Source organism: Rhizobium sp. CF122, from assembly GCF_000282035.1.
In the GTDB taxonomy this organism is placed as follows: domain Bacteria; phylum Pseudomonadota; class Alphaproteobacteria; order Rhizobiales; family Rhizobiaceae; genus Rhizobium.
In genome coordinates this window covers 114,599-168,623 of record NZ_AKKA01000071.1, presented here as the reverse complement: position 1 = coordinate 168,623, position 54,025 = coordinate 114,599, and the positions used below count along the sequence as shown (strand labels likewise).

61 protein-coding genes and 1 pseudogene (2 of these 62 cut by a window edge) are annotated in these 54,025 nt (G+C 59.6%); 30 read left to right on the top strand and 32 right to left on the bottom strand.

The window, feature by feature from the left end:
* The 6 genes from ccoG to ccoN all read right to left on the bottom strand — a co-directional run.
* Window positions 1-287 carry the beginning of a cytochrome c oxidase accessory protein CcoG gene (gene ccoG, locus PMI09_RS14650; protein ID WP_007795258.1) on the bottom strand. 1,282 nt of this gene lie to the left of the window's left edge, so 287 of the gene's 1,569 nt are visible here — the first part of the coding sequence; it begins with the start codon at window positions 285-287; its stop codon lies beyond the left edge, outside the window.
* Window positions 288-843: 556 nt separating this feature from the next.
* On the bottom strand, window positions 844-1,029 hold the full coding sequence (locus PMI09_RS14645; protein ID WP_007795256.1) for a hypothetical protein: 186 nt from the start codon (window positions 1,027-1,029) through the stop codon (window positions 844-846).
* 10 nt (window positions 1,030-1,039) lie between these two features.
* Entirely contained in the window at window positions 1,040-1,903 is an 864-nt protein-coding gene (gene ccoP / locus PMI09_RS14640; RefSeq protein WP_007795254.1) for a cytochrome-c oxidase, cbb3-type subunit III, read from the bottom strand.
* 1 nt (window position 1,904) lies between these two features.
* Complete coding sequence (locus PMI09_RS14635; RefSeq protein WP_007795252.1) at window positions 1,905-2,057, bottom strand: CcoQ/FixQ family Cbb3-type cytochrome c oxidase assembly chaperone; 153 nt, start codon at window positions 2,055-2,057, stop codon at window positions 1,905-1,907.
* Window positions 2,058-2,066: 9 nt separating this feature from the next.
* A complete protein-coding gene (ccoO, locus tag PMI09_RS14630) occupies window positions 2,067-2,801 on the bottom strand; it encodes a cytochrome-c oxidase, cbb3-type subunit II (protein WP_007795249.1) in 735 nt (244 codons plus the stop codon).
* An 8-nt stretch (window positions 2,802-2,809) separates the two neighbouring features.
* The gene (gene ccoN, locus PMI09_RS14625) at window positions 2,810-4,432 is read right to left on the bottom strand and encodes a cytochrome-c oxidase, cbb3-type subunit I (protein WP_007795246.1); all 1,623 of its coding nucleotides are present in this window, start codon (window positions 4,430-4,432) and stop codon (window positions 2,810-2,812) included.
* A 237-nt stretch (window positions 4,433-4,669) separates the two neighbouring features.
* On the opposite strand from ccoN, the gene PMI09_RS14620 reads away from it, so the two are divergent.
* The 6 genes from PMI09_RS14620 (at window position 4,670) to PMI09_RS14600 (ending at window position 10,392) form a co-directional block, all read left to right on the top strand.
* Entirely contained in the window at window positions 4,670-5,401 is a 732-nt protein-coding gene (locus PMI09_RS14620; RefSeq protein ID WP_007795243.1) for a Crp/Fnr family transcriptional regulator, read from the top strand.
* Window positions 5,402-5,424: 23 nt separating this feature from the next.
* On the top strand, window positions 5,425-7,350 hold the full coding sequence (locus PMI09_RS14615; RefSeq protein WP_007795240.1) for a hybrid sensor histidine kinase/response regulator: 1,926 nt from the start codon (window positions 5,425-5,427) through the stop codon (window positions 7,348-7,350).
* A 92-nt stretch (window positions 7,351-7,442) separates the two neighbouring features.
* Complete coding sequence (locus PMI09_RS31370) at window positions 7,443-7,586, top strand: hypothetical protein (RefSeq protein WP_157213376.1); 144 nt, start codon at window positions 7,443-7,445, stop codon at window positions 7,584-7,586.
* 167 nt (window positions 7,587-7,753) lie between these two features.
* Window positions 7,754-8,197, top strand: coding sequence for a pseudoazurin (locus PMI09_RS14610; protein ID WP_007795238.1), 444 nt, complete (start codon window positions 7,754-7,756; stop codon window positions 8,195-8,197).
* A 57-nt stretch (window positions 8,198-8,254) separates the two neighbouring features.
* Window positions 8,255-8,782: a YcnI family protein gene (locus tag PMI09_RS14605; RefSeq protein WP_007795236.1), complete on the top strand. Its 528-nt coding sequence runs from the start codon at window positions 8,255-8,257 to the stop codon at window positions 8,780-8,782.
* A gap of 17 nt (window positions 8,783-8,799) precedes the next feature.
* Window positions 8,800-10,392 (top strand): copper resistance CopC/CopD family protein, encoded by a 1,593-nt coding sequence (locus PMI09_RS14600; protein ID WP_007795233.1) that lies wholly within the window; start codon window positions 8,800-8,802, stop codon window positions 10,390-10,392.
* A 161-nt stretch (window positions 10,393-10,553) separates the two neighbouring features.
* On the opposite strand, the gene PMI09_RS14595 is transcribed toward PMI09_RS14600, so the two are convergent.
* Window positions 10,554-11,045, bottom strand: coding sequence for a hypothetical protein (locus PMI09_RS14595; RefSeq protein ID WP_007795229.1), 492 nt, complete (start codon window positions 11,043-11,045; stop codon window positions 10,554-10,556).
* Between the two features lies 1 nt (window position 11,046).
* Entirely contained in the window at window positions 11,047-11,202 is a 156-nt protein-coding gene (locus tag PMI09_RS31745) for a hypothetical protein (protein WP_007795227.1), read from the bottom strand.
* A gap of 97 nt (window positions 11,203-11,299) precedes the next feature.
* Here PMI09_RS31745 and PMI09_RS14590 point away from each other — a divergent pair, with 97 nt between their 5' ends.
* The 6 genes from PMI09_RS14590 to PMI09_RS14565 all read left to right on the top strand — a co-directional run bounded on the left by PMI09_RS14590 (window position 11,300) and on the right by PMI09_RS14565 (window position 16,786).
* Window positions 11,300-11,848 carry a cytochrome c oxidase subunit 3 gene (locus tag PMI09_RS14590; RefSeq protein ID WP_007795224.1) on the top strand — a complete coding sequence of 183 codons (549 nt, stop codon included), beginning with the start codon at window positions 11,300-11,302 and terminating at the stop codon, window positions 11,846-11,848.
* Complete coding sequence (locus PMI09_RS14585; RefSeq protein WP_007795219.1) at window positions 11,845-12,141, top strand: cytochrome C oxidase subunit IV family protein; 297 nt, start codon at window positions 11,845-11,847, stop codon at window positions 12,139-12,141. Before PMI09_RS14590 ends, PMI09_RS14585 begins: the two co-directional genes overlap by 4 nt.
* 101 nt (window positions 12,142-12,242) lie before the next feature.
* Window positions 12,243-12,695 (top strand): c-type cytochrome, encoded by a 453-nt coding sequence (locus PMI09_RS14580; RefSeq protein WP_007795217.1) that lies wholly within the window; start codon window positions 12,243-12,245, stop codon window positions 12,693-12,695.
* 19 nt (window positions 12,696-12,714) lie between these two features.
* Window positions 12,715-14,055, top strand: coding sequence for a cbb3-type cytochrome c oxidase subunit I (locus PMI09_RS14575; RefSeq protein ID WP_007795215.1), 1,341 nt, complete (start codon window positions 12,715-12,717; stop codon window positions 14,053-14,055).
* A 24-nt stretch (window positions 14,056-14,079) separates the two neighbouring features.
* A complete protein-coding gene (locus PMI09_RS14570) occupies window positions 14,080-14,892 on the top strand; it encodes a CbbQ/NirQ/NorQ/GpvN family protein (RefSeq protein WP_007795213.1) in 813 nt (270 codons plus the stop codon).
* Window positions 14,893-14,899: 7 nt separating this feature from the next.
* A complete protein-coding gene (locus tag PMI09_RS14565) occupies window positions 14,900-16,786 on the top strand; it encodes a nitric oxide reductase activation protein NorD (RefSeq protein ID WP_007795210.1) in 1,887 nt (628 codons plus the stop codon).
* Window positions 16,787-17,016: 230 nt separating this feature from the next.
* Here PMI09_RS14565 and hemN read toward each other — a convergent pair whose 3' ends face one another.
* Complete coding sequence (hemN, locus tag PMI09_RS14560) at window positions 17,017-18,366, bottom strand: oxygen-independent coproporphyrinogen III oxidase (protein WP_007795207.1); 1,350 nt, start codon at window positions 18,364-18,366, stop codon at window positions 17,017-17,019.
* A gap of 214 nt (window positions 18,367-18,580) precedes the next feature.
* Here hemN and PMI09_RS14555 point away from each other — a divergent pair, with 214 nt between their 5' ends.
* From PMI09_RS14555 to PMI09_RS14530, 6 genes are all read left to right on the top strand, one after another.
* Entirely contained in the window at window positions 18,581-18,865 is a 285-nt protein-coding gene (locus PMI09_RS14555) for a DUF2249 domain-containing protein (RefSeq protein ID WP_007795204.1), read from the top strand.
* A 615-nt stretch (window positions 18,866-19,480) separates the two neighbouring features.
* A complete protein-coding gene (locus PMI09_RS32220; RefSeq protein ID WP_244423768.1) occupies window positions 19,481-20,254 on the top strand; it encodes a hypothetical protein in 774 nt (257 codons plus the stop codon).
* Complete coding sequence (locus tag PMI09_RS14545) at window positions 20,238-20,765, top strand: DUF2249 domain-containing protein (RefSeq protein ID WP_007795197.1); 528 nt, start codon at window positions 20,238-20,240, stop codon at window positions 20,763-20,765. Before PMI09_RS32220 ends, PMI09_RS14545 begins: the two co-directional genes overlap by 17 nt.
* Window positions 20,752-21,048 (top strand): metal-sulfur cluster assembly factor, encoded by a 297-nt coding sequence (locus tag PMI09_RS14540; RefSeq protein ID WP_007795194.1) that lies wholly within the window; start codon window positions 20,752-20,754, stop codon window positions 21,046-21,048. The genes PMI09_RS14545 and PMI09_RS14540 overlap by 14 nt, the downstream gene beginning before the upstream one ends.
* 18 nt (window positions 21,049-21,066) lie before the next feature.
* Window positions 21,067-21,345 (top strand): DUF6522 family protein, encoded by a 279-nt coding sequence (locus PMI09_RS14535; protein WP_007795191.1) that lies wholly within the window; start codon window positions 21,067-21,069, stop codon window positions 21,343-21,345.
* Window positions 21,346-21,873: 528 nt separating this feature from the next.
* On the top strand, window positions 21,874-22,347 hold the full coding sequence (locus PMI09_RS14530; RefSeq protein WP_007795189.1) for a hypothetical protein: 474 nt from the start codon (window positions 21,874-21,876) through the stop codon (window positions 22,345-22,347).
* A 570-nt stretch (window positions 22,348-22,917) separates the two neighbouring features.
* On the opposite strand, the gene PMI09_RS14525 is transcribed toward PMI09_RS14530, so the two are convergent.
* Window positions 22,918-24,759, bottom strand: coding sequence for a flagellin N-terminal helical domain-containing protein (locus PMI09_RS14525; protein ID WP_244423767.1), 1,842 nt, complete (start codon window positions 24,757-24,759; stop codon window positions 22,918-22,920).
* A 404-nt stretch (window positions 24,760-25,163) separates the two neighbouring features.
* Window positions 25,164-26,372, bottom strand: a complete 1,209-nt coding sequence (locus PMI09_RS14520) for an NnrS family protein (protein ID WP_007795183.1) — start codon at window positions 26,370-26,372, stop codon at window positions 25,164-25,166.
* 201 nt (window positions 26,373-26,573) lie between these two features.
* Between PMI09_RS14520 and nirK the strand changes: the two genes are divergently transcribed.
* The 5 genes from nirK (at window position 26,574) to PMI09_RS30395 (ending at window position 30,709) form a co-directional block, all read left to right on the top strand.
* Window positions 26,574-27,728 carry a copper-containing nitrite reductase gene (gene nirK / locus PMI09_RS14515; RefSeq protein ID WP_007795180.1) on the top strand — a complete coding sequence of 385 codons (1,155 nt, stop codon included), beginning with the start codon at window positions 26,574-26,576 and terminating at the stop codon, window positions 27,726-27,728.
* Between the two features lie 79 nt (window positions 27,729-27,807).
* Window positions 27,808-28,770 carry an SUMF1/EgtB/PvdO family nonheme iron enzyme gene (locus tag PMI09_RS14510; RefSeq protein WP_037083126.1) on the top strand — a complete coding sequence of 321 codons (963 nt, stop codon included), beginning with the start codon at window positions 27,808-27,810 and terminating at the stop codon, window positions 28,768-28,770.
* The gene (locus PMI09_RS14505; RefSeq protein ID WP_007795173.1) at window positions 28,760-29,455 is read left to right on the top strand and encodes a Crp/Fnr family transcriptional regulator; all 696 of its coding nucleotides are present in this window, start codon (window positions 28,760-28,762) and stop codon (window positions 29,453-29,455) included. The genes PMI09_RS14510 and PMI09_RS14505 overlap by 11 nt, the downstream gene beginning before the upstream one ends.
* A gap of 9 nt (window positions 29,456-29,464) precedes the next feature.
* Window positions 29,465-29,881, top strand: coding sequence for an RrF2 family transcriptional regulator (locus tag PMI09_RS29750; RefSeq protein ID WP_007795170.1), 417 nt, complete (start codon window positions 29,465-29,467; stop codon window positions 29,879-29,881).
* A gap of 471 nt (window positions 29,882-30,352) precedes the next feature.
* Window positions 30,353-30,709, top strand: a complete 357-nt coding sequence (locus PMI09_RS30395) for a YbaN family protein (RefSeq protein WP_007795168.1) — start codon at window positions 30,353-30,355, stop codon at window positions 30,707-30,709.
* 191 nt (window positions 30,710-30,900) lie between these two features.
* Here the strand turns inward: PMI09_RS30395 and PMI09_RS14490 are convergent, their stop codons facing one another.
* From PMI09_RS14490 to PMI09_RS14475, 4 genes are read right to left on the bottom strand one after another with little or no spacing between them, the layout of a single operon-like run.
* On the bottom strand, window positions 30,901-32,286 hold the full coding sequence (locus PMI09_RS14490) for a 4Fe-4S binding protein (protein WP_007795164.1): 1,386 nt from the start codon (window positions 32,284-32,286) through the stop codon (window positions 30,901-30,903).
* On the bottom strand, window positions 32,283-33,134 hold the full coding sequence (locus PMI09_RS14485) for an FTR1 family iron permease (protein WP_007795161.1): 852 nt from the start codon (window positions 33,132-33,134) through the stop codon (window positions 32,283-32,285). The genes PMI09_RS14490 and PMI09_RS14485 overlap by 4 nt, the downstream gene beginning before the upstream one ends.
* The gene (locus PMI09_RS14480; RefSeq protein ID WP_007795158.1) at window positions 33,131-33,475 is read right to left on the bottom strand and encodes a cupredoxin domain-containing protein; all 345 of its coding nucleotides are present in this window, start codon (window positions 33,473-33,475) and stop codon (window positions 33,131-33,133) included. The genes PMI09_RS14485 and PMI09_RS14480 overlap by 4 nt, the downstream gene beginning before the upstream one ends.
* Window positions 33,475-34,017 carry an iron transporter gene (locus tag PMI09_RS14475; protein ID WP_007795156.1) on the bottom strand — a complete coding sequence of 181 codons (543 nt, stop codon included), beginning with the start codon at window positions 34,015-34,017 and terminating at the stop codon, window positions 33,475-33,477. The genes PMI09_RS14480 and PMI09_RS14475 overlap by 1 nt, the downstream gene beginning before the upstream one ends.
* A gap of 307 nt (window positions 34,018-34,324) precedes the next feature.
* Here PMI09_RS14475 and PMI09_RS14470 point away from each other — a divergent pair, with 307 nt between their 5' ends.
* Window positions 34,325-35,005 (top strand): NnrU family protein, encoded by a 681-nt coding sequence (locus PMI09_RS14470; RefSeq protein ID WP_007795153.1) that lies wholly within the window; start codon window positions 34,325-34,327, stop codon window positions 35,003-35,005.
* Here the strand turns inward: PMI09_RS14470 and PMI09_RS14465 are convergent.
* Together PMI09_RS14465 and PMI09_RS14460 are read right to left on the bottom strand one after the other, a co-directional pair.
* Window positions 34,943-35,599: a UbiX family flavin prenyltransferase gene (locus PMI09_RS14465; RefSeq protein ID WP_007795149.1), complete on the bottom strand. Its 657-nt coding sequence runs from the start codon at window positions 35,597-35,599 to the stop codon at window positions 34,943-34,945. The genes PMI09_RS14470 and PMI09_RS14465 overlap by 63 nt on opposite strands.
* Window positions 35,583-37,088 (bottom strand): UbiD family decarboxylase, encoded by a 1,506-nt coding sequence (locus tag PMI09_RS14460; RefSeq protein ID WP_007795147.1) that lies wholly within the window; start codon window positions 37,086-37,088, stop codon window positions 35,583-35,585. Before PMI09_RS14460 ends, PMI09_RS14465 begins: the two co-directional genes overlap by 17 nt.
* Window positions 37,089-37,190: 102 nt before the next feature.
* Between PMI09_RS14460 and ubiT the strand changes: the two genes are divergently transcribed.
* The 4 genes from ubiT to PMI09_RS14440 are packed head-to-tail and all read left to right on the top strand — an operon-like array spanning window position 37,191 to window position 40,015.
* Complete coding sequence (ubiT, locus tag PMI09_RS14455) at window positions 37,191-37,697, top strand: ubiquinone anaerobic biosynthesis accessory factor UbiT (RefSeq protein ID WP_007795143.1); 507 nt, start codon at window positions 37,191-37,193, stop codon at window positions 37,695-37,697.
* Window positions 37,688-38,665 carry a ubiquinone anaerobic biosynthesis protein UbiU gene (gene ubiU / locus PMI09_RS14450; RefSeq protein WP_007795140.1) on the top strand — a complete coding sequence of 326 codons (978 nt, stop codon included), beginning with the start codon at window positions 37,688-37,690 and terminating at the stop codon, window positions 38,663-38,665. The genes ubiT and ubiU overlap by 10 nt, the downstream gene beginning before the upstream one ends.
* A 4-nt stretch (window positions 38,666-38,669) precedes the next feature.
* Window positions 38,670-39,599: a ubiquinone anaerobic biosynthesis protein UbiV gene (ubiV, locus tag PMI09_RS14445; protein WP_007795137.1), complete on the top strand. Its 930-nt coding sequence runs from the start codon at window positions 38,670-38,672 to the stop codon at window positions 39,597-39,599.
* A complete protein-coding gene (locus PMI09_RS14440) occupies window positions 39,596-40,015 on the top strand; it encodes a hypothetical protein (RefSeq protein WP_007795134.1) in 420 nt (139 codons plus the stop codon). The genes ubiV and PMI09_RS14440 overlap by 4 nt, the downstream gene beginning before the upstream one ends.
* A gap of 694 nt (window positions 40,016-40,709) precedes the next feature.
* On the opposite strand, the gene PMI09_RS14425 is transcribed toward PMI09_RS14440, so the two are convergent.
* The gene (locus PMI09_RS14425) at window positions 40,710-40,928 is read right to left on the bottom strand and encodes a hypothetical protein (protein ID WP_007795128.1); all 219 of its coding nucleotides are present in this window, start codon (window positions 40,926-40,928) and stop codon (window positions 40,710-40,712) included.
* Window positions 40,929-41,054: 126 nt separating this feature from the next.
* On the opposite strand from PMI09_RS14425, the gene PMI09_RS14420 reads away from it, so the two are divergent.
* On the top strand, window positions 41,055-41,612 hold the full coding sequence (locus PMI09_RS14420; protein ID WP_007795125.1) for a hypothetical protein: 558 nt from the start codon (window positions 41,055-41,057) through the stop codon (window positions 41,610-41,612).
* Between the two features lie 78 nt (window positions 41,613-41,690).
* Here the strand turns inward: PMI09_RS14420 and PMI09_RS14415 are convergent.
* From PMI09_RS14415 to PMI09_RS14370, 10 genes and pseudogenes are all read right to left on the bottom strand, one after another.
* Window positions 41,691-42,225, bottom strand: a pseudogene (locus tag PMI09_RS14415) (gluconokinase).
* Entirely contained in the window at window positions 42,194-42,949 is a 756-nt protein-coding gene (locus tag PMI09_RS14410; protein ID WP_007795120.1) for an SDR family oxidoreductase, read from the bottom strand. Before PMI09_RS14410 ends, PMI09_RS14415 begins: the two are co-directional and overlap by 32 nt.
* Before the next feature lie 10 nt (window positions 42,950-42,959).
* On the bottom strand, window positions 42,960-43,991 hold the full coding sequence (locus PMI09_RS14405; protein WP_007795118.1) for an L-idonate 5-dehydrogenase: 1,032 nt from the start codon (window positions 43,989-43,991) through the stop codon (window positions 42,960-42,962).
* 8 nt (window positions 43,992-43,999) lie between these two features.
* On the bottom strand, window positions 44,000-44,947 hold the full coding sequence (locus PMI09_RS14400) for a 2-hydroxyacid dehydrogenase (RefSeq protein WP_007795115.1): 948 nt from the start codon (window positions 44,945-44,947) through the stop codon (window positions 44,000-44,002).
* A gap of 34 nt (window positions 44,948-44,981) precedes the next feature.
* Window positions 44,982-45,656: a 4-carboxy-4-hydroxy-2-oxoadipate aldolase/oxaloacetate decarboxylase gene (locus tag PMI09_RS14395; RefSeq protein WP_007795112.1), complete on the bottom strand. Its 675-nt coding sequence runs from the start codon at window positions 45,654-45,656 to the stop codon at window positions 44,982-44,984.
* A 99-nt stretch (window positions 45,657-45,755) separates the two neighbouring features.
* Window positions 45,756-46,592, bottom strand: a complete 837-nt coding sequence (locus tag PMI09_RS14390; protein WP_007795109.1) for an ABC transporter substrate-binding protein — start codon at window positions 46,590-46,592, stop codon at window positions 45,756-45,758.
* A 24-nt stretch (window positions 46,593-46,616) separates the two neighbouring features.
* Entirely contained in the window at window positions 46,617-47,384 is a 768-nt protein-coding gene (locus PMI09_RS14385; RefSeq protein ID WP_007795107.1) for an amino acid ABC transporter ATP-binding protein, read from the bottom strand.
* Window positions 47,381-48,142, bottom strand: coding sequence for an amino acid ABC transporter permease (locus PMI09_RS14380; protein WP_007795104.1), 762 nt, complete (start codon window positions 48,140-48,142; stop codon window positions 47,381-47,383). The genes PMI09_RS14385 and PMI09_RS14380 overlap by 4 nt, the downstream gene beginning before the upstream one ends.
* Entirely contained in the window at window positions 48,139-48,846 is a 708-nt protein-coding gene (locus PMI09_RS14375; RefSeq protein WP_007795102.1) for an amino acid ABC transporter permease, read from the bottom strand. The genes PMI09_RS14380 and PMI09_RS14375 overlap by 4 nt, the downstream gene beginning before the upstream one ends.
* The gene (locus PMI09_RS14370) at window positions 48,843-49,601 is read right to left on the bottom strand and encodes an SDR family oxidoreductase (RefSeq protein ID WP_007795100.1); all 759 of its coding nucleotides are present in this window, start codon (window positions 49,599-49,601) and stop codon (window positions 48,843-48,845) included. Before PMI09_RS14370 ends, PMI09_RS14375 begins: the two co-directional genes overlap by 4 nt.
* 149 nt (window positions 49,602-49,750) lie before the next feature.
* Between PMI09_RS14370 and nac the strand changes: the two genes are divergently transcribed.
* On the top strand, window positions 49,751-50,662 hold the full coding sequence (gene nac / locus PMI09_RS14365) for a nitrogen assimilation transcriptional regulator NAC (RefSeq protein ID WP_007795095.1): 912 nt from the start codon (window positions 49,751-49,753) through the stop codon (window positions 50,660-50,662).
* Here nac and PMI09_RS14360 read toward each other — a convergent pair.
* The 4 genes in view from PMI09_RS14360 to pxpB are tightly spaced (at most 44 nt apart) and all read right to left on the bottom strand, a layout consistent with a single transcriptional unit that may run on beyond the window.
* Entirely contained in the window at window positions 50,659-51,861 is a 1,203-nt protein-coding gene (locus tag PMI09_RS14360; RefSeq protein ID WP_037083116.1) for a pyridoxal phosphate-dependent aminotransferase, read from the bottom strand. The two genes, nac and PMI09_RS14360, sit on opposite strands and share 4 nt — an antisense overlap.
* 44 nt (window positions 51,862-51,905) lie before the next feature.
* Window positions 51,906-52,673 carry a LamB/YcsF family protein gene (locus PMI09_RS14355; RefSeq protein WP_007795090.1) on the bottom strand — a complete coding sequence of 256 codons (768 nt, stop codon included), beginning with the start codon at window positions 52,671-52,673 and terminating at the stop codon, window positions 51,906-51,908.
* Between the two features lie 10 nt (window positions 52,674-52,683).
* Window positions 52,684-53,676, bottom strand: a complete 993-nt coding sequence (locus tag PMI09_RS14350; RefSeq protein WP_007795087.1) for a biotin-dependent carboxyltransferase family protein — start codon at window positions 53,674-53,676, stop codon at window positions 52,684-52,686.
* Window positions 53,673-54,025, bottom strand: partial view of a 5-oxoprolinase subunit PxpB gene (pxpB, locus tag PMI09_RS14345; RefSeq protein WP_007795084.1) — the 3' end only. The gene runs 358 nt beyond the window's last position; only the last 353 of its 711 coding nucleotides appear in the window; its start codon lies beyond the right edge, outside the window; its stop codon occupies window positions 53,673-53,675. Before pxpB ends, PMI09_RS14350 begins: the two co-directional genes overlap by 4 nt.

The window sequence follows — 54,025 nt, the reverse complement described above, 5'->3', positions numbered from 1 at the left end:
CAGATCTCGATGAAAAAGAAGAAGAAACGGCGTGATGACAGGTCGACGAGAATGGCCTGATCGGGGGCATAGGGGCCACGATCCCAGCGAATCCACGGCGCAAGATAGTAGATGCCAAGCGTGACCAGCATCACGATCCATTTGAACCGACGAAATCGACCTTCAGCCCTTTTGGGAAACACCTTTTTTCTGGCGGCGTAGAGAGGCTCGCGGTTTCGGCGGGCGTTGACGGGCTCGGCGTTCAACCGTTCGACGTTCTCGGGATCTGGCGCTGTATATAGGTTCATGGGGCTTGTCCGAATTTTACCTGCCCGTTCTTGCAGCTTCGCGACCACCCTTCCTTGACGCAGATCAAGAACGGGCGATCCGCGATAAAAAGCCGCGCTCTGGACAGGAGGCGCGGCCTCGGAGGAGTTGGACAAGCAGCGCGTAACGGCGTTTGGCCTTCTGTCCTTTGAGCCACATCAACGACGCAGCGCGACCACAAAAAAAGAGGGCCACGCCTTGGAGAGAGGTGGCGTGGCCCGGAAGATCCGCGGGGAAGAATATCCGCGATAACTTCCGTCTAGACGGCAGGAGTCTTAGAGGTTGGTGTGGCCGGCGTCTTTGAGATAGGGCAAACTGCCAGGAGGTGGCCTCAACGCAGGAAGCGTTCGCAGCCAGTACGCCGGACCGGGGTCGCGCCGTGCGCGGTATTCTTCCGTAGCTTGCCCGCCTTTCGCGAAGGCGAGGACCGACGACCGGAACGATCTCCAAAAAAATGGCCGCATCCGAAGAGATGCGGCCCCAAGTCTATACTGGGCGAGGATGCGCGCTCACATCCTCGACTAGACAAGCGCCACTTTAGCGGCTTGTGGCCTTGTGATCTTTGAGGCAGGTCAAATTCACAATCGAACTGCCGATCTTTTCGGGGTCGTCCTGTTCGCTGACCGGCGGCGCCGTCTTCGCGCGTGCCGATACGCGCGAACGGATGACGGCGCGCGGCGTGCCGTAGAGGCCGAGGAGTGGGTTGTGGTCGTGGTTTGTCATTCTGATCTCCTTACGTCCCGCCGCCCAGCGAGTGGACGAACACCGTGAGTTCTTTCACCGTGGTGTCGCCCAACCTTGCAGACCAGGCGGGCATCATGCCGTGCTTTGGCGAATTGACCTGACGAACAATTGCATCTTCACCACGTCCCTTGAGCCAGATCGCGTCGGCGAGATCGGGAGCGCCCATATCCACCTTGCCTTTGGCGTCCTCCCCGTGACATGCGGCGCAGTTGTCCACAAACACCTGTTTTCCAGCTTCCGCGAGCTCCGGCTTGGATGGAGTGTTGGTCAGCCCCCACACGTAAGCTGCGACTTGTTCTGTCTGCGCTGCGTCTAGGGTCTCCTTGAATGCCGGCATCTCGGAAACGTGAGTTTCGGCGTCTGCATCGAAGCGAATTCCGTGAGCAATCGTCTTTTGAATCGAGTCGAGGTCGCCGCCCCACAGCCAGTCGTCGTCGTTCAAATTGGGGAAGCCGGGCCCCCCACTTGCTCCAGAACCATGGCAGGGTGCGCAGTTGACCTTAAAGGCCGATGCCCCGCCCGCGATAGCGAACTCGCGTAGCGCTGGGTCCGCATCGATTTCCTGCACGGTCTTGGTGGCGATCATGTCATGGAATTTCATCTGGCCTGCCCTGGCCAGGTCGAGGTCCTGCTGAAGCTCGGCGCGGCTCGAGAAGCCGAGAAGCCCCTTCGTCGTGGAAGTGATCATCGGGATGGCAGGATAGGCGACGGCATACCCGACGGCCCACAGAATCGTTGCGTAGAACGTCCACACCCACCATCTTGGCATCGGGTTGTTCAACTCGCGGATGCCATCCCATTCGTGTCCGGTGGTTTCGACGCCGCTGACTTCATCGATGTGCTTTTCCGACATCTCAATCATCCTTCAAGGGAATATCGGCGGCCTCTTTAGCCGTCTGCTTGCTGCCGGGACGAAGCGTGAAGAGGACCGCGCCTACGAAAAACGCGGCCATTGCCAGCAGGCCCCAACTGTCGGCGAAGTGCCGCATTGCTGTGTAAGTTTCCATCGGATCACCTCAACGGTAGCCGGTCGCGTCGTCGTAGGTCGAGAAGTCGACCAGCGTTCCGAGCATCTGCAGATAGGAAACGAGGGCGTCCATTTCCGTGAGCTTGGCGGGGTCGCCATCGAAGTCGCCGACCTTCGCCTTCGGGTAGCGAGCCAGGAGTTCGGTCGTGTCCGCGTTCGGATCCGCCTGTGCCTTCATATCGGCCTCGGCGTTCGCAAGCATGTCGGCGGTGTAGGGAACGCCAACGTCTTCGTTGGCCTTCAGATCCATTCCAACGTCCTTGACGGTGATCTCCTGCTCTTTGAGGAAGGCGTATTTCGGCATGATCGACTCGGGAACAACCGCCCTGGGATCGGAAAGATGCTGGACATGCCATTCGTTCGAGTAGCGCCCGCCGACGCGAGCGAGGTCCGGACCAGTGCGCTTCGAACCCCATTGGAAGGGGTGGTCGTACATCGACTCGGCCGCAAGCGAATAATGGCCGTAGCGCTCCACTTCGTCGCGGAACGGCCTGATCATCTGGCTGTGGCAGAGGTAGCAGCCTTCGCGGATGTAAATGTTGCGCCCCGCCAACTCCAACGGCGTGTAAGGACGCATTCCTTCAACCTTCTCGATCGTGTTCTGCAGATAGAACAGGGGCGCGATCTCGACGATGCCGCCGATGCTGACCACGAGAAGCGAGCCGACGAGGAGCAGCGTGGCGTTCTTTTCGAGGATCTGGTGTTTGTCTAATATCGATGCCATGTTTCACCTCACTCGGCAGGCTGTGCCTGGGGCACGTAAGCGGTCGGGATAGCGGCTTCGTTCCGAATGCGTCCGCGGATCGTCATGAAGACGTTCCACGCCATCACGATGCCGCCTGCCAGGTACAGCGTCCCGCCAACGGCTCGCAGCACGTAGTAGGGGATCATCGCGGAGACGGTTTCGGCGAAGGAGTAGACGAGGAAGCCCTGCGAATTGTACTCGCGCCACATCAGGCCCTGCTGAATGCCGGCGACCCAAAGGACGGCTGCGTAGATGACGATGCCGAGGGTGGCGAGCCAGAAGTGCCAGTTTACCATGCGCAGGCTATAGAGCCGGTCGCATCCCCAGAGCTTGGGCGTCAGGTAGTAGATCGCTCCGAAGGTGATCATACCCACCCATCCGAGGGCCCCCGAATGCACGTGACCGATCGTCCATTCAGTATAGTGGCTGAGCGAGTTGACGGTCTTCACCGACATCATCGGGCCTTCGAAGGTCGACATCCCATAGAAGGCGATGGCGACGATCATCATGCGGATGATCGGGTCGGTTCGGATCTTGTCCCAGGCTCCCGAGAGCGTCATCAGGCCGTTGATCATGCCGCCCCAAGAAGGCATCCACAGCATGACGGAAAACACCATGCCGAGTGTTTGTGCCCAGTCCGGCAGCGCAGTATAGTGAAGATGGTGCGGACCGGCCCAGATGTACATGAAGATCAGCGCCCAGAAGTGGATGATCGACAGGCGGTAGGAGTACACGGGACGGTTGGCTTGCTTTGGAACGAAGTAATACATCATCCCGAGGAAGCCTGCTGTCAGGAAGAAGCCGACGGCGTTGTGGCCGTACCACCACTGCGTAAGCGCGTCCTGCACGCCCGAGAATGCGGAGTAGCTCTTCACCCCGAGGAACGATGCGGGAACTGCAAGATTGTTTACGACGTGGAGCATCGCGATGGTCACGATGAAGCCGAGGTAGAACCAGTTCGCGACGTAGATATGCGGTTCCTTGCGCTTCAGGATCGTTCCTAGGTACACGACAAGGTACGCGACCCAGACGACCGTTAGCCAGATATCGACATACCATTCCGGCTCGGCGTATTCGCGCGCTTGGGTGATGCCCAGCACATATCCGGTCGCCGCCATGACGATGAAGAGCTGGTAGCCCCAGAAGACGAACCAGGCCAGACTACCGCCGAACAGGCGCGCGTGACAGGTGCGTTGCACGACATAGAACGAGGTCATGATAAGAGCGTTTCCGCCGAATGCGAAGATGACCGCGGACGTGTGAACAGGGCGCAGCCGTCCGAAATTCAGATACGGTGCTATGTTCAAGTCTGGGAAAGCCAGCTGCAGCGCGATGATCACTCCGACGAGAAAGCCGACGACGCCCCAAAAGACCGTCGCGATCAAGCCATATCGAATGACCTCGTCGAAATAGGCGGAGGCTTCGACCTTTGGCACCCTGCCCGCCGGTGAGAAATCCAGGTTCCTCATCAGCAGCACGGTGCCAACGAGAAGGCAGAAGCAAAGTATGCCCATATGAACTGCGAAAAGATGGTCGTGGGCGAAGGCGGCACCCAGCAATGCCAGGAACGCCCCCACTGCGACCACCATCGTTTCTGTTGTGTACTTCATAACGTCGTCCCCAGTGCGCAGACGACCGCTTTGCGGCCGGCTCTCTCGTACGTTGGGGAAGGACTGTCACGGGCTCGAGATTGGCTCCTTGATCTAAATCAACGACGCCCGCACTTTCGGTCGAAACATGGTGCTGTTACAAACTGTTACAAATTCTCACCCTTTGGAACCATTCGATCATTCCTGTGTGACTCGACGACGGTCTAGTGCCCTCATCAACCGAGAGGGGACGCGACGATGCTGATGCCGAACAATATTGCCTTTGAACATGCGCAAGCGACACATGACCGAATGAATGGGGCGCAGGCCCTCTCTGCCCTCTTCATGACGTCCGCGACAGAAACCATTGCGGCCGGAAAGGCGATCTGCTGGGAGGGCGACACCGCCAGGCATCTTTTCCAGGTTGTCGAAGGGGTCGTGCGTCTTCACCGCATCATCGGCGAAGGTCGTCGCGTGATTACCGCGTTCCACTTCCCGGGCGATCTCATCGGGGCGTCGCTCCAAAGCGACTTTCTCTTCACGGCCGAGGCCGTCAGCGACTGCAAGATCCGGCGTGTATCGCGCAAGAGCTTCCATGATGAAATCGCTCGATCTGAGGCTCTCCGCCCCATCTATATCAACCTGCTCTGCGAGGAGACCGCCGCGGCCAACAACCAGATGGTCCTGCTATCGAAGCTTAACGCGGAAGAGCGTCTGTGCAGCTTTATCGTCAAGCTCACATCACGCAGCGACGCCAAGATGCAACACGGCCTGCTTCGCGTCCCGATGAACCGCCAGGACATAGCCGACTACCTCGGCCTTACGATCGAGACCGTTTCCAGGACGATCACCAAGCTTGCATCGCGTAACATCGTCGTGCCGGAAGGACGCCATGACCTTAGAATCGTGAATCTTAGCCGCCTGGTACAGTTGTCGGGGAATGGAGATGATTTCTCGGATAAAACCTGCCATAGCGTCAGTCTGCACTAATGCAGGGAACCAGCAGGTAAGCAATGCCGCATCGCCTCATATCGCCGCGTACTGCGTCGTCTCAGGAACTGGACGCTCTAGTGCACGTGCTCGATGGTGCGGACATCATCGTTCATCGCCTCGAGGGGGCCATCACACACTGGTCGATCGGCTGCGAGAACATGTATGGGTGGGCGCGAGAAGAGGCCGTCGGCGAAAACGTGTACGAGCTTCTGGCAACGCAGTTTCCAGAGCCTGTTGAAAATATCCATGCGCAGTTAAAATCTCGCGGCTTCTGGCAAGGCGAAATTATTCATCGCCACAAGAGTGGACACGACATTCATGTCGCAACCCGCTGTGTGCTGGTGAACCTGACCGATGGCGATCTGGCCGTCATTCAAACCAATAGCGACGTCAGTGCCCTCAGACGGGCCCAGGATGTGGTAAAGGCACGCGAGGCTCACTTGAGCTCGATCCTGGACACGGTTCCGGATGCCATGGTGGTGATCGACCATAGGGGCAACGTGCTTTCCTTTAGCAAGGCGGCCGAGACGCTCTTTGGCATGTCAGCCGAAGAGATTTGTGGCCGGAACGTCAGCAACTTGATGCCTAATCCTTACCGTGACGCTCACGATGGCTACATCGACCATTATCTGACGACGGGCGAAAAGCGGATTATCGGCTACGGCCGCGTTGTAACGGGCCAGCGAGCCGATGGATCCCAATTTCCGATGGAGCTTCACGTCGGCGAAACGACGGCAAACGGGGAGCGGATATTCACCGGCTTCCTGCGCGATCTCACCAGCCGCTTCAAGATTGAAGAGGATCTCCGTCAATCCCAAAAGATGGAGGCGGTCGGTCAGCTGACCGGCGGAATCGCCCACGACTTCAACAATCTCCTTACCGTCATCAGCGGCAACCTGGAAATGATTGAGGACAAGCTCCCGCCAGGCCAGCTTAGAGATATCTTGAGGGAAGCCCAGGACGCCGCGGCTGACGGCGCGAAATTGACCGGACAGTTGCTCGCCTTTGGGCGGCGTCAGCCTTTGAATCCGAAGCCTGCGGATCTTGGACAGCTTCTGACCGGCTTCTCGGATCTTCTAAGGAGAACCCTCGGGGAAAACATCAAGTTGTCGACCGTGATCTCCGGGTCGGGTCTGAACGTCCTCGTGGACAGTTCGCAGCTTCAGAACGCAATTTTGAACATCGCGTTGAATGCTCGAGACGCCATGCCGAAGGGCGGAAGTCTTACGACCGAAATTTCGTGCGTGCACCTCGATGCCGACTACGCCAAGATGTATCCGGAGGTACGCAGCGGCAATTTCGTCCTCATCTCGATGACCGATACCGGTACCGGCATGTCCGAGGAGGTTAAAAAGCGCGCGATAGAACCATTCTTCACGACGAAAGGAGTGGGCGCGGGAACCGGCCTCGGCCTCAGCATGGTCTATGGCTTCGTGAAACAGTCCGGTGGTCACCTCCAACTTTACAGCGAGTCTGGACGAGGAACCACGATCCGCATCTATCTGCCCGCCATGAGCAGATCCGGATCGCAGGAGGGTAGTCAGGCGTCGGAACTCGTTGAAAGTCCCCTTCCCCGAGGGAGCGAACTTGTCCTGGTTGTCGAAGACGATCCGCGCGTTCGCCGTGTCGCCGTCGCAAGATTGTCCTCCATGGGATACTTGGTTCTGGAAGCGGAAAACGGGCGCCGCGCTTTGGAAGTCCTGCAGGCCAACGACAACATTGCTTTGCTGTTCACCGACATCGTGATGCCCGGCGGAATGACCGGCGACGAACTCGCCCGCGAAGCGCGAGAACTTCGTCCTGAAATGGCTGTCCTCTTCACGTCCGGATATTCAGAGCCCGGCTTGGCCGGAAAGGACGGCGTTCCTGGTGCTCAGTGGCTGCGCAAGCCCTACACGGCGCGAGACCTGGCGTCGAAAATACGAGAACTCCTCGATGTCAGTTGATGCTGACAACCTGACATTGCGCGCAATCCGTCCTGACCGCGACGTCGTCCTTGCGGAGCAACGGTAGAAGCCTCCCCGATACCCTGCTGGACATGCCACAGGTTTGCCGAGATCACCACGCCGGCACGTCGCGCCAGGTGACGGTGGACAACTGGGAGGGCCTTGTCGTCTCCAACGAGGTCAACGTCCTTATGGAGGTCATCCTTTCACAACGCTCTTCCGACGGGCTGCAGTAATCACCGGCGGCTGGCGCAGGCCGTGATGTGGCGGCGGAGCGCGAAGGAAATCCTTCCGTCATCGACAGGTTCTCTCTTAGTTTGACGAGCGTCAAAGATCGTCTGCACGGCATATCTTACAAGCGTTCTCGAGGCCAAGACGACCTCGACGAACAGGAGAAATGCAAATGCGTTTGAAGTACGGTCTGATTGCTGCGACGGCAGCCTTGATTGCTTCGGCAGCGCCGCTCATGGCTGCTGACCACCAGGTTCAGATGCTCAACAAGGGCACCGCCGGTGCAATGGTATTCGAACCCAGCTTCGTAAAGATCGCTCCCGGCGATACGATCACTTTCCTTCCAACCGACAAGAGCCACAACGTCGAGACCTTCAAGGGTCTCATCCCGGATGGCGCGCCCGAATTCAAGTCCAAGCCCAGCGAACAGTACCAGGCCAAGTTTGACGTTCCCGGCGCCTACGTCATCAAATGCACGCCCCATGCTGGCATGGGTATGGTCGCCCTGATCCAAGTCGGCGACGCGCCTGCCAATCTCGAAGCGATCAAGGCCGCCAAGGTGCCGAACATGGTTCGCAAGCGCCTGGACACCGACCTCGCGCAGGTGACCCAGTAACCAAGCTGGTGCGGGTGGCGCTTAAGTGTGCGCCATCCCGCACGATGGAGAAATCTTATGATCAAGCAAGTCTCACTGGCTGTCGTGGCAGGGTTTTTCGCCGCAGGCGCAGCCCATGCCCACGCAACGCTGGAGCAAAGCCAGGGCATTTCCGGCAAGGGCTACAAGGCGGTCGTCCGCATCGGACACGGTTGCGCAGGCAAGCCAACGATCAAGGTGCGGGTCAAGGTTCCCGAAGGTCTTTTGTCCGCCAAGCCGATGCCCAAGCAGGGTTGGGCAATCGAGAAGGTCAAGGCGCCCTACGAAAAGAGCTACGATCTATACGGCAAGCCGGTCAAGGAAGGCGTGAGCGAGATCGTGTGGAGCGGCGGTAGCCTGGCTGACGACGAGTACGACGAATTCGTCTTCCGCGGCACGGTTGCGAAGGAACTCCCGCTTGGGACGCGGATCTATGTCCCGATTGTCCAGGAATGCACCGACGGGGCTTCGCAACGATGGATCGAGATTCCCGCTGCCGGTAAGACATCCGAGGACTACGAGAACCCCGCGCCTTATTTCGACGTGATCGAGCAACCCCGCTCATAGCATGCGAGTAGTCGCCCATGCGCTCAAAGGCTCTCAACTGGGCGACGTCGCTCCTTCAACCAGCAGCGTTTCTGCTAATGTTTGCACCGGGCATGCTCCTGCCGGCTATCGCACATGCCCACGCAGTCCTCGTCAGTTCGTCACCGGCCAGCAATGAGACCCTTGCGAACGCCGGCGGGGCTGTGCGGCTTCAGTTTAACGAGCCTGTGAGGGTCATTCGGGCCGCCTCCAGAGACGCGGGTGGGGTCAGTCAGAACCTGACTGCGGACACGTCCGGAGCGACCGTAACGCTTTATCTTCAAGATCCGATCGAGCATGGCTCCGTGATCGTCAGCTATCGCGTCGAGTCCGAAGACGGACACCCCATCGGTGGGTCGCTTGTATTTCACGTCGGCGCGCCCTCCTCCTCTACGACGGCCATGCCTCAGAGCGCTACTTCCACCCTGGCGGTCGCGATATGGACGGTGCACACCGTGTCTATCCTTTATCTGGCGATCGTCGTCGGCGGAGCGTTGTTCAACCGTTGGCTCGATCCCGGCCGCGTCGCACCGGTTCGGACGGTCGCCGCGGTCGTTCCTGGCGCCGTTCTGCTTCTGACAGGACTATATCTGCAGGGCCTCGACGAGTTGGGCGTCGGCCTAGTGTATGCCGGACTTGAGCCCCTGGCGACAGCCGCTAAGGGCAACGGCATGATTGCTGCCGTGCTTGCTTTGCTGTCGATCGTGTCGGCTTCACTCCCGATCCCGTCCAACCGTCGAGCCGCTCGCGGGGTGGCCGTGCTTGCGATGTGCATCGCTTCAGCCGCCTTTGCCTTCACGGGGCACTGCAACGTCGTCGAGCCCCGCTGGCTTGCCAGGCTATGCATAATGCTTCACGGCGCGGCCTTGATGTTCTGGATTGGAAGCCTGCTTCCGCTTTGGAGGTCCAGCAAGACCCGCTTCAACCAGCGACCGCTTCTCGATTTCTCGCGTGCCGTTCCCTTGCCATTCGGCCTCATGCTGGTGGCCGGCGCAACGCTCGCGTTCATTGAACTTCCGGAAATCTCGCAGCTTTTTTCCTCCCTCTATGGTCGGATACTGGTTTTCAAAGTGGGTCTTGTCACTGCCTTGTGCGTTCTGGCCAGCTACAACCGGTTTTACCTTACCAAGCCGGCGTTGGCGGGAAATCAGGGGGCCAGAGTCCGGCTGCGCCGGAGCATAGCTTGCGAAATGGTGTTGGCGATTGCGATCGTGGGCGCGGCGTCGCTTTGGCGCTTTGCTGGACCGGCTGCGTCGACAGTCGAGCAGCCAAGGCTCTCAGTTCATCTACATTCTGCGAAAGTCATGGCTCAGCTTGAGCTTTCTCCGCAGCCTCCTGGCAAGGCGAATGCACGGGTCGTCGTGATGGGTCCCGACTTTGGATCACTCGAGCCGCGCTCGGTATCCCTTCGCCTTATGAATCCGGACGCTGGGGTGGAACCGATCAAGTACCCTCTCGCGAAGTCGCCAGAAGGCGGCTGGAAGGCAGACGTATTGTCGGTAAGTGACCCAAGGGGATGGAAGGTGGATGTTGAAGTCTTGATAGACGACTTCACGTCCGCGCACCTTGAGGGGAGCTTGCTCACTCAGTAGCAGGCGCTACGCAGAGAATTTTTAAGGACATCCATCGGTTCGGGCGGCGGTGTTTCCGACACTGGGCAGCAAGCCAGATACAGGGGAGTTCCGACTGAGCCAGCCTGAGAGCCAACTCCGCGTCGGACGCTAAGCTTCCGGCAAGCTCTCTCGAGAGGCAATCATGCCGCCTTGGTCGCTACGATGCTGGTTACTGGGCCACTGCCACCAGTCGCCATCGCCTTTTTGATCAAACCCATAATCTCCCGCTCTGAGCGAATATGTCGGCGCATCGAGCCGAAGAACGAGCGGAGCTGATATCCAACTGCATCCCAGGAGAGCGTGCATCTTCCCCCTTGCAGCGAATGAAGCGTTTCGACGACTTCCTGGGCTGCGTCATAGTCGAGGAGCCTGCTGGCGCGCCGACGCTGGTCCGCTTCCGAGAACTCTTCGTCGTTCATGATCAGCCCAAGGCCGGTGCAGAGAAGTCGTTCCTCAAGCTGATGGCTTGTGGCCAGGAGCGGGACAAGCCCGACCGTTATGGTCTCGCAAAGTCGCTCGTCGACATGGCAAGGAAGAAAGTCCGCGATCGCTTCGAGAAGATCGCACCACGAGATGAGCTGCCCATAGCAGGCCTCGAGATCAGAGAAGATGTTCGATGTCATATCCTTCATTTCACCTCTGCAGGAACAGGCTTGCGGCGATCGCGATCGCGGCGATGACGGCCGACACGACGCCCGTTCGCTGCAGCACGCCCATGCGGTAGAGGGCAATCGCAAACAGAACGATCACCGGGGTCGCTATCGAGAGTCCTATCTGTGCGTCTGTCATTAGCTTCTCCTTTGCGGCGACCATAGACGCGATGATTGGCAGCATCTTTGCGATCGATCAAAGACTGGTCGCCGCGAGGCAAATAGCTTCTCACGCCATGGCGGCGATCACTTCGACTGAAAAAGACGACTACGCGGGTGAAGGATCGGACGACGATCTGCTGACCTGGATCTTGGCGTGGAGTGAACTTGTCGCGTTCGGCGCGCTGCTTGCGGCATTCGTCGTAGCGTCATGGCTGCAGCCCGGAGAATTTGCAGCCGGCAAAGCCCGGCTCCATCCAGTTCTGCCGGTTCTCAATACGATCGTTCTGCTCGTGAGTGGCTGGTCGGCCGCTGCTGCGGCTGTGCAGACGGGTGTGCGACAACGCCGCGGACTCTCGGCAGCGGCTGTAGGTGGCCTCTTATTCTTCGCCCTCAAGATCTACGAATACTGGCTGGAAGGTGCAACGCTCGTTTCGAGCGACGTGTTTGCGCAGCTTTACATCCTGCTTACCGGCTTTCACCTGGCCCACGTCGTCTTCGGGTCGCTGGTGCTCCTCGTCGTTGCCAAGTTTCCTTCCCGTCAGAATGTCCACCTGATCACGACCCTCTGGCACGTGATCGACATCGTCTGGCTGGTGATGTTTCCGGCGGTTTATTTGCTATGAACGTTACAAGAGGACTTTCGGCCAACCCACAGCGTGCGCTGTTCTACCTGATCATCCTAACGATCAGCATTCTGGCCGTGATGGTACTCCTTCCGAACACGTCCGCGAAGCCGGCTGCACCGATCGTGGCAGCAGCGCTTGCACTCCTAAAAGTGCGTCTCGTCGTGCTCGACTTCCTCGGCCTCCGATCGAGGGGCGCGCGTACCAGGAGGGCGCTAGTCGCTTGGGCGGCGGTCGTGCTGGCAATCGCCTTGGTGAAGGTCATCGCATTCTCGGCTGTCTTTGCGAATTGACAAAGACCCGTCCGCTCATTTCAGCCATCAAGGTCATCGCGAGCCCTTGGCTCGGTTTCCGACGTCGCGGCGTATCCGCCACTGACATGAGAGGATAATCGATGGCTGAACGCCTAACAAAAACCGCGGCCCGAAACGTGTTTTACGGCGGGTCGGCATTCTTTTTCGCTATTTTCGTGGGTCTCACCGCTCATAGCCACTATTACATCCGAACCGTCTCAACCGACGAGGCGACCCTTACGGAGAGCGTCGCAAGAGGCAAGCACATCTGGGAGAAGAACTCCTGTATCAACTGCCACACGCTGGACGGTGAAGGTGCCTACTTCGCGCCCGAGCTTTCGAACGTGTGGATTCGCTGGGGCGGAGACAAGGATCCCGCCAACGCGCGCGAAGCGCTGCACGCCTGGATGGCGGCCCAGCCTTCCGGCATCGAGGGCCGGAGGCAGATGCCACAGTTCAACCTGACCGACCAAGAAGTGAACGATCTTGCCGACTTCCTCGAATGGGTCAGCAAGATGAAGACACAGAATTGGCCGCCGAACCAGGCGGGTTGACAGGCGAGAGGATCAAGCAATGAAGTACAAGACTCAAAGTGTGGCCATGCTCTATTTTTATGGAGCACTCGGCCTTTTCATGGCGCAGCTCCTATTCGGCGTGCTGGCGGGCACGATCTACGTGCTGCCGAACACCCTTTCCGTCGAGCTACCATTCAATATCGTTCGCATGATCCACACGAACGCGCTGATCGTTTGGCTGCTCATGGGCTTCATGGGCACCACCTACTTCCTACTTCCGGAAGAGTGCGAGACGGAGCTCTACAGCCCGAAGCTCGCCATCGCCCAGTTCTGGATCTTCCTTGTGGCCGCAGCGGTCGCCGTCGTCGGCTACCTGTTCCACATTCACGAAGGTCGCGAGTTCCTTGAACAGCCGTTTGCGATCAAGGTCGGAATTGTCATCGTCGCATTGATGTTCCTGTTCAACGTCACGATGACGGCCCTCAAGGGACGCAAGACGACGATCACGAACATTCTGCTGTTCGGCCTCTGGGGCGTCGCAATCTTCTTCCTGTTCGCCTTCTACAATCCGATCAATCTGGCACTGGACAAGATGTACTGGTGGTACGTGGTCCATCTGTGGGTCGAGGGCGTCTGGGAACTGATCATGGCCTCTGTTCTGGCGTTCCTGATGATCAAACTCAACGGCATCGATCGCGAGGTCGTCGAAAAATGGCTCTATGTCATCATTGGCCTGGCGCTCTTCTCCGGCATCCTCGGTACCGGCCACCACTACTACTGGATTGGCGCACCGGGATACTGGCAGTGGATCGGTTCGCTCTTCTCGACACTCGAAGTCGCCCCGTTCTTCACGATGGTCGTCTTCACCTTCGTCATGACCTGGCGGGCCGGACGCAAGCATGAAAACAAGGCTGCGCTCCTGTGGTCGATCGGCTGCTCGGTCATGGCCTTCTTCGGAGCGGGTGTCTGGGGCTTTCTCCATACGCTGTCGTCGGTGAACTACTACACCCACGGCACGCAGGTAACCGCGGCGCATGGCCACCTCGCCTTCTTCGGCGCCTACGTGATGCTCAACCTTGCTGCGATGTCTTACGCGATACCGCAGATCAAGGGCCGCGCTCCCTACAACCAGTGGCTTTCGATCAGCAGCTTCTGGATCATGTGCGGGGCAATGTCGGTCATGACGTTTGCGCTCACCTTCGCCGGCATCATCCAGGTCCACCTGCAAAGAGTGCTCGGTGAATCCTACATGGACGTCCAGGACCAGCTCAGCATGTTCTACTGGGTCAGGCTGGGTTCCGGGATCTTCGTCTTTGTCAGCGCCCTCATGTTCATCTGGTCGGTACTCGTCCCCGGACGGGCCCGTGCAACCAACGCAGTAGCCCAGCCCGCCGAATAGGCGGGCTCCTTCTGGAGATCAGAAATGACCATAGCTCTCAAATCCCCGCTCAATCCGAACGCTGAGATCCCGCACTACACCAGCCAGGGCAATGAATGCGTGCTTTTCGAAAGCGCATGGACACGGCAACTGCCTGTGCTCCTGAAAGGACCAACAGGCTGCGGAAAGACCAGATTTGTCCACCACATGGCGGCACGTCTGGGTCTTCCGGTTTCGACGGTATCCTGCCACGACGATCTGACCGCAGCCGATCTGACTGGACGCTATTTGCTGAAGGGCGGCGAAACCGTGTGGGTGGACGGGCCGTTGACAAGGGCGGTTAGGAACGGTGGACTTTGCTATCTCGACGAAATCGTCGAGGCTCGCAAAGATGTCGCGGTGGTTCTCCACCCGTTGACGGACGATCGGCGAATCCTTCCGCTCGAAAGGACTGGCGAACTTCTTGAAGCCCAGCCGGGCTTCATGGTCGTCGTTTCCTACAACCCCGGCTACCAGAACCTCATGAAGGCGCTGAAGCCTAGCACCAGGCAGCGGTTCGTTTCCATCGAGTTCGATTTCCTTCCACGGGATCAGGAGATCGTTACCGTTTCACTCGAGAGCGGGCTAGCGGAAGGCAAGGTGGCTCCGCTCGTGGACCTTGCACGCCGTCTGCGGGTCCTGAAGGGGCAGGATCTGGAGGAAGGTGTTTCCACGCGCCTCCTTATCTACTGCGCGACGCTCATCGATGCCGGACTGCCGCCTGCCGACGCGGTGCGAGCCGCAATCATCGAGCCGCTCACCGACGAGCCGGATGTGAAGGCCGCCCTGGTGGAGATTGCCAAAGCGACGTTTGGATAGGTGAGACATGCTGGAATTTCTGGAACTCGAGGAGACGGTCGGACGAGCGTGGCACCGGTTCGTCGGTGACACCAGCTCCTGGCCGCGTCACCCGGCGCATGCCGTGCATTTGGCCGAGATCAAGTCTCAACTCGCCGTCTGCTTTCGAGCATTCGGCGGCGAGTCGACCATGCAGATCCAGAAAGCGCGGCAGAAGACGTCCCTACATCGGCTGCGCTTGCGCCAAGTTGTCGGACTTGGCGAGGAGCGGAGCGACCATCCGACATGGGACGGCTCCGCCATTCACCTCCCGGCGGTCATAGACATGTTCGAGGACGCGTCCTTGAACCGGGAGCTTTACTTCTGGCTTGCTGGCTACATCGCGGTCGCCCCGATTTCGGAACCGCGGACGATCGACCCTGCGCTTGCTGACATCGCTCGAATTGAAGCCGGTCGGACAAATTCCGCTCGCCTCGTCGAGATCTTTCCCGGCATGGGAGAGCGATACGCCCGGCTGAGCCACGCATTGCTTGCGTGCCGGACGCGCGGCAAGCTGCCAAGCGTGGAGAGGCAGATCGAGGAATTCGTCAGAACCGCGCTCATCTTTCCTCTGCAGCACCCCTTGCCCGACGCCTCGCGACCGTTGATACGGGTGGCGCCTGCGGGATATCTTCCGATGCTGCCTCTTCCGATCTGGCCGGACTACGTCGGCAGGTCGGAGTGTGACCCATCGCATCGTGACGATCTTCCGTCGGATGGAAACGACGGCAACGCAAACAGACCGTCGCACGAAGCCAGGCGAAAGAAAGATGCCGGCGATCGGAATCGGGATCCGTTCATCTTGAATCGCTTTGAAAAGATCCTTGCGATGGCAGAGATGGTCAACGTCGACCGACCCACGGACGACCGGGAGGATGAAGATGCCGCTGCCGCCGAGGAGCTTGACGAAATCGCTCTAAGCGAGACGAAGGAGCGGCCGAAGTCGAAGTTCCACTTCGATTTGGACCTTTCTCCCGAAGCCTTCGATCCATCGCGGATAAAGGCCGAACTGACCTATCCGGAATGGAATTTTCGAAAGCGAGAATACTTGCCGGATCATTGCCGGGTCGTACTTGGGATCGCATCGGAATCGGATGAAAGGCCGATCACCAGCGATCAGGCGATTATTCGGAAGGTGAAGCGTCAGTTTGAAACACTGCGGCCGAAGCGTGAAATTCGAAGAGCACAGTTGGATGGCAGCGAGCTCGACGTCGAAGCGGTCGTCCGCTCGCGCGTGGACCTGGTCGCAACCGGACAACCCGACGACCGCATCTACGAATGCGCCCGCCCCGCGGCACATGAGTTGGCAACGGCGATCTTGGTCGACGTTTCGTTGTCGACCGACTCGTGGGTAGACAACCGAAGAGTTCTCGACGTTGAAATTCAGGCGCTGGACGTATTGGCGCGTGGTCTCGACGCCTGCGGCGATAGGTTCGCCATCGACACGTTCACGTCGCGTCGTCGCGATTGGATACGGATAGACACAGTCAAGGGCTTCGGTGAGAGGTTTTCGCCGAACGTCGCAAGGCGCATCGCCAATTTGAAGCCCGGCTACTATACCCGCATGGGAGCGGCCATCCGTCACGCCTCGAAGCAGCTCGAGGATCAAGGTGCGAGAAAGAGATTGCTGCTGATCCTGACCGATGGAAAGCCGAATGACGTTGACCACTACGAAGGCCGGTTCGCCCTTGAAGACTGCCGCCGCGCCGTGATGGATGCCCGCGGCCGCGGCCAAGCACTATTTGCGGTCACCGTCGACCGTAATGCGGGCGACTACCTTCCGGCCATCTTCGGTCGAGCCGGGTTCGCTCTGGTTTCGGACATCGAAAAGCTTCCGAGCGCCCTTCCGGCGATCTACCGCAACCTGACAACCTAGCGATGCGCCAGGCCCGACCAGCGACGCAGGACTTCGTCCGGCGTTGGCCCAGCGATAGCGTGCAGGGATTTTGCCTGAGCTGACACCGGCAAGCGTTTGACGCGGCATGTAGGGCTGGATGGGAGGTTCTGGCGGCCGCATGCCCGAAAGGACTTGTTGTCTGCCACGACTTTTCGTGCAACCACGCAAGAAGGGCACAGTTCAGCGCCCACCGCAAACATTGCCGATCACTACGCAGCCTTGCTGTGGGTCCTCCCCAACGATCCGAAGTAGGCGTCGAAGGCCGCAGCGACCGCGCGGACCATGAAACGTGCGTCCTGCGATACCGTGACCCGGCCGTCGACGATGGTCGCTACTCCGTCGGTCACGAGTTCCTGAAGTCTCTCGTTTCCTTCCAGCAGGAAGCGGACGTCATAGCCAGCCTGTTCGCTGAGCTTGGGCAGATCGACTTCGAAGTCACACATGAGCCTTTCGATGACCCTCGCACGAAGTTTGTCTTCATCGGTGAGGAGATATCCTTTCGCCGTGGGAAGGGTTCCTGACGAAACCATCTCGGCATACCTGCCGATAGCCACATGGTTCTGGTAGTACCCGGACGGCAGACGTCCGATCGCAGACGCGCCGAGACCGATCAGGGTATCGCACTCGTCGGTCGTATAACCTTGGAAGTTCCTCCGAAGCGAGCCAGAGCGGCAAGCGATTGAAAGCTGATCGTCGGGCAATGCAAAATGGTCGAGGCCGATCCGGACGTAACCCGCCGCGACAAGCTCTTGCGCAATCGCCTCGGCCTGCTCGTTGCGTTGGCGGGCGTCCGGAAGCGCAGAGTCCTCGATCAAGCGCTGGTGCTTTTTAAAGGCAGGCACGTGCGCGTATCCGAAGACCGCGAAGCGTTCGGGTCTTAGCTCCGTCGCCAGCCTGACGGTCGCTACGCAGGATTCGACCGTCTGGTGCGGGAGGCCGTAGATCAGGTCGAAGTTGATGCTCGACGCGCCGTAAGCGCGCAGGCCGGCAACCGCCGCCTGCGTTTGCCCAAACGTCTGGATTCGGTTGATCGCCCGCTGGACCACCGGATCGAAACTCTGGACGCCCAAGCTGGCGCGATCCACGCCGTTCTCTCCCAATGCCTCGATCATCAACGGGGAGAGGGTCCGCGGATCGATTTCGACGGCAAGGCTGGCATCGTCCTCGAACCGAAACGCGCTTCGAAGCTTTCGCATGAGCGCGGTAAATTCTTCTGGCTTCATGATCGTGGGCGTGCCGCCACCAAAATGAACGTTCTTCACCCGGAGAGAATTTCCTGCGGCAAAGGAGACGATCTCGATCTCCTGGTTCATCACATCCAGGTATTCGAGAACAGGGGCATCCTGCCGCGTTATCGTCGTGTGACAGCCGCAGTACCAACACATGGAGCGGCAGAATGGAACATGAAGATAGAGGGAAGCCGGTCCCGATTCCGCAGCGGTAGCGAGGCCTTTCGCATACTCGGCGGGCCCAACCGCTGCTGAAAAGGCGGGCGCCGTTGGATAGCTGGTATAGCGCGGGAGCCGGGCTTCGCCGTACTTTGCGACCAAATCTGACATCGTGGCATCCTTCATAAAAGTCATGATGTCTTATGATGGCGATCGGCTCTGCGTTCCTTGTCCTAGATCAATAAGCACTGGCTCCGCGAAATCTCCGATATTTGTCCGTCGTCAAAGTCTGTCCCTTCAATGGCGCATATCGTTGGCTTCTGACATGTGGCGAGCCGCGGCCCTGTCAGTGGTCAAGCCTGCGGCGATAAGGAACCAAGCCAGAATGACTGATGTGCAAACTCCCTCTGCTGAAGCTCCGCATATAGACGTACGGACGCTTCCACACGCCCAGCGCCATATGCAGATATTTGGCACGCTCGGTTCCCTGACCCCCGGCGGCACCCTGTTCATCACCAGCGACCACGAGCCCCGTCCCCTTCACTATCAGCTTGAGACCGCGTTCCCTGGCAAATTCTCCTGGGAGTACCTGGAGCAGGGTCCCGAAGTCTGGCGCGTTGAGATCACACGCCTTGATGCGGGCTGCGACTGCTGCTGCGGCAGCCACTAGGAGTGGAGAAGCGCGATGATGCCCGTGGGCACTTCACTGTCGCGTTGGACAATGGCGTATTTCGGCGCGGGTTTATTTTTTCTGCTCTTCGCCGAAGTCCTGCTTGCGGCGGGAGCTTGGACGCCATCGTCAGACGTCGCGGAGCCCCACGCTCTCATCGTCGTGCACTCTGTCACTATAGGTTGGCTCGGTCTTCTGATGATAGGAGCGCTGCTGCAGTTTGCGCCTGTCATGACGGGTCTGAGCCTTCCGACCGATCGACTCGACGCGCCAACCCTTGCGGGTCTGGTCGCGGGATTGGGTCTTTTGCTGTTCGGGTTTCATTCAATCGACGCGGGATCGAGCGCCGCGGGACCAACGATGGTCGCGGCGTCGCTCACGCTCGGGGCTTCCATCCTGTCAATCGGGCTCGTTCTTTTCGCCGTTCTCTGGCGCGGCAGAGCGGCTCATGCCGCCTCGCCACTCGTCCTTATTGCTATCGCATGCCTGATTGCGACAGCGGCGCTTGGATCGCTTTTCGCTGTAACTATCTCCGGCGTCGTGGATGCGGGGGCTGTCATCGAGTTCGTGACGAACGCGGTGCCATTTCACGCAGGCTTTGGGCTACTCGGGTGGATGACCTTCGCCGCGATCGGGGTGAGCTACAAGTTGCTGCCAATGTTCCTGCTGTCGGACGATATGAAACGGTCGCCCTTCATCCGTCTAACCGGATCGGCCGGTATGTCGATGCTGGCGATCGCCACGTTCTGCGCCATGTTCGATCCTGCCTTGGGACGCACCATCTTTTTGATGGGCGGGCTGGTCTTCCAGTTCACGATCGCCGCATATTTGGTGGAGTTGTTCAGGACTTATCGCTCGCGGCGTCGCAAGACGCTGGAGCTCAACACGTCGGGATCCTTACCCGCGTTCGCCCTGCTGGCGGTCTCAGGTCCGATGCTGGTGCTCGCTCTTGTATTCCATGCGGGATCAGAGATCGTGACCGCTGCAGCTTACCTGTTCGTCTTTGGCTGGCTTTCCGGTCTGGGCCTGGCGCAACTTTTGAAGATTGTTCCCTTCCTGACTTGGATCGAGGCATTCGGACCCCTTTTAGGTCGCAGGCCGACGCCACGTCTGGGGGATCTGATAGTTGGAAGCCGCGCTGCCGTGTGGCTTGGAATGTTCTACTTCGCCGTCGTTACCGCGGCCGCGGCGATCGCCGGCGGATCCGACTGGGGCTTTCACGTCGCCGTCATACTCCAAACTTTGGCCACGGCAGCCCTTGCCGTCGAGCTCCTGCTTGCACGCGCGCTTGCAAACGTGGAGGCAGCCACCAAAAGAGCGCCATTTCAACAGCCGGCGCTATTCTTCGCCGCTAACCACAGAGGAAACGCCAATGGTTCAGCTTCGTGAACTCGATGTTCGACAGATACTGCGTGATGGCGGGATGCCCTTCCAGCTCATAATGGATACGTTTGCCTCCCTCGATCCGGGCGAAGGAGTGCGACTACACGCGATTTTCGAACCGGTCCCGCTCATCCGGCAACTTGAACAGCGGGGCTTTGCGCATGTGACCAGGCGTCTTGCCGACGACGACTGGGAGATCGAGTTCGTTCCGCGTGAAGTTCTACAGGACGTGCAACCCGCAGCCGCGGCGTCGGAGGCGATCTGGCCGGACCCGACCTGGAACCTCGACCTGACCGAACTTCCGCCACCTGAACCGATGGAGCGAATTCTGTCGAGGCTTGAGACCATGAGCACCGGCGAGGTTCTTTTCGCGCTTCTGAACAGGGAGCCCGTTTTCCTGTTCAACCAACTGAAGGAACGCGGGCACGAATGGATTGGAAATTTCGATGAGACGGGAAAGGTGTACCGGATCATGATCCGGGCCACACCCCTGGATGCGGCCGATGTGCGGGCCTAGCCTCACTCGTGACGCCGTCCTTGATGCGCTTCGAGAAATCGAAGATCCCGAGGTCGCAACCTCGATCGTCGACCTCGGGCTGATCTACGACATCTCGATTTCAGAGGACGGCTTCGTTATCGTGGAAATGACAACAACCACCCGCTTCTGTCCTGCTTCCGGTTTTCTCACCGAGGCGGTAAAGATCCGGCTGGAGGCGTTGGAGCAGGTAAGCAAGGCACAAGTCCGGCTTGTCTACGACCCGCCTTGGTCGCCTGACATGGCGCAGTTGTTTTCATTCTAGTCCCATGGAGCGGCAGGCATGACCATCAAGGGCCAAGTTGATCTCGACGAACTGACTGTCGATGCATCCTATCTGGCGGGCCGGTTTGGACTGTCGCTGGCAGCCTTTCGACGTTACATGGCGCAGGGTCTCGTTCGTAGCAGGGTCGAAATCGGTCAGGAAGCGGACATCGGAAAGACACGCCTGACAGTTCGCCTCGGAAATCGAGTATGGATCGCGGTCTTGGCGGCAGATGGCAGCGTTGTGAGCGAAGAAACCAGAATTGCGGCGTCGGCTCCTCCTCGCCCAGCCACGTAGACGATTTTGCGGATTCCTAAGAAACACTCAGCCAGGCCCACCCTGGTTGAGCAGACTGGTAGAGCAAGCTGCTTTGTGGGCTCTGCATCAGCAGATTCGACGGAAGCGCAACGATGCGGCTGCAAGGGGGCGGCATTTGTGATCACCCGCACAACAGCTAGTGGATCCCGTAATTTCCATTGCCAACCACCTGAATTGCATCAAAATGCGGCAGCAGCGTTCAAGGGCCGTACACATGCAAATCAATGAAAGTCCCTTATTCTCGGCTCTTGAAGAGCGTTCTCTCCATCCAAGGCAAGCCGACGGGCTCCTACGAAGATCCAACAATATCACCGGGCGGCGGCAGGCGGTCAGAACCTGGTGTTCCGCTTAAAGGCTGGTACGTCCTAGAAATCAAAGAGGCGGCAACTTGGAAGTGGTTTGATCGCCACGAATGATTGAGTAAGAAGATTAAATGAGATCGGTCTCGAACCAGCCTTGCCCGTCATCGGTGCCTGCTTTAGCTCATGAAACAAATGGAACCCGCCGATGATCTTCATGATAGTCGCGGTCGCGATCTTGTTAGTTTCTTTCTTCCTGTTTCCCCGCCCCACGTTGATTGCGCTGATTGCGGTCATTTTTGTCGGCGCTGGCGTCGGGGTTTATGTTTACTTCCAGCAATCCGACCGCAACAACTCCGCGAGCTTGGTTGTTGGCACGAGCACCGGCACCCAAGGCTGCCTCGACCCTGCCAAGCCAGTTTTCGTTCAGTTGTTCAACGGCTCCGACCAGTATGTCAACGTAGTACGCTTCCGATTGGTCGCGAAGCGCCCAGGCTTCAGCATTGAAGCTTACTCCGACTATCTCAGCAGCTACAAGATCATTGAGCCGCATGGCGTTTACGGGACATGCTGGGCGCTCAATCAGTATAGAGGCTTGGAGACCTTGCCAGACAAACCTTCGCCCAAGGATTTCGAATGGAACGTGGACATCTCATCAGTAGATTTCGCTGAGGATGAGTAGGTGTCGGTCCATTTGTGAATTCTTCAGCCCCGCCGTTGACTACGCCCTTGTTCTTCCCTCGGCGTGCTTCGATATCAGGCGACCGCTTAGTCCCGAGTTCGTTACCAGTGTTTTTCAAAAGGCATGACACTGGACGCCATCGCCAATGCCCGCTGGCGTTGCTGCACTCCTTGCCACGCTGACCGCTTGGCCACCACTACACCTGCGGCATTGCCTATGGAGGCCCATCTAAACCGGTACGCTGGAGCAGACACTGTCGCTAGGAACTGCGCCGCCTGCGGTGGATACGGGCTCGATCGCCGCAATGCGATCGGACGCTGAGCATAACTTGGCAAGGGCGCAAGCGTTGGGCGCAAAAGAAAGTGCGATCTCGCGACATTTCTCGCAGCAACAAAGCTGGCCTGAGCCACGCGTCGCAGATTTCGTCGGCGACTAACCGGACACTTAAAAACGCTATCCGGCACTTACCTTGAGCTAGGAAGCGGCCACGAGGAAAGAGAAGCGTTGGCGTACTGCCCGTGCTAACCATGGCCGCTTGTATCCTGCAACGTGCTCCATCCTGCTATCTTGCTATTGAAACAGCTGCAGCACGCTCTTCGGAGAGCCATTCCCAATCGAAAGGGATTGCAACGCGAGTTGCTGCTGAGTCTGCAACGCAGCCAGCCGCGATGACTCTTCTTCCATATCGGCGTCAACCAAGCGACCGACTCCTGTATTGAGGTTGGCCGCGAGCCCATGTGCGAAGGTGGCTTGGATATCGATGCGCTTTTGAAGGGAACCTAGAACGCTGGCCGCAGACACAACGTCGGAGAACACTAGGTCCGTATAGCTCAAGTAGACGTCCAGCATCTGCGGATTGGCGACGATATCGATCTCCATGAAGTCGAGATCAGAAATTGGCTCGATACTGACCGATATATTAGTGAAGCCGATGTATGATTTCGTTCCTGAGAGGCGATCAACATTGTTGTCTGACCGGATGGAAATGCCGTTGCCGCCCGTCTCTTCGATGATCACATCAGGCCAATCGGCTGACACGAGGCTTTTGAGCAGCGTTACCATCTCCGTTGGCGTCTCCACCTTGCCCGTGTCCTTTCCCAGAAGATTGTTCACGTAGGCCCGATTGAAGGAGTAGCTCGTCGGGGCCTGCCCGTTCACGTTGAAGCTGAAGGAGACCTCGACTCCATCGAGGTTGTCGCCATCCTTGTAAACCTCGAAGGGTACAAAAGTGATCGGCAGTTCCGACCCGCGCGTGCCGAACGCCGAGGCATTGCCTATCCCACCCGATCCGACCGTGCTGCTGAAGTTGCTGATCTCAACGTAGGAGCCATCAAGACCAGACGTCTCGTCAGTCCATATGGCGATTTTATCGGGGTCGGCGATCCATGTTTTCATCGCCGCATCCCACTTGGGTACCGTGCGAGCCGTTGCCTGTGCGCCTGACGCATCGAGTGCAATATTCAGGACTGCGATGTACTGCTGAAACGTCGATATCTTGCCATTCAGGGCTGGGTTGTAGGCGTCGACGGTCGCTCTCGTAATCTCGACGGGCGGATAGGTCGCGCCGGTGTTATGCGGCGGCGGCACCTCAGCTGGATTGTCTTTGTCGACCGTTACGTTGAAGGAAATTTTATCTGAAGCCCCGAACGTGAGCGGTCCGGAAAATGTATATTCAATGGCTGCGGAAGTACCAAGGGAGCTGTTGACTTCGCTCATCCAGATTTCGCCATCGTTGTCCATGAACGTGTCGAAGTCTCTTATTCCTCCAAGGGTCTTTAGTTTACGGGTATCGGCCTCCAAGAGTCCCCCGCCCGTGCTGTTGAAGAGTGCTATTTCGGCGAGATGGGCCGTGGTGGTCTTTACGGAAACATTACCGGAGGCATCGCGGACAAATGCGGACACTACTGTTTCGACGTCGAGATCGCTATCGTTGATATCTTCTACGTTGGAGCTGAGCCAGTTCTCACCATTGAAACTCGCAGAATGCGCGATGCCCCAAACCGTTTGCTTCAATTGATCCAGGTCGGCCTGAACCTTGGTTTTATCGACGCCAGCTTCCGTCGCTGTCACCAGCTTCGCCTTAAATTCTGCGAGGACATCCGTCACCGCCGTCATTCCCGCGTAAGCGGTGTCTACCTTCGCCGCGCCCGTTCCCAAAGCATCAGAAACCGCAGAAACCGCCTTAAGGTCTGACCCCATTGTGGTTGCGATCGCCCAGTAAGCCGCATTGTCCGAAGCACCATCGATGCGAAGTCCCGAGGACACCCGCCTCTGGGTTCCTTGCATGTCTGAGTTGATTTTACGCAGCGCTTGGAGCGCAATCGACGCTGAACCATTCGTTAAAATTGAGGTCATCGTAACCAAGAAAATAAAACTGGTGATTGGATAGCAAGACGAGATTTGCCGCGTCATGCAGCTTCTAGCTGCGAGGCTAGGCCAGGTATGGTTAACGAGTCATTTCTGGCGTGTAGGAAATCTGATGATGCCTCACAACTATAACGTGGAAACCTCCCATGCAGAGGGTCAAGTCTTCGACTTCCGATCTGGAATGACGTAAACTGAGGACGGCTCATGCTCATTATTTTCGGCCGCCTGCCTGGCAGTGGACGGCTCCATAATAGCCAGAACGGCGTCTCCTTCGGAGTCGACTGAATTTCGGTCAACCTGTCGCTCGCCTTTGTAGGCAAGCAAAAAAGGGGGCAGGAGCGTCGCCGTTGGCTTAGTCGCGCAACGCGTCCCTCATCTCACTCTCCCTTGCTAGGACACTTTTAGCATCAACTCGTGAACGCAGTTTGCGAGGGTGTGGGCAGAACGCGTCACCTGCTCACCAAGGGCTTCCTCTCACGGCACAGGAACGGAGCATGCTCATGCGCAAACATGCAGAAGGCGACCGTCCAGCCAATCGCGGACGCCATCAATATTTCGGAGCTGAACGAAGGTATCAGCTCTGCGCTCGGCCGGAGAAGCGCGACGGCGGCCAATATGACGTACGAGTAGTTGGTCAGCCGGCTGGACTTTACCTTTCGGCCGGTATGGCCGCGGGTGGCCCTCGTCATGACTGCCAGCATCATCAAGGAAATTGCCCCAATGGCGAAGACATGCAGGACCGCGACCTGAGGCATTCCCAATGTTCCGAGAGCGACAGCCGCAAAGCCGATTGGTACGAACAAGTAGGCGCCATGGAGCACGAACAGTATCGGCTCCGGCCAAACGTTCCAGCCACGCCAGCGATAGAGCCGGATCCCGTTCATGGCGGCAGCGATCGCTGCGCACAGACCGGTAATCAGCGCTTCAGGGGCTATGGCCCAGGCTGCTAGCGCGACGGCGCCCATGATGATAGAGGCGGCGTCGTAGTGGTTATAGGGAACAGGAAACTCGGTGCGACCGAACTGATTCAGCCAATTGCGCGTAAAACTCGGAAGGATTCTTCCGCCAACGATCGTCACGAGCAGCACATAGGCTCCAAGGCCGAGACGGATCGGGAGTTCGGGGCTCTGTCCTGCGACCACCTGAACATGAAAGAGCACGTTCGCGATCGACAGAACCACGAGACCCGCAATGACTTTCAAGTCCTTCCACTTCTTGCCCGCCACGACCTCGCGGGTGCATAGAACCAACATCGCCGGAAGAAAGAGGCTGTCGACAGCGACAGCAGGCATCACTCCGCTCGACGAGCTCAGGAGCATGGCAATTCTGCCCGCGCACCAGACAGCGAAGAGCATCGCGAGAGGACGTCCCGCGATTGGCAGTCTGCCCGTCCAGTTGGGGATCGCCGTCAGGAGGAAGCCGGCAAGAATTGCCGGCGCAAAACCAAAAATCATCTCATGGGCGTGCCAGTACAGAGTGCCATACTCGGTTGCGACGGGAATTCCAAAGCTAAGGAAGGCGGCCCAGAGATCGATGCTGACGATGGCCCATAATGCCGACGCCAGAAAGAAGGGGCGGAAGCCGTAAGAGAAGAGCACGAGCCCTGAGCGCGACATTCCACGCGGAACGCGCTCGTCCTTGGCCATTGTTTTCTGCATGATCAGTGTCTCCGGATTGATCACACAGCAATGCTCGGTTTCAAGACAGCAGTCGTTGAGATTACGCAAAGAAGACTTTTGGAACTTTGCGCTGCCACAAATTGCCAGTTTGCGCCAAATCAAAGAGTTCAGCGAGGTTTCTACTACTTTCCAACTCGACCGGGCGGCGTTCGCTCCGTCTTCGACTTCAGGAGAGTGGAAATGACCAACAATATGCAAATGACCCGGCGCACGATGCTGACCGGCGCTGCTGTCGCCGGAGCACTGACGCCAATCATCGTAGCCAGCAATGTCGCGAACGCAGACGATGCGCATTCGACGCAAGCGCTCAAGTCGAGCAAGAAGCCGGCTGTCGATCTGTCGAAGCTCCCTCGCGAGAAGGTTGAGCTTGTGAAGCCGCCGTTCGTCCATGCCCATGACCAGAAGGCGAAGGGCGGCCCCAAAATCAAGGAATTCACCCTCACCATCCAGGAAAAGAAAATGGTGCTGGACAAGGAAGGGACCGAAGTCAATGCAATGACGTTCGACGGTTCGGTGCCGGGCCCGTTGATGGTTGTTCACCAGGACGACTACGTCGAGCTAACGCTCGTAAATCCTGAGACCAACACCATGCAGCACAACATCGACTTCCACGCGGCCACGGGCGCGCTTGGCGGCGGCGCACTGACGGTCGTCAACCCTGGCGAGAGCACGGTTCTCCGCTTCAAGGCGACAAAGGCGGGCGTCTTTGTCTACCACTGCGCACCTCCCGGAATGGTGCCGTGGCATGTCACCTCGGGCATGAACGGCGCGATCATGGTGCTGCCGCGCGAAGGCCTCACCGATGGCCATGGGAAGCCGGTCGTCTACGACAAGGTCTACTACGTCGGGGAGCAGGACTTCTACGTTCCGCGGGACGCGAACGGCATGTTCAAGAAGTACGACAGCCCCGGCGAGGCGTATGAAGATACGGTCGCGGTCATGAAAACCCTGACCCCGACCCACATCGTCTTCAATGGCGCCGTTGGTGCGTTGACCGGCGACAAGGCAATGACCGCCAAGGTCGGCGAAACGGTCCTGATCATCCATTCGCAGGCCAATCGTGACACCCGTCCGCATCTTATCGGTGGCCACGGCGAGTACGTATGGGCGACAGGCAAGTTCCAGAACGTTCCGGACATCGACCAGGAAACCTGGTTCATACCGGGCGGCACGGCAGGCGCTGCGGTATACACCTTCGCTCAGCCGGGTATCTACGCCTACGTGAACCACAACCTCATCGAGGCTTTCGAATTGGGAGCGGCTGCCCACTTCAAGGTCACGGGCGACTGGAACGATGACCTCATGACTTCGGTCAGGGCGCCATCGGCAAGTTGACCTGGCGGCGGGGAGGTGCGCGGGCTGGGGGTAGCCTGCGCACCATCTTTTATAGAGAGGCGCTACGTGCGTAAAAGCCATGGCTCGGAACGCTGCGACTGAAGCGGTTTCAGGCATATCCATCGCGGTTCCCCTTGTACTCCTTGCGATCCTTTCAGGAGCGGTCGCAGTGGAGTCTGGATTCGTTTTCATGAGGGAGCCAGGAGCGACCGTCGCCTCGCCCGAGTTGCTGACCGTCGCGCCTCGAACCTTCGCCTATCGCGACGCCACAGAGTATTTCCGAAACGGCCTGGCGATTGACGCTCCCAAGCGCGAGATCGCCGTCAGGTCGTCGCTGGACATCATGAAGTTTCAGACCACGCTCGGTGAATATAACCGCTGCGTGGACGACGGTGTTTGCTCGCCAGCCGAAGGAGGGGATAGCCTGTCGCGAGAAGTCATCCCGGTGACGGGTGTCAGCTACGACGATGCTGTCCGCTATGCAGCGTGGCTTTCGGAGCGCACAGGTGAAAATTGGCGGCTGCCAACGGATTTCGAGCTTGCCTATGCCGCGGCCGACCGCTTTCCCGACGATGCGCTCGGCATCGACATCGACGACAAGAACCCCGCGACACGATGGCTTGCCGATTACGAGCGCGAGGCGCGCCGGGCTGCGTCGACCGATCCCCGGCCGCAAGCCAAGGGCTCGTTTGGTGTAAGCGAGACAGGGCTGGTGGACTTCGGTGGGAACGTGTGGGAATGGACGTCGACTTGCAACAGACGCGTCGATCTCGGTAGCCGAGCCAAGTCCGAGGAACCGGACCCGCGGACCTGCGGCATCATGATTGCTTCCGGCAGGCATCGCTCGCCCATGAGCAGCTTCGTCCGAAATCCAAAGGGTGGCGGATGCACGGTCGGAAGTCCTCCCGATAACCTCGGCTTCCGCTTGATCCGCAGACAATCCTTCTTTGAGAGCGTCAGAGACTTCGCGCGTAAAACCGCAGCGGACACCTTTGGCTTGTTTGTAAGCGCCCCAATGAATCGGAGCCATGATGAAGGTTGATCGCACCATTTTAAAATCGTTGCCGCTCTTCGAGCGGATGACGGATCCCGACCTCGACTCGATGCTTGAGCATGCCGTTCCACGTCGTGTCGCCCAAGGCGATGCGGTCTTCGAACAAGGCGCTCCAGCGCGATCGTTCTTTCTGCTGTTGCACGGCCGATTGAAGGTCACCCAGGTCACCCAGGACGGACAACAGATCATCGTCCGGATGGTTCATCCGGGCGATCTGTTTGGTTTCGCCATGGCACTTCGCCGATCGGACTATCCTGGGACGGCGTTGGCCGCGGCCGAGAGCCTGATCCTTGGTTGGCCGACAGACATGTGGTCGCGCTTCGTCGAGCAGAACCCACGCCTTGCTGTCACGGCGATGCAAACGATCGGACAACGGCTCGAGGAGGCGCATACCCGAATCCGCGAGATGTCGACCGAGGAAGTGGAAAAACGCGTAGCCCACGCAGTCCTCAGGCTCTCCAAGCAGGCAGGACGCCCGGTCGCCGCAGGTATTCGCATCGACTTTCCGATATCGAGACAGGACATCGCCGAGATGACCGGCACCACCCTCCACACGGTGTCACGAATTCTCAGTGCGTGGGAGAGCAAGGGGATCGTGGAAGGCGGTCGTCAGAAACTCACGATATGTGATCCTCAACGCCTTCTTAATCTCGCGGACGGCGCGCGTGACTGAAGTGTTGTCATGACGATTTTGCTCGACAACGGACTCCGCCTGCCTTTGCTTGCCGCCTCCAATCCAGGTCGGCTGATCACTATCGAGGAGGCGTCGACGACGTTCGAGGCGTCGCATGCGCATTTTGCGAAGGCGGCCAACAGGCTGGTTCGCAGTGCGTTTCTTGAGAGCTTGCGAGGTAGAAACGGCGGATTGAGGCTCGCCCGCTCGCCGGAACAGATCTGCCTTGGTGAGGTCGTCGCCGCCATGACCCACTCGACTTGCGACAACCTCTTCGAGAACGACGTTCTGCGGGGCTGGAGATGCGTCAGGGCCGGTGCAAGGGCAGCCTATATGCGTCATCTCCAGGAGCGCAGTCTGGCGGATCTGTTGGGAGATCCGGTGTTTAGCCTTGAGAGCAAGGTCACAGAGCTTCAGGCGCTGTAAGATCGTATCAGTCGGCCTTCAATGCAGTCGGCTCTGCCTTCGCGCCTTCCACGACTCGATGTCGTCAGCAGAAACTCGAATTGCCGGAAACGGATCTGTCGAAGCTAGCGGGATTTTTCGATGAAGCGATCTCGCAAATCGCGCCAAGACCTTGTTGAAGTCTTGTTTCGTCGGCGCGAGGAGGCTCGAAAGCTTGTGAAGCGCTTCGCGGGTCCACGACGACCACGCGATGAGCGCCTTGATGTTCCATGACAACGATGCCGCTCTGTCCTGATGACTTTAGGAAGGCTGTGATGAATCTGGGGAGCATGACAGTATCCTCAAAAGATTGCCCGCAGGCGTTATCTCGAACAGATCGTCCGACGCTGCAAAGATAAGGGATGGTGCTGGAAAGACTTTGATAGACATCAAAGACCGCGTACCTAGGCTGTGCTAAGGAGCTGTTCGATCGACTTCTTGGAGGATTGAGACATGCGAGGCGCCCTTATCGTAGTTGCGTGGGCTTCCGTTGTATTGGGTTGTGTCGGTGTCTTTCTGCCATTCCTGCCGACAACCCCATTCCTCCTGCTGTCAGCGAGCATTTTCGCTCGCACATCACCTCGATTCGAAACGTGGCTCCTGTCCCATCCGACATGGGGCAAGCCAATAGAGGCCTGGCGTCGCAATCGCGCCATTCCTCTCAAGGGTAAGCTCGCAGCAATCACATCCATGGGATTGAGCTTTGGAATTGTACTTTGGGTAGCGGCACCCAGTCTCTTGGTGACATCTGTCCTGGGATCGGTGGTGATGTCGTGCGCTCTCTTCGTAGTCACGCGGCCATCGGCATAACACTACGCAGCCAGTTGCCTGCAACGTGGGCCTTTGGTGCGGATCGATTTCGACGTTCTGAAAGCGATTACCTTCGAACGAGGCATCGTGTAACCATCGTTTTGGGCGCGCTTGTCGCGCTTGCTTCAATGTCCTTGGTGGTCTGGAGTGCCTTCGTGCGTCACGTCTTCAGCCGGTGATTAGCCGCCGCGCTAGAATAGGAAGACGACGAGCCATCCCCATGAGAACGCAATCGTCGGAATGGATACAAGCGTCGTCGCGAGTGCTCGGCGCTGGATACTTGCCGTGTAGAGTGCCGATATCCGATTGGCTATCATTACCGACCAGGCGCCGGCAAGGAGTACGATCATCCCCCGGCATCGGTCGATGAACGGCAGGTCGATGCCATCGCAGCGGAGCTGCGTGATCGTCAATGACAGCAGGCCGCAGAAAAGCGAGGCGGCCGCGACTGGGATCAGCGCTTGCGCGATATGGTGAACGGCACCGAGGTGTTTACGCAGGACGAAAGAGCAAGCAACGAGCGCAACCATGAACATGCAAGACGCCAGCACGGAGGACACTGCAATCAACGCGAGCAGTGACAGTCCATCTACGACTGTCATGACGTCGCTTGCCGACGGATAGTTGGTCAAGACCCACCAAGGCAGGCGAACCGACAGCGGCCAGATCCAGTGCGAGCTCACACACAGTTCGACCAGCCATTGTCTGATAGACTGAAACAGACCGCTGCTGGACCAGTGGAGCGCGGCCGGCACGAGGCCGAGCAGCACGGGCACGATCAGAAACGTCTCCCAGCGTGTAGCGGCCCTCCCCGAGCCGTACACGATATCACTGGCGGGCCTTCGCCACGCAAGCCGGATCGCGCCCCTGTGACCGCTGCACCGTCCGCACATGTGGCAGGCCGAGCCGCCCTGCATTGTTTTGATCGGTATCAAGGGAGCGCAGTTGACGGCGGCGATTGCGCCAACCTGTGTTAGAGGCCGCCTCCAGACTTCGGGTTCTACTTTGAAATGCAAGGGCGCGATCTTGCTTATGAGGCCAAAGACGCCGCTCACTGGGCATAAGAACCGGCACCAAACCCGCTTCGCCTTGCCGTAGCGCGCACCGACGACCATCGCGACCAAAGTGGATCCGCCCAGCAGCAGTGCAGCAGGCTTGGGATACTGGTAGATGCTCGTAAGCTGGCCATAGACCGTCGTGGAGATAAATGACACGACCGGCCAGCCCGACCACTTCATCCAACTCGGAATCGCTCTTCCTGATCCTCTTTCGCTAGCGAATTCCGAAAGGGCACCTTCGGGGCATAGAAGCCCACACCAGAATCGCCCGATGAGAGCGGTTCCGAGGATCACAAACGGCCACCAGATTCCCCAGAAGACGAATTGCGCGAAGCGCGTGACGTTATTCCATATGAAATCCTGGCTCGTAGGAAGCGGTAAAAACAGGGGTAGCACGAGGAGAGCAATGTACAGGGCAATCGTCGTCCACTGCAGGCGTCGGATGAGTGCCTGTTGGCGCACAAGCAAATCTCCGACGCCTGCGACCAGGGTTTTCGCCCTCGCCTTGGTTGGGGTCATGCCGTCAGCCTTGACTGCATTGGTCGGACAAACGCAACGGAGGCGGTTGCCCAATAGATTGCCATTGCGAGGACCGGCAACAGCTCCGGTCGCGAACGATAGCCGATAACGCCCGCCAGAAACGCGCCGAATCCGCTGGAGTCGTCGAGAAGCCAAGTCGAATTCCACAGGGGCGCGGACAACGGGGAGACGAGTTCAATGGAGATCGCCCTATCGATAGCGGTCATCATCAGACCGCTTCCCAGCGCGAGCAGCAGGCCTTGGCTGACGCCAAGAAATACGTTCTTCGATATGCCGAACGAACTGAGCTTGATGGACCAATAGGTGGCCGCAGCCAGTAGCAGTCCTATTCCTCCGGACAAGATGCCGCGTCCAAGGTTGGCCTGTGTCGAAAAGAGTATGCCATAAAGAAACAGGACGGTCTCGGCGCCCTCCCGCGCCACCGCGAGTGCCGCTAGCACAGCAAGGCCGAACCAATTTTGGCCGCTAGTGCGAGCCATCGTCTGGGCAGATAAGCCGCCGGTGGCGCCTTTCTCCATCCCACGCATCCAAAATACCATTTTTACGATAAGAAGGCAGGCCGAGAAAGCTATGAGCATCTGAACGATGTCCTCGACCTGGCCGTTGAACGCGCTCGCGGCATGGGTGGTTAAAGCCGCAAGCGCAATTGCGAGTGCCAGCCCACATACGACGCCCGCAGCAATTGCGCGCATGGCGAGGCGGCCTTTGTCGGGCGTGCTCCTCAAGGACCATGTCACCAAGATGCCAACAACGAGAAGCGCTTCAAAAGATTCGCGCCAGACCACGAACGCGATCTTAAAGCATTGCGCGGACACGCTGAGGGTCATCTTGCGACAATCCTCGCAGGGGGCATGTCCAAATGGAAATCATCGAAGAAAGCGTAGTTTCCGGGATCCAGTGGATGAAAGACGATGAAACTCGAAGCCCCTGGCGCGAGGACCTTTTCCTTGCGCAGCGTGGTGCTTTCAAACTCGATGGGAGTGGAGCCGTCGTTGCGGAGCTCCAACTTGAAGCGACTGTTCGCCGGCACCTCGATCACGGACGGCGATACGATACCATCGCTAAAGTGCACCTTGAATGTTGGGTACTCCTGGTCTGCCGATGCTGGAAGCATCGACGCAAGAAGCACCGAACCGGCCAAGCAGGAAAGGAAAGCCGGTTGGCTCATTAGTAGCCTCCCTTCTTCCCGACGCCGGCGAAGACAAACTCGTAGTTCAGTATAAAAGTATCGGGCCAGGGTGCGACGCCGGTCTCCTTGTCGACATGGCGACCAAATGGCATTTCTCCATGCCCGCCGGGATGGACGGTCAGTGCCAACGTATAGCGGCCGGGACCCGAAAGCTTCACATTGTCGCCATAGTGCGGTCCGTCGCTCGCTACCATGGCTTCAAGCGCGCCGGTTGCCTCTTCTCCAGTATCGCTGTTCTTGATGTTGTATTCGATGTGAAGATTAGGCACCCAGTCGCCTTCTGCGAACCCGTTCGTGTTGGTCTCGGTCGCGTGTATGTCGGCTTCCAGATGAATATCGGACCGATCGGCCGGCAGCATCATGCCGGGTGGATCCATCTCGACCGGTTGCAGATAGACTGCGGCGACCTCCATGCCTGAAAAGACCTTTGGCTCCCCGATTGGATATTCGGCGGCATGTAGGACGAGAGGCATCGCGGCATAAAGGATTGGAGCGAAGCAAAGGCTGGAGGCACGAAACATGACGACGATCCCTTAAAGATGACTAATAGCGTCACCTTTATCAGGGCAAAGAGCTTAATCTTTGCGCTGGCGCAAAGACGGGCAACGCGGCAGTGAGAGCTCGCCTCATCCACACCGTGCACCGGTTTAGCGGAGGCCTCTGAAACCCTTGTAAGTGTTGACAAACGATTGGCGACAAATGCCCTACGAAGCGCAAGTCGACCGGCTCTTGAATTCTACTGGTGAGCTCAAGTCATGTGACTGCTTGACCCTGATCAAAAAAGTATCGCGCGCATCTGTTACTAATGCCTCCGAAAAGGAGGTCGTCATGATCGCATTCGTGTCCGCATTCGCGGTTTTCCTAATCCTCCACTCGGTTCCAGCGGTTCCAGCGATCCGCGCGGGCATCATAGCACGCATCGGCAGACCGACCTATTTTATTGGCTATTCCCTTGTTTCTACGATTGTGCTGGTCTGGGTCTTCGCAGCCGCATTATCCCTTGACTACATTCCACTCTGGGAGCTTCGGCCATGGCATGCGAGCGTCGCGTTCGTCCTCGCGCCGTTGGGCATTTTTCTGGTGCTGGCCGGGCTCTTGAGTGGGAACCCGCTGTCGGTATCCGTCCGCTCCGGCGCCAATCTTGGAGCGGTCACCAGGATCACGAGGCATCCGGTTCTGTGGGGCTTTGCGCTCTGGGCGATCGGACACATAGTCGCTAACGGCGATTTGCGGTCAGTGCTGTTGTTCGGCGGATTCGGTGGATTCGCTCTAGGCTCTATTCCGATGGCCGAAAGGCGCGCAAAGCGACGTCTCGGTGAAAACTGGACGCCCTTGTCCGTACAAACGTCAATCTGGCCACTTGCAGCCTTCCTTCGAGGGGGCCGGCCAGCGGCCGACCGAGCCCTTCTGCTCGCCGCGGTTCTCGCTGCCATTACAGTAGTCTGGCTACTGTTTGGTGGCGGCCACAGTATGCTTTTCGGAGCGGACCCTCTGGCTGTCATCGGCTGACTGAACCTTCGATTCTCCCTGCCACGCAGGTGCGAGGCGGGGGATCGGTAGTGCCAGTAAATCGACCGCCCGGCGAGCCAGGTGATCGATGATGTCTTCGACAGACTGGGGCCGATTATAAAACGCGGGAACCGGGGGCATCACGATTGCGCCCATTTCCGTCACTGAAGTCATATTTCGCAGGTGTCCCAGGTGCAGCGGCGTCTCACGGGTGATGAGAACAAGGCGACGCCGCTCCTTGAGCTGGACATCGGCTGCGCGTGCCACCAGGCTGTCTGAAAGACCGGTCGAGATGGCTGCGAGACTTTTCATCGAACACGGCGCGACGATCATGCCGGCGACTGGAAAGGAACCACTGGCAATTGCTGCCCCAATGTTCCTGTTGTCGTAGTGCCGGTGGGCCTTGATCAGCATTTTGCCGTGAGCCTCGGTCCCGACCTCGTGCGCGAGAGTTCGCTTCCCGCCGTCCGACACGACGAGATGAACCTGAACGCCGCTATCTGCAAGTTGGTCCAATACGGTCACTCCGAGGGCCGCGCCTGAGGCTCCAGTGACTGCGAGAACCACGTTGAGGCGCTTATCCGATGATGTCATGCTTGATCCTTTCCCACATTGCCGACGCCTTCTGGGTCAGGTCATCGGGCATCCGAAGCTCGCGGCCCCATTCCCTTTCAGTCTCAGCCGCGATCTTGTTGGTCGCGTCGATCCCCATCTTCGTACCCAATCCGGCTTTGGGTGAAGCAAAGTCCAGATAGTCGATGGGGGTGTTTTCGATGACGACGAGGTCTCTGGCGGCGTCGAAACGAGTGGACATCGCCCACATGACGTCCTCCCAGTTACGCACGCAGATGTCGGGATCGACGACGATTATGAGCTTTGTATAATTGAACTGAGGGAGCATCCCCCAGAGGCTCATCATGATCCGACGGGCCTGCCCGGGATACCTCTTGTCGATGGAAACGACGGCTGCGCGGTACGAGCAGGCTTCCGGTGGCAGCCACAGATCCTGTATCTCGGGAAACTGGCGCTTGGCTATCGGAACGAAAAGCTCGGTCATTGCCTCGCCCAGGCGCGAGGGTTCATCGGGCGGCCGACCTGTATACGTCGAGAGGTAGACTGGTGAGCGCCTGGTCGTGATTGCGGACAATCGCACGACGGGAAAGGACTCGACCGAATTGTAGTAGCCAGTGTGATCGCCGTACGGCCCTTCCAGCGCGGTCTCTTCTGCGGACACGACGCCCTCAAGGATGATTTCGGCGTTCGCTGGTACCTGAAGCGGCACCGTCACTGCCTTGCTGACTTCCGTCCTTGTCCCCCGGAGAAGACCAGCAAAGCTGAGCTCGTTCATACCCTCTGGAAGCGGAATGACCCCCGCAAGCAAAGTGGCAGGGTCTGCTCCAATAGCGATCGCGATCGGCATGTCCAAACCCTTTCGCTGCCACTGTCGATGGTGCTTCGCCCCGCCGCGATGGGCAAGCCACCGGACAATCAGCGAGGTCGAATCTCGAACCTGCATGCGGTAAATTCCGACGTTCACGTCGCTCGGGTCGTCAGGGCTTCGCGTGATTACCAAGGGCCATGTGACGAGCGGAGCAGGCTCGCCCGGCCAACACCACTGCACTGGAAGCGTTCCAAGATCGATATCCTCCCCTTGGTAGACGACCTCCTGGGACAGCGCTGCCCGTCGATGTCGCGGCCGCATGCTGATGGCTGCCCTCAGCAAGGGAAGCTTGCTCCAGGCGTCGGAGAACGACTTCGGTGGCTCGGGACGCTGCATCTGCGCGAGCTCGTCCCCCAAACGTTGCAGTCCGCCTTCCCCAAGACCAAACCCCAGCTCGATGCGTTCCCTGGTGCCGAAGAGGTTTGCAACCACCGGCACTGGAGAACGCCGGCCATCTGCATCGATCGGTTTCTTGAAGAGAAGCGCAGGGCCGTTCTCACTAAGAACCTTCTGATGTAGCGCAGTCATTTCATGAACGAGGGAAACTGGCTCGTTCACCGCAATGAGCAGTCGGCGCTGTTCGAGCTCCCGCAGAAAAGACTGCAAGTCGCTGTGCCGTTGAATTTTGAGGTCGTTGCGCATTGACGATGCAATCAATGAGGAAACAAGCGCTGTCTTTGTCACAGATCAAATAGCGGCGGTGCAATAGATCCTAGGATGCCTCGTCCAATTGAAGAGGCTTCAATGCTTGCCTTACATTGCCTGATGGCCTCAGCGCACATTGTGCCGTTGCCGATCGCAGCGCGCGCCGCGTCCATGCTCTTCCAGCAGGTTGTTAAAACCTATCCCAATTTGTTCGATCGGCTGGGGGAACATAGCCAGTCACGTTTCGGATTCGTCCCTACCGATCTTCCGTTCGCATTCTCCATTCGGCCGAGTTCGCGCGACATTCAGACAGTTCGGCGAGGTGCCGCGGTTGCTGCTGACGCAACGATCACCGGCCCTTTGTTCCTTATGCTGGCCCTTGCGGAAGGGCGTGTCGATGGAGACGCCATCTTCTTTGCGCGCAAGCTCGCGGTGACCGGGGACATGGAGGCAATCCTGGCGCTTCGAAACGCACTCGATGATAGCGAGATCGACCTGGCGAAAATCGTCGGAAGCTTTTCGGGACCATTGACGCCTTCGGTGTCGGGAGTTCTCTCGTCGATCAGACGTCAAGCGCTGAAGGCGCACGGTGTCGCATGGAGCTGATTTGCCCTGCAGGAACTCCCTCCTCGTTCCGCGAGGCCGTCGAGGCAGGCGCCGATGCCGTTTACTGCGGCTTTCGTGACGAGACGAATGCGCGCAACTTCCCAGGATTGAACTTCGATCTTTCCGAGCTTCGTGAGGCGGTCGGGTATGCGCGAGCGCGCAGCGTGAAGACGTTCGTTGCGCTGAACACTTTCATGACCGCCGGGAAAGAGGATCTCTGGTATCGACGGGCACATGAAGCGACGGATGCGGGCGCGGATGCTTTGATCGTCGCCGATTTTGGCCTTATGGCCTATGTGGCGGAACGGCTCCCGCAGCAGCGTTTGCATATTTCCGTTCAGGCGTCAGCCTCCAGCCCGGACGCACTCTTCTACCTCGTCGAGAATTTCGGCGCGGCGCGCGTCGTTCTACCGAGAACCCTTACAATATCGGATATTGCGCGCATTTCCCGGCGCGTGGGTTGCGAGCTCGAAGTGTTCGTCTTCGGCGGCCTTTGCGTCATGGCGGAAGGCAGGTGCTCTCTGTCCTCCTACGCCACCGGGAAATCCCCAAACATGAACGGGGTCTGCTCGCCGGCGAGCCACGTCAGGTATCGTCAGGCGGGCAGCGACATGATGTCGGAGCTGGGAAATTTCACGATCAACAGGTTCTCGGCGAACGAGCCGACAGGCTACCCGACATTGTGCAAGGGACGCTTCGAAATCGCAGAAAGCAAGACCTACGCCTTCGAGGATCCGGTGTCGCTGGACGTGATGGATCAGCTGGACGAGCTCCGTGCAGCCGGGGTGAAAGCGCTGAAGGTCGAAGGGCGGCAGCGCGGCAAGGCGTACATATCGGAGGTCGTTTCTACTCTCCGGGCGACGCTGAATGCTACTCCACATGAGCGCGCCGCTCTGATGAGCCGTCTGAAAGCACTCAGTGAAGGTCAGCAAACAACCCATGGCGCTTACGAAAAACGCTGGAGATGATCGGATGACGTCCTCCGTTAAACTGACGCTCGGTCCCCTGCTCTACCTCTGGCCGACCGCCCGCTGGCGTGACTTTTATTTTCAGATCGCTGACGAGGCGCCGGTCGATGTCGTCGTGCTCGGCGAGACAGTGTGCTCGAAGCGGCTTCATTTCATGGAGCCCGAGTTCGGAGCCGTAGTCGAGCGGCTCGAAGCTGCCGGAAAAGAGGTAAGGCTCTCGACACTCGCTTTGGTGACACTCGATCGGGAAGCGAACTACCAGCGATCGCTTGCGGGCGACGATACTCGGCTGGTCGAAGCAAATGACCTGTCTGCGCTGCAGGTGCTGAAGGGCCGGTCCCATGCCATCGGACCTTTCGTCAACGTCTATAATGGTGCGGCCGCGAAGGTCCTGGCGCGAAACGGAGCCAAGGAAATCTGCCTGCCACCGGAATTGCCAGCGGCGTCGATCGCCGAGATCGCGCGATCCTGCCCCGATGTCGGCTTCGAGCTTTTCGCATTCGGCCGGATCCCACTCGCGATCTCGGCACGCTGCGCTCATGCCAGATCGAAGGGGCGCACCAAGGACAACTGTCAGTTCGTCTGCCAAGAGGACGCTGACGGGCTACCGGTGAATACCATTTCCGGCCAACCCTTCCTTGCTCTCAACGGAGTGCAGACCGTCTCGTACTCCTGCCAGGCGCTCCTCGACGCGCCCGACGAAACGCTGTCCTTGGGCATCCGGTCGCTGAGACTGTCTCCCCAGAACTGTGACATGACCGCGGTTGCGAGGGTTTACCGCGACCTACTGGATAGCAGCCTTGGATCCGACCAAGCGGCCTCGCGGCTGCGCAAGATTCATCCCGACCTCCCGCTCTCCAACGGATTCCACCACGGTCGCGCCGGAGCAGAATGGATAGCGCGGCTTAGAAACGCAGAAGGATTGGCTCGATGACTACAGGACATCAAAAGGTTGGCACCGCCGCCGCCGATGCGCGCACGCGTTCCGCCTTGCGCCAGATCAAGGCCTTCGCGAAAAGGCCAGACCTCGACTGCGGCTGCTCGTCGGTCGTCGGTGAGGTCTTGCTCAACTTGCGGCCCAAGGAGCGGGCGGCCGTCGTCGGCGAGCTCTTCTTGTCGGCGGTGCGTCAGCGCATGAAGGTCACCACGCTGATGGAGCTGCTGATGGAACTGGACCAGTTCGGTCCGGCTACAGATCAGGGCGAGATCGAAGAGGCGGCAATGATTTTCGACGACATGGCCGAGCAGGCGCGTCTCGGCTCGCAGCTATTGAGGGCGTTTTCCTATAACCGATCGGAATTGCGCGATGTTGCGACCAGGGTTCCTAGAGTATCAGCGGGGTCGCTATGATGGACGAGAGGAGCCAGAATCGGCGCATCGACATCCTGGAATTCATTGGTTCCGGCGCGTCCATGGCCGGAGAACCGCAGGCGACATTGGAGGCTTTTGTCTCTCAAGCGAACCCTTGGCCCAACTACGCCTTCAAAAGATCTGCCGTGGAGCATCAGTCATCACGGCAAGGCGGGGGCTTCGCCGATGAGTGAGTTCGTCGCAGGGTGCGTGGGCGTCGTCGCGTTCGATCCCCTCAGTCGAAAAGGGTCGTTTGTTCTCAGTGCAGAGGACCGAAGACCTTGGCCAGTGACGGTGACGAGGAGAGGGATTTTGAGCGTCGCATCGCCTCCCCGAGCCACGGCCGAACGCTTCTTGGAGTGCATCCAGATCTTCCGCGACATTGCGCTCGACAAGTGCCCCGACGGAAACTTCGCTCGACCCCTGGAACTGACTGCGGAAGACGTACGGCGTTGGCGCCGTCGGCACGCTGTCAGCGCTTTGAACTACGGGACTGGCCAGTAGCCGCACGAAGCCGCGCGTTCGTTAGCCGAGAATTACTCACCAACCATTTCTCGATGGCGGCCCTGAAGGCATTCCCGGTTCGGTATCGAACGAATATGTTCCCGCCCCAGGCTTCCCGCCACCGCAAGGCTGCCGCGGCTCCAAACTTCGTCCAGCCAGTATGGACAACCGAAATTGGGTGTCTCGCCCCTTAGAGTTCTTCTGTCCAGAGCGCCGTCGCCAGGTAGCCTATGCCCATCGTGCTGGCGAACAGATATGTGAAGATGCCTTGAGCTATCAGAGAACCCGACAACGCCATTCCGTGCTCGGCGCCGCAGATGTAAACGTTCCAGATCAAAAGCCCCGTCGCACATCCGAGTGCAAATCCTGTAGTGAAACGGGTCAGGATAAACCAGATCAAGCGAGGCATTGCAGCACCTCCGGTTCGATCGGATAAAGCGAACAAAAGAGGAAAATTCCTCGACAAATGATTTAGGTCAAATACAGCTGGCGGAAAGCGTGCAAGTGAGCATCGAAACTGTTCAGGGATTTCCGAATGGATATTTTCGCGTTTGCGGTCAGTGTTTTCGCGCTTCTTGTTTTGCCTGGCCCGACGAACGCGATCCTGGCAATGACGTCGCTCGGGCTGACATTGTCGCGCATGGGCGTGCTTGTGGCCGCGGTTCTTCTGTCCTATCTCGCCGTTATCCTGCCCATTTCCTCGTTCGCCGGCCCTTTCCTTCAACATCACCCTGCCGTATCTCAAGGCGTCAAGCTAGCGTCAGCCACGTGGGTGTTTTATCTCGCGTTGAAGCTGTGGGGCATACCAGGTAAGGCCGATCCATCCGGGCTGGGCGTCAGGCAACTTGTTACGACGACACTCCTGAATCCGAAAGCGATCATCATCGCGCTTACGATGCTTCCACCCCAGGGCATCATCGCGCTCGACGTACTCACGGCGTTCCTGGTCGCAGCAACTGGATCCTCGTGCATATGGCTGTCGATTGGTCGCGCGATCCTCGGAGACGCCGATGAAATGCCGCTCGTCGTCAGAAGGTGCGGGTCTGCGGCCCTTTTGGGGTTTTGTGTGTTGCTGACAGTCAGTGCGTTCTGATCCAATGTACTACGACTACGTTGCGCTACGGCAACAAGCGCCTTTCCCATCGCGCCCGCACCGCACGCAGCTTAATCGTTATGACGGAAGATCTTCCAGCTTGGCCGCGATAGCGGCAACAACCGTTTCGATCGCATTGTCGGTGTCGACGGTGATCGCGTTTCGTCCGCTTCGGGCGGTTCGAGAGCTGCGAACTGACTGTCGATGCGGCTCATCGGCATGAAGTGGCCGGAGCGAGCGCCCATGCGGGCGGCGATCAGCTCTTGTCTGCCGGCGAGGTGGACGAAGATGACAGTCCATGCGCTTGAGCGCGTATATGGTCACGGTAGCGACGCTTTAACGCCGAACAGCCGACGATGAGGATATCATCCGGTGCGGCGAACCTTTGGCCGACGAGGGTGAGCCAGGGCTCACGGTCCTCGTCCGCCAGCGGCTCGCCCCGGCTCATTTTGGCGAAGTTTTCGGACGGATGCAGATCGTCGCCATCAAGGTAGGTGGCGCTCAGACGAGCGGCAAGCGCGACGCCCACGGCGGATTTTCCCGAGCCCGCGGCGCCGATGACCACAATGCGCCGGAACGCCTCAGAGCGAGGCTGTGATGCCGCCGTCGACATAAAGCACATGTCCGTTCACGAAGGAGGAGGCGTCGCAGGAGAGGAAGATGCAGGCGCCGACCAGTTCCTCTACCTTGCCCCAGCGGCCGGCCGGCGTGCGCTTTTCCAGCCAGGCCGAGAAGGTCGGATCGGCGACGAGAGCGGCGTTCAGCGGCGTGTCGAAATAGCCGGGGGCGATCGCATTGCATTGCAGACCGTATTTTGCCCAGTCGGTCGCCATGCCCTTGGTCAAATTTCCGACGGCACCCTTCGTTGCCGTATAGGGCGCGATGCCGGGGCGGGCAAGCGCGGTCTGGACGCTGGCGATATTGATGATCTTGCCGGCGCCGCGTTTGATCATGTGGCGCGCGACGGCTTGGCCGACATTGAAAACCGTGGAGATGTTGGTCTTCAGCAACCGCTCGAAGGCGTCGGCTGGAAAATCTTCCAGCGGCGTGCGGTGCTGCATGCCGGCATTGTTGACGAGGATGTCGATGGCCCCGACCTCCGTCTCGAAACCATCGACGGCCCTGCGCACGGCCTCATGATCCGTGGCGTCGAAGGCGAGCGTGTGCTTCACGCCGAGGCTTTCGGCCGCCGCCTTCAGCTTCGCCTCGTCGCGGCCGTTGAGGATGATCTCGGCGCCAGCCTCCCCAAGACCTTTTGCCAGCGCATAGCCGATGCCCTGCGAGGAGCCGGTGACGAGAGCCCGCCTGCCCGTCAAGTCGAAGAGTTGAATGCTCATGTGCCCTTCCTTAAGCGAATGCGATTTGCGTCTTCATCGACTGCCCCTTGTCCGAGGCAATCTCGAAGGCCTTCAGGGCATCGGAAAGCGACAGGGTATGGGTGATCAGCGGTTTGACGTCAATCAGACCGGCCTGCATCAGCCTGACGGCGACCGAAAATTCCTCATGGAAGCGGAAGGAGCCGCGCAGGTCCAGTTCCTTCGCCGTGATTGCCATCATCGGAAGGCTCATTTCACCGCCGAGGCCGAGTTGGACGATCACGCCGCGTGGGCGCAGAGCCTGGATGCCGGCGACCAGGGCCGGCGCGGCGCCGGAGCATTCGTAAAGGACATCGAAATAGCCTTTGTTTTGACTGTAGGCGGCAAGGCCCTCCCGGTCTTCCGACAGGTTGACCGTGCGGTCCGCGCCGACCTTGCGGGCAAAATCGAGCGCTCGTCCCGACAAGTCGGCCGCGACGATCTCGCCGGCGCCCGCCCGGCGGGCAGCGAGGATCGACAACGTACCGATCGGTCCGCAGCCGGTGACGAGCACGCGCTTGCCAAGCATCTCGCCTGCGCGGCGTGTGGCGTGCAGCGTCACGGAGAGCGGCTCGGCCATCGCCGCCTCCCCGGCGCTAAGGCCGTGCGCCTTCACACACTGACTGGCCTTGGCAACGAGCCGTTCACGGAAGGCACCCTGGATATGCGGGAATGGCATGGCCGAGCCATAGAAGCGCATATTGAAGCAATGGTTCGCAAGACCCTTCAGACAATACTCGCAGGTGCCGCAGGGACGCGACGGCGAGACGGCAACGAGGTCGCCGATGGCAAGATCCGAAACGCCTTCACCCACGGCAGCGACATGGCCGGCAACCTCATGGCCAAGGATCATCGGCTCCTTCAGGCGCACCGTGCCGAAGCCGCCATGGTTGTAGTAGTGCAGGTCCGAGCCGCAGATTCCGCCGGCGGCAAGGCGGACCTCCACCTCGCCGAGACCGGGATTTTCTGGCTCCCGGTCCTCGATGCGGAGGTCTTTGGCCGCATGGATGACGATCGTTTTCATCGTGGCCCTCACAGAACCGGGGTTGGTAGCGGCCGACCCTGGAAATGGGCCGACAGGTTGTCGAAGACCAGTGCCCCCATCGCCCTGCGGGTCTCAACCGTGCCGGAGGCCATATGTGGCTGTAACAGCACGCTGTCGAGCGCGAGGAAGCGCGGGTTCAGGTTCGGCTCGCCGTCGAAGACGTCGAGCGCGGCCGAACCCAGCGTCTTCTTTTCGAGTGCATCGAGCAGCGCCTCTTCGTCGATGTTAGAGGCGCGCGAGATATTGATCAACATCCCCTGGTCTCCAAGCGCCTCGATCACCTTGCGGCCGACGATGTGGCGCGTCTCGGCGCAGGCGGCGAGCGTGACGAAGAGGAAATCGGAGCGGGCGGCAAGTTCCGCCGGATCGGCGATGAAGGTCCAGTCCTTTGCGTAGTCCTTCGGGCTGGTATCGCTGTAGGCGATGTCCATCTCGAAACCAGCGAGACGTTTTGCCACCTCGAAGCCGATGCGGCCAAGGCCGAGGATACCAACGCGTTTGCCGTGCACGCGGGTCTTCAGTGGATAAAGGCCTTTCCTCGCCCAGTCGCCGCTCTTGACCCAACTTTCGCCGCCGACCATGCCGCGTGCCTGTGCAAGCAACATGGCGACGCCGAGATCGGCGACGTCCTTGGTGAGCACATCTGGCGTGTTTGTGACGCGGATGTTGCGTTCGCGCGCCGCTGCAAGGTCCACCGCGTCGAAGCCGACGCCGTAGACCGAGATGATCTCCAGCTTCGGCAGCGCCTCGATCATGGCGCGGTTGGCTCCAAGCTCGCCGCGCGTGGCAATGCCACGGATGCCGGCGCCGTGCGCGGCAAGGAACGCCGCCTTGTCCGGAGCTTCGAAATAGCGGTGCATGGTGAAGGTCGCATTCAACCGTTCCTCGTCCCATGCGGGATAAGGGCCGACCTGCAACAGCTCGATTTTGCTCATGATATGTCCTTTGACAGTCCCCGAGGTTCGCCGGCTACGCCTCGACGATAAGGCCCTTTGCCTTCAGCACCGGCTCCAGCTTGCTGACTTCGATGACCGATTTGCCTGCCTTGTAGGCGGCGATGTATTCTGCCTCGGCTTCTTCGCGCGCCTGGGAAAGCCCGGCCACTTCGAGCGCCTCCTCCTGCCGGACGACGACCAGTCCGTCGGCATCGCCGACGATGATGTCGCCGGGATGGATGAGCTCTCCGCCGACGACAATAGGATCGTTGGTGGACGCCAGGGTCTCCTTGACAGTCCCCTTGATGCAGACGCTGAGCGAAAAGACCGGAAAGCCGAGCTCGCGCAGTTGGAGCGTGTCGCGCACGCCACTGTCGGTCACCAGCCCGCCGATGCCCTTTGCAAGGCAGGCATTGGCGAGCACGTCGCCGAAGGAGCCCGCCTCCTCATACTCACCCGCCGAGACGACGATGATATCCCCGGGCTGTGCATAATTGATCGCGAGTTGAAGCATAATGTTGTCGCGCGGCGCGCAGCGCACGGTGAACGCTGGGCCGCATAGCTTCATACGATAGTCGACCGGCTTGATGCGGGAGGAGAGCGCCCCGCGGCGCCCCTGCGCCTCGTGAATGGTTGCCGGCGAGAATTTGGCGAGCGCTTCGATTTCGGCGGTGGACGGGCGGACGGGCATTTTCTTGATATGCGTCATGATTTTTCCCACGGTTGGTAGTAGCGGCGGGCACAAAGCCCGCCGTTGAAGTTGTTCAATCCATTTCGGAAAACGAGCAGCTACGTGGGCCCTTCCCCATCAGGGAATCGGGTCGAACTTCAGCTCGGAGAGCGGCGCGACTTTGTCCGTGCGGGTCATCTTGTATTCGGTGTCTGGGCCAAGCCATTTGTCCCAGATCTTGTTGATCTCGCCGCTGTCATCAAGCTTGTGGAGCACCTCGTTGATCTTGGCCGTCAGCGCCGGCTGGTCCTTTGCCATGCCGATGCCGATCGGCTGGAACAGCATGGGTTCGGGGATCATGCGCATCGCCTTGCCCTTGGTCTTCGACTCATTGACCAGCTTGGTTGTCGTCATGGTGTTGGCGACCATGCCGCGCGCCTTGCCCTGCTGGGCGGCGAGATAGGCCGAGGCGGTATCCTGGAACGTCAGCGGTTCGGACTTGTTGAGCTTGATGGACATTTCCGAGGTCGAGCCCTTGGTGGATGCGATGCGCTGCCCGACATAGTCGGACTTCGATTTGCCGGGGTCATCTTCCGGAACGATCAGCATTTCCTTGGCGAGGTAATAGGGATCGCTGAACTGGATCTGCTCGGCGCGGCTCTTGGTATAGGCGAGATTGGCCACGGTGATATCGACGCGACCCAACTTGACTTCCGGAACGCGGGCTTCGACCGAAACTGGCTTGATCTCGGCCTTCACACCAAGTTCGCGGGCAATCGCGCCGCACAGATCGACGTCGAAGCCTGCCATTTCGCGCGTTTTCGCATCTGGTGAAGCGAATGGCGGCACGTCCGCGAAGGTCGCGCAACGCAGCGTCTTGTTCGTCATGATGTCGTTGAGCTGGTCGGCCTTGACTGGGCCGGCGAGCGCTGCCGCCGCGACTGTTGCCGAGACGATGAGATGCCTGCACTTCATAACTGTTCTCCTTTGTGGTTGGTATTAGTGACGCAGGTCTGCGAGGAACCGCTGCGCGCGGGGATGCTTCGGGCTTTTGAAAAATTCGTCTGGGGTGGCCGTCTCGATGATCTGGCCGCCGTCGATGAACCAGATGCGGTCAGCAACATCGCGGGCAAAACCCATTTCGTGCGTGACGCACATCATGGTCATGCCTTCGGCCGCCAGCGACTTCATCACGTTCAGAACCTCGCCAACCATTTCCGGGTCGAGCGCGCTGGTCGGCTCGTCGAAGAGCATGACGGGTGGTTCCATCGCGAGCGCGCGGGCAATCGCTACACGCTGCTGCTGGCCGCCGGAGAGTTGTGCCGGATAGGAGTCCGCCTTTTCGCGAAGGCCGACGCGCTCGAGGAGCTTTAGCGCCTTTTCATGCGCCTGCGCGGGCGCTATGCCCTTCACGCGGATCGGCGACATGGCGATGTTGTCGACCGCAGAAAGATGCGGGAAGAGGTTGAAGCTCTGGAAGACAAAACCGATGCGGCTGCGCAGGCGGTTCAGCTCCCGGCCGCTCATCGGCGCGTGGATGTCCTGCCCCTCGAAGAAGATCGAGCCGCTGTTGATCTCTTCCAGCCGGTTCACTGTGCGGATCAGCGTTGACTTGCCCGAACCCGACGGGCCGCAGATGACGACCACTTCGCCGCGCGAAACCGCAGCGTCGATCCCTTTCAGCACGTCATAGTCGCCGTAGCTCTTGCGGACATCGGTAAGCCGGATCGTCTGATCCTTCCCGGATGTGGATAGTGAAGCGGTCATGGCTGCTCCGTCGCATTGGGTGTCAGGGAAATCGCAAGTTGGCCACGGCGCTTGGGGGCAAGTCCCGCGCGCCGGCGCGTGATCCGCCGCTCGATGACATTGGTGAGCGAGGTGAGCGACCAACAGATCAGGTAGTAGGTCAACGCGAGGATGAGGAAGACCTGGAAGGGCTGCGTGAGGAGCTGGTTGTTGACCTGGCTGGCAGCGAAGGTGAGGTCCGGCACATTGATGACGTAGCCGAGTGTCGTGTCCTTGATCGTCGCCACGAAGGTCGACAGCATGCTCGGGATCATGTTGTAGAGCGCCTGCGGCAGGATGACGTAGCGCATCGCGCCGAAGTAGCTGTGGCCGAGGGCGCGGGCCGCATCCATCTGCCCCTGCCCGAGAGCCAGGATGCCGGCGCGGATGATTTCGCTGAGGAACGCGCCCTGGTAGACAACGAGGGTGGCCAACATGGTGAAGAAGCTCGGCACGTCGGCGCCCGTCAGCAGCGGCACGAGAAAATAGCTCCACAGCACCAGCATCAATAGAGGCACGCCGCGTGTCACATAGACCAGTATCGTCACCGGCCAACGCAGCGTCCGATACGTCGAAAGGCGCGCGAAGGCGAGCAGGATGGCGAACGGAAAGGCGATTGCGATGCTCAAGGCCGAGAGGATCAGTGTATTGGCAAGGCCGCCGAGTGGTCCGTTCGGATATTGCCCAATGAGGAGCAGCAGCCAGTATTCGTCGATGATGGCGATCAGGTCGTGGATCATCGTCTGGCTCCATTCGCAGGATCGGCCCGCCAAGTGACGTAGGCGCCGGCGGTCATGATCATCAGGGAGAAGAAGAGGTAGAGGAGCGTGCCGATCAGGTAGATCTCGAAGGTACGGAAGCTGAGATTTTCGATCTCCTTGATGGCATGACTGAGTTCCGGGGCCCCGATCACGATGGCAAGGCTGCTGTTCTTGAAGAGCGAAACGCTGTGGTTGACGAGGGCTGGCAGCGCGTTGCGCACGCCCTGCGGGATCAGCACGAAGCGCATGGCCGAGACGTAACCGTGGCCGAGGGCGCGCGCCGCTTCCATCTGGCCCGGATTGACCGAGCGCAGGCCCGAACGCAGATCCTCGCTGAAATAGGCGGCCTGGCAGAGGCCGAGTCCGATGATCGCGAAGATCATCTCCGCCGAATGGGCCGAAAGCCAGTCGGACAGTCCTGAAGGCAAGATCGTGTAGATGCCGAAATACCAGAGCATCAATTGCACAAGCGTCGGCACGTTGCGGTGATAGGAAACGTAGGCGGCCACGACGGAATTGCCGATGCGGCCTGGCGCAAAACGGATGGCGAGCAGCAGCAGCGCAAGGCTCATCGCCAGCAGCCAGGATGAGATGGCGATGACGAAGGTCATCTCAATGCCATGCACGAGCATGGCAACATATTCCGGATTGGCGAGGATGTCGGCGAGATCGAAGCCCTTCACGGCTGCGGCTCCTTGGCCTGTGGGCGCGCCGTCTGCAGGCCGCCCATCACCTGGAGCGTCGGCGTGATTTCCATGTGACCGATGTTGACGGCGATGGGCGCTGCAATCGCGAAGGCAATCGCGTCAGCAATGTCAGAGGCCTGCGGTAGCTCGAAACCGTCGATGAAGCGTTCCCGTACCGACGGATCATTGCCGTGCACGTGGCTGAAGATGTCGGTTGCAACACGGCCGGGGCAGATCTCCGTTACTCGAACCCGCTTGCCGAACGTATCGATCCGCAACTGGTTCGACAGCATGCTGACGCCGGCCTTGGTCGCGTGATAGGTGGAGTTGCCGCCGAAATTGTAGATGCCGGCAATCGACGAAATGTTGATGACATGGCCGCGGTCGCGCGCAGCCATGCCCGGGACGATCAGCCGGCACAGATGGAGGACCGCACGCAGATTGACGTCGACCAGGAGGTCGATGTCGCCATCCTCCGCTTCGAGGAACTTCTTCGGCCGATCGACGCCGGCATTGTTTACCAGGATGTCGAAGTCCACTTCGCCGGCGAGTTTGGCGAGCGCGGCGCGATCGGTGACGTCGATGGCGTGGGGAATGCAGCCAGTGCGCTCGGCCAGGTCCTGGAGCGCCTTTGCGCTGCGGGCCACTGCATGCACTTCGAGGTTCTCGCGCCGGAGCCGTTCAACGACCGCGGCACCGATCCCCGAGGATGCTCCGGTCACGAGTGCCGTTTTGTAATCGGAAAATGACATTGGAGTTCCCCTGTTGTTGGAAAAGAGAGTAGCGAAGCTTTCCGGCTCTGGATAAGACCGTTTGAATCTGGATGGATAAGCAAGGCTTATGGGCTTGCCGCCGCCTCTTCGGCCTGTAACATGCGAGGCCAAACAAGACAGGCTCGCATATGGATACCAGGCGTCTCAAGTCCTTCATCGTCATCGTCGACACCGGCAGCATTACGCGTGCCGCCGACGTTTTGCACATCGCCCAGCCCGCACTCAGCCAGCAGCTTGCCGCGCTGGAGGAGCACTTTGGACAGAAGCTCCTGATCCGCAGTCAGCAGGGCGTCTCCATGACGGAGCCCGGCAAGGCCGTCTACCGCCATGCTCAGATCGTCCTGCGTCAGATGGAGCAGGCGCAAGCCGACGTGAAGGCTGCCGGCTCGACGCTCGTCGGGCGCGTCTCGGTGGGCCTCGTGCCCTTTTCGAGCGCGGCGACGCTCTCCGTCGATCTCCTTACTGAAACGCGCAAACGCCATCCCGGCATCCTGCTGCACCTCACCGAAAGCGTCGGGCAGACCTACAGCCAGATGATCATGAACGGTCGGCTGGAAATGGCGTTGATCCACGGCACGGGGCCGATCAAGGGTGTGCGCTTCGAGCCCGTTTTCGTCGAGGAGTTCCGTCTCGTCGCCCACCGCGATTTCCGCATCGAGCCAGGCGAGGCGGCGCTGCCGGTGAGCGCGCTCAACGACCTGCCGCTTCTCCTGCCGCCGCCTTACAATTTTGTGCGCCGCGCCATCGATCTCGCCTTCACTCGCGCCCGCGTCTCCCTCAACGTCGTGGCGGAAGTGGAAGTTGTCCGCACATTGGCGCGGGCGGTTTCAGGCGGCGTCGGCGCGACCATCATGCCACGCGCCATCGTCGAGCGGATCATCGCGGAATCTTCCGAACCGCTTGTCTCGCGCATGATCGCGCCGAAGATTGAGGAAGCACTGTCGCTGTGCGTTTCCGACCAGAGCGAGCTGTCGGAGCCTGCGCTTGCCGTGCGGTCGATCCTCATGGACCTTACCGCACGCCTCAAGGGGCAAGGTTAGCGCAGGCCAGAGCAGAATTCGGCGATGCGTCCGCAGGCCTCGTCCAGCTGTTGCATGCTCGTGGCATAGGAAATACGGAAGAAAGGGCTCATGCCATAGGCTGCGCCCTGCACGGTCGTCACGTGATGCTCGTCGAGCAGCGCCAGCACGAAATCGGTGTCTGTCTCGATCTTTCGCCCGCCGCTGCTCGTCCGGCCGATGAGTTCGGCGATGTTCGGGAAGACGTAGAACGCCCCTTCCGGCTTGTGGCAGCGGATGCCCTCGATCTCGCCAAGCCGGGCGACGACGAAGTCGCGCCTCTCCCGGTAGATCGCCGCCCGTTCCCTGAGCAGGTCCTGTGGACCGTCAAGCACAGCTGCGACAGCGGCCTGGGTGATGGTCGACGTACCGCCGCTGTTCTGGCCGTTGACATTGCTGATCGCCTTTATGAGATCCTTTGGCCCGCCACAGAAGCCGAGCCGCCAGCCGGTCATAGCATAGGCCTTTGAGGCGCCGTTGACCGTCAGTACGCGATCCTTGAGACGTGGTTCGACCTCTGCAATGGTGCAGAATTCGAAACCGTCATAGATGAGGTGCTCGTACATGTCGTCGGTCATGATCCAGACATGCGGGTGCTTGAGCATCACCTCTGCGATGGCCTTCATCTCCGCCCGCGAGCAGGCAGCGCCCGTCGGGTTGTTCGGGAAGTTGAGGAACAGCCATTTTGTGCGCGGGGTAATCGCCGCATCGAGATCGTCGGCACGCAGCTTGAACCCGTTCTGTTGTGGGCAATCGACCGGCACCGGCACGCCGCCGGCTAACTTCACGATATCCGCATAGCTGATCCAGGAGGGCGATGGGATAACGACCTCGTCGCCCGAGTTGCAGGTGGCCATCACGGCATTGAAGATGATCTGCTTGCCGCCGCCGGCAACGACGATCTCAAAGGGATCGTAATCAAGATTGTTGTCCCGCTTGAACTTGCGGGCGATGGCTTGGCGAAGCGCCGGCGTGCCGTCGAGCGGCGGATATTTCGTATCACCGGCAAGGGCCGCCGCATGGGCCGCTTCGATGGCATTGGCTGGCGTTGCGAAATCGGGTTCGCCGGAGGAAAGGCTGATGACCTTGATACCCTTTGCCGCAAGGTCGCGGGCGCGCTGGGTCATGGCGGCGGAGGCGGAAACGGAAACGTTGTTCAGACGGTCGGCAATGGCGGGCATGATCGTTGCTTTCGATGAAACGGATGAGGGATTAGCGACGGGATTCATCGCAGGAGCTTGGAAACAGGCGTCACCGCGCCGCCGGCCGCCTCGATCTCGCGGCGGACGGTGCGAGCGAGGTCGAGCGAGCCCGGCGTATCGCTGTGCACGAGGATGGAACGCGCGCGCATGGGAATGACGGCTCCGTCGATGGCGGTGACAGTGCCGTCGAGGAGGAATTGCCGCACGCGGGTGCGCACTGCGGCCTCGTCCTTGACAAGTGCGCCCAGTTGGCCGCGCGGCACGAGCTTTCCTTCCGCGTCATAGGCGCGGTCGGCAAGGAAGAGGGTCAGCGTTTTCAGCCCGGCCTCAATCGCGGCGCGCTCGATGATGCTGTCGGCCGTGCCAAAGACGATAAGATCGGGGTCGACCGTACGGATCGCCGCCATCATTGCGGCAGCGAGCACCGGGTCACGGTTGACCATGTTGCCCATCGCAGCGTGGAAGCTGAGATGGGAAACCGTCACACCCTCGGCCTTGGCGATCGCGATCAGCGCGCCGAGCTGGTAGAGCAACTGCTGGCGCAGCTCGTCAGGGCCGAAGGGGAGTTCGCGGCGGCCGAAACCCTGCCGGTCGGGCAAGCCCGGATGCGCGCCTACATCCACTCCCCTCTCCCGTGCAAGGCGCACCATACGCGCCATCGTTTCGGGATCGCCGGCGTGGAAGCCGCAGGCGATGTTCGCGGAAGTGACGATATCCATCATCGCCTCGTCGTCGCAGAGCCGGTAGGGACCGAAACCCTCGCCCATGTCGGAATTGAGATCCACCTTCATGAAATTCTCCCTATGCCATCGCGCTAAGCGCCTGGCTGACCAGCCGGGCCGTCTGCCTGACGTCCTCGATATAGGCGGCAAGCGCCCCCTCGATGGCCTTCGCTTCCGCATGCGTGGCCGGTACGAAACGCAGCATCGAGCCGATGCGCGCTTGCCCCAGTCGCCAGAGATCGGCCTCGATGACACCCGCGATCTTCGGATAGCCGCCCGCCGTATTGGCGTCGCTCATCTGGACGATCGGCTCACCTGCCGGTGGCACCTGGACGACGCCGGGAACCACGCCGTGCGAGCGCATCTCCACCGTCTCCACCGGATGGATCGGATCGCCGCTTAGCCGATAACCGGTCCGGTCGCTGCGCGCCGAGATCTTCCACGGCTGGCTCCAGAAGCGCTCTGCATCGGCGCCGAAAAGATCATGGTCACCCGCTGGCAGGGCGCGGATCATGAACGAGCCGCCCTCACCGACGGGAAAGGCGTCCTTCAACACCACCGCCGGAGGAACGACGCCGAATCCGCCCTTTGGAAGAAAGGCTCCTGCCGCCGCGCCCGTCGCAACCTTGTCGCCTGTCGCAAGAACCCTGCCGTCAAGACCGCCGAAACCGCCGCGCAGCGACGTGCTCCGCGAGCCCATCACAGGCGCAACATCCATACCACCGGCAAGGCTGAGATAGGCTCTTGCCTCCTTGAGCGGTGGCGACAGTCCCAATACCTGACCGGCCTCGGCTTGCGCAGCCCACCAGGGCGGCAGGTTGATCCCGTCGAGCGTCGCCCGGCAATCCGCGCCGGTGACGGCGAAAGCACTTCGCGCGGCAAAGCGCACGCTGAAAGGAAAGGTCTGTACTTCGATGCCCGCAGCCTCTGGCGCATTGCCGACGAGGATATTGCCGATCAAAAGCGCAAGCGGATCCATCGCGCCGCACGCCGTGACCCCGACATTGCGATAGCCCGGACGGCCAAGGTCCTGGATGGTATTCAGCGGCCCTGTTGCGACGATATCGATCACAATTCGATCCTTTCGGGACGGAAACGCACAGTGTCGCCGGGGGCCATCATGGCCGGAGTGGCCGCGAGAGGGTCGAACATCTGCAGTTCGGCAAAGCCGATCGAATTCCAGCCATTCGGTCCCGTCAGCACCGCAACGCCCGTCTGCATGCCGCCGATCGTCACGCAGCCTCGCGCCATGCTGAGCGAGGGTACGGTCTTGCGCGGCATATGGATGCGCGGATCGAGCCCGTAGAGATAGCCGAAGCCCGGTGCACTGCCGAGGGCGAAGACGCGGTAGGTGCCTTCGTGATGGATGCGCACGACCTCCCGGTCGCTGAGGCCGGAAAGGTCGCACAGCGCCGGCAGGT

Excerpts from the sequence above, each read along its gene's own strand:
- PMI09_RS29750 (WP_007795170.1), top strand. The coding sequence starts at position 29,465 with ATGACGATTTTGCTCGACAACGGACTCCGCCTGCCTTTGCTTGCCGCC.
- PMI09_RS14585 (WP_007795219.1), top strand. The coding sequence starts at position 11,845 with ATGAACGTTACAAGAGGACTTTCGGCCAACCCACAGCGTGCGCTGTTC.
- PMI09_RS30395 (WP_007795168.1), top strand. The coding sequence starts at position 30,353 with ATGCGAGGCGCCCTTATCGTAGTTGCGTGGGCTTCCGTTGTATTGGGT.
- PMI09_RS14535 (WP_007795191.1), top strand. The coding sequence starts at position 21,067 with ATGACCATCAAGGGCCAAGTTGATCTCGACGAACTGACTGTCGATGCA.
- PMI09_RS14580 (WP_007795217.1), top strand. The coding sequence starts at position 12,243 with ATGGCTGAACGCCTAACAAAAACCGCGGCCCGAAACGTGTTTTACGGC.
- ubiT (WP_007795143.1), top strand. The coding sequence starts at position 37,191 with ATGCTTGCCTTACATTGCCTGATGGCCTCAGCGCACATTGTGCCGTTG.
- PMI09_RS14615 (WP_007795240.1), top strand. The coding sequence starts at position 5,425 with ATGCCGCATCGCCTCATATCGCCGCGTACTGCGTCGTCTCAGGAACTG.
- PMI09_RS14370 (WP_007795100.1), bottom strand. The coding sequence starts at position 49,601 with ATGTCATTTTCCGATTACAAAACGGCACTCGTGACCGGAGCATCCTCG.
- PMI09_RS14465 (WP_007795149.1), bottom strand. The coding sequence starts at position 35,599 with ATGACATCATCGGATAAGCGCCTCAACGTGGTTCTCGCAGTCACTGGA.
- PMI09_RS14510 (WP_037083126.1), top strand. The coding sequence starts at position 27,808 with ATGGCTCGGAACGCTGCGACTGAAGCGGTTTCAGGCATATCCATCGCG.
- PMI09_RS14520 (WP_007795183.1), bottom strand. The coding sequence starts at position 26,372 with ATGCAGAAAACAATGGCCAAGGACGAGCGCGTTCCGCGTGGAATGTCG.
- PMI09_RS14410 (WP_007795120.1), bottom strand. The coding sequence starts at position 42,949 with ATGAGCATTCAACTCTTCGACTTGACGGGCAGGCGGGCTCTCGTCACC.
- ubiV (WP_007795137.1), top strand. The coding sequence starts at position 38,670 with ATGACGTCCTCCGTTAAACTGACGCTCGGTCCCCTGCTCTACCTCTGG.
- PMI09_RS14480 (WP_007795158.1), bottom strand. The coding sequence starts at position 33,475 with ATGAGCCAACCGGCTTTCCTTTCCTGCTTGGCCGGTTCGGTGCTTCTT.
- PMI09_RS14460 (WP_007795147.1), bottom strand. The coding sequence starts at position 37,088 with ATGCGCAACGACCTCAAAATTCAACGGCACAGCGACTTGCAGTCTTTT.
- nac (WP_007795095.1), top strand. The coding sequence starts at position 49,751 with ATGGATACCAGGCGTCTCAAGTCCTTCATCGTCATCGTCGACACCGGC.
- ubiU (WP_007795140.1), top strand. The coding sequence starts at position 37,688 with ATGGAGCTGATTTGCCCTGCAGGAACTCCCTCCTCGTTCCGCGAGGCC.
- PMI09_RS14360 (WP_037083116.1), bottom strand. The coding sequence starts at position 51,861 with ATGCCCGCCATTGCCGACCGTCTGAACAACGTTTCCGTTTCCGCCTCC.
- PMI09_RS14380 (WP_007795104.1), bottom strand. The coding sequence starts at position 48,142 with ATGATCCACGACCTGATCGCCATCATCGACGAATACTGGCTGCTGCTC.
- PMI09_RS14595 (WP_007795229.1), bottom strand. The coding sequence starts at position 11,045 with ATGAAGGATATGACATCGAACATCTTCTCTGATCTCGAGGCCTGCTAT.
- PMI09_RS14475 (WP_007795156.1), bottom strand. The coding sequence starts at position 34,017 with ATGTTTCGTGCCTCCAGCCTTTGCTTCGCTCCAATCCTTTATGCCGCG.
- PMI09_RS14355 (WP_007795090.1), bottom strand. The coding sequence starts at position 52,673 with ATGAAGGTGGATCTCAATTCCGACATGGGCGAGGGTTTCGGTCCCTAC.
- PMI09_RS14610 (WP_007795238.1), top strand. The coding sequence starts at position 7,754 with ATGCGTTTGAAGTACGGTCTGATTGCTGCGACGGCAGCCTTGATTGCT.
- PMI09_RS14575 (WP_007795215.1), top strand. The coding sequence starts at position 12,715 with ATGAAGTACAAGACTCAAAGTGTGGCCATGCTCTATTTTTATGGAGCA.
- PMI09_RS14540 (WP_007795194.1), top strand. The coding sequence starts at position 20,752 with ATGTGCGGGCCTAGCCTCACTCGTGACGCCGTCCTTGATGCGCTTCGA.
- PMI09_RS14470 (WP_007795153.1), top strand. The coding sequence starts at position 34,325 with ATGATCGCATTCGTGTCCGCATTCGCGGTTTTCCTAATCCTCCACTCG.
- PMI09_RS14405 (WP_007795118.1), bottom strand. The coding sequence starts at position 43,991 with ATGAAAACGATCGTCATCCATGCGGCCAAAGACCTCCGCATCGAGGAC.
- hemN (WP_007795207.1), bottom strand. The coding sequence starts at position 18,366 with ATGTCAGATTTGGTCGCAAAGTACGGCGAAGCCCGGCTCCCGCGCTAT.
- PMI09_RS14490 (WP_007795164.1), bottom strand. The coding sequence starts at position 32,286 with ATGACCCCAACCAAGGCGAGGGCGAAAACCCTGGTCGCAGGCGTCGGA.
- nirK (WP_007795180.1), top strand. The coding sequence starts at position 26,574 with ATGACCAACAATATGCAAATGACCCGGCGCACGATGCTGACCGGCGCT.
- PMI09_RS31370 (WP_157213376.1), top strand. The coding sequence starts at position 7,443 with ATGCCACAGGTTTGCCGAGATCACCACGCCGGCACGTCGCGCCAGGTG.
- PMI09_RS14565 (WP_007795210.1), top strand. The coding sequence starts at position 14,900 with ATGCTGGAATTTCTGGAACTCGAGGAGACGGTCGGACGAGCGTGGCAC.
- PMI09_RS14390 (WP_007795109.1), bottom strand. The coding sequence starts at position 46,592 with ATGAAGTGCAGGCATCTCATCGTCTCGGCAACAGTCGCGGCGGCAGCG.
- PMI09_RS14525 (WP_244423767.1), bottom strand. The coding sequence starts at position 24,759 with ATGACGCGGCAAATCTCGTCTTGCTATCCAATCACCAGTTTTATTTTC.
- ccoO (WP_007795249.1), bottom strand. The coding sequence starts at position 2,801 with ATGGCATCGATATTAGACAAACACCAGATCCTCGAAAAGAACGCCACG.
- PMI09_RS14590 (WP_007795224.1), top strand. The coding sequence starts at position 11,300 with ATGGCGGCGATCACTTCGACTGAAAAAGACGACTACGCGGGTGAAGGA.
- PMI09_RS14485 (WP_007795161.1), bottom strand. The coding sequence starts at position 33,134 with ATGACCCTCAGCGTGTCCGCGCAATGCTTTAAGATCGCGTTCGTGGTC.
- PMI09_RS14555 (WP_007795204.1), top strand. The coding sequence starts at position 18,581 with ATGACTGATGTGCAAACTCCCTCTGCTGAAGCTCCGCATATAGACGTA.
- PMI09_RS14570 (WP_007795213.1), top strand. The coding sequence starts at position 14,080 with ATGACCATAGCTCTCAAATCCCCGCTCAATCCGAACGCTGAGATCCCG.
- PMI09_RS14600 (WP_007795233.1), top strand. The coding sequence starts at position 8,800 with ATGCGCTCAAAGGCTCTCAACTGGGCGACGTCGCTCCTTCAACCAGCA.
- PMI09_RS14505 (WP_007795173.1), top strand. The coding sequence starts at position 28,760 with ATGAAGGTTGATCGCACCATTTTAAAATCGTTGCCGCTCTTCGAGCGG.
- PMI09_RS14620 (WP_007795243.1), top strand. The coding sequence starts at position 4,670 with ATGCTGATGCCGAACAATATTGCCTTTGAACATGCGCAAGCGACACAT.
- PMI09_RS31745 (WP_007795227.1), bottom strand. The coding sequence starts at position 11,202 with ATGACAGACGCACAGATAGGACTCTCGATAGCGACCCCGGTGATCGTT.
- PMI09_RS14400 (WP_007795115.1), bottom strand. The coding sequence starts at position 44,947 with ATGAGCAAAATCGAGCTGTTGCAGGTCGGCCCTTATCCCGCATGGGAC.
- PMI09_RS14545 (WP_007795197.1), top strand. The coding sequence starts at position 20,238 with ATGGTTCAGCTTCGTGAACTCGATGTTCGACAGATACTGCGTGATGGC.
- PMI09_RS14645 (WP_007795256.1), bottom strand. The coding sequence starts at position 1,029 with ATGACAAACCACGACCACAACCCACTCCTCGGCCTCTACGGCACGCCG.
- PMI09_RS14395 (WP_007795112.1), bottom strand. The coding sequence starts at position 45,656 with ATGACGCATATCAAGAAAATGCCCGTCCGCCCGTCCACCGCCGAAATC.
- PMI09_RS14605 (WP_007795236.1), top strand. The coding sequence starts at position 8,255 with ATGATCAAGCAAGTCTCACTGGCTGTCGTGGCAGGGTTTTTCGCCGCA.
- PMI09_RS14440 (WP_007795134.1), top strand. The coding sequence starts at position 39,596 with ATGACTACAGGACATCAAAAGGTTGGCACCGCCGCCGCCGATGCGCGC.
- PMI09_RS14425 (WP_007795128.1), bottom strand. The coding sequence starts at position 40,928 with ATGCCTCGCTTGATCTGGTTTATCCTGACCCGTTTCACTACAGGATTT.
- PMI09_RS32220 (WP_244423768.1), top strand. The coding sequence starts at position 19,481 with ATGACCTTCGCCGCGATCGGGGTGAGCTACAAGTTGCTGCCAATGTTC.
- ccoP (WP_007795254.1), bottom strand. The coding sequence starts at position 1,903 with ATGTCGGAAAAGCACATCGATGAAGTCAGCGGCGTCGAAACCACCGGA.
- PMI09_RS14420 (WP_007795125.1), top strand. The coding sequence starts at position 41,055 with ATGGATATTTTCGCGTTTGCGGTCAGTGTTTTCGCGCTTCTTGTTTTG.
- PMI09_RS14385 (WP_007795107.1), bottom strand. The coding sequence starts at position 47,384 with ATGACCGCTTCACTATCCACATCCGGGAAGGATCAGACGATCCGGCTT.
- PMI09_RS14530 (WP_007795189.1), top strand. The coding sequence starts at position 21,874 with ATGATCTTCATGATAGTCGCGGTCGCGATCTTGTTAGTTTCTTTCTTC.
- PMI09_RS14635 (WP_007795252.1), bottom strand. The coding sequence starts at position 2,057 with ATGGAAACTTACACAGCAATGCGGCACTTCGCCGACAGTTGGGGCCTG.
- ccoN (WP_007795246.1), bottom strand. The coding sequence starts at position 4,432 with ATGAAGTACACAACAGAAACGATGGTGGTCGCAGTGGGGGCGTTCCTG.